Source organism: Amycolatopsis sp. A133 (assembly GCF_031082405.1).
Taxonomy (GTDB): domain Bacteria; phylum Actinomycetota; class Actinomycetes; order Mycobacteriales; family Pseudonocardiaceae; genus Amycolatopsis.
Genome location: NZ_JAVHJU010000061.1, coordinates 57,672 through 114,562 on the forward strand (window position 1 = coordinate 57,672; position 56,891 = coordinate 114,562).

At 72.1% G+C, this 56,891-nt stretch carries 51 protein-coding genes (2 of these 51 cut by a window edge); 13 read left to right on the forward strand and 38 right to left on the reverse strand.

Features of this window, described 5'->3' with window-relative positions; translation table 11 throughout:
* Window positions 1-118 carry the final stretch of a metalloregulator ArsR/SmtB family transcription factor gene (locus Q5425_RS36295; protein ID WP_308676908.1) on the forward strand. The gene continues 206 nt to the left of window position 1, outside the view, so only the last 118 of its 324 coding nucleotides appear in the window; the start codon falls outside the window, past its left edge; the stop codon is at window positions 116-118.
* Complete coding sequence (locus tag Q5425_RS36300; protein WP_308676909.1) at window positions 115-621, forward strand: SRPBCC domain-containing protein; 507 nt, start codon at window positions 115-117, stop codon at window positions 619-621. The genes Q5425_RS36295 and Q5425_RS36300 overlap by 4 nt, the downstream gene beginning before the upstream one ends.
* Window positions 622-676: 55 nt before the next feature.
* Here Q5425_RS36300 and Q5425_RS36305 read toward each other — a convergent pair whose 3' ends face one another.
* The 11 genes from Q5425_RS36305 to Q5425_RS36355 form a co-directional block, all read right to left on the reverse strand.
* Window positions 677-1,645, reverse strand: coding sequence for a BadF/BadG/BcrA/BcrD ATPase family protein (locus Q5425_RS36305; protein ID WP_308676910.1), 969 nt, complete (start codon window positions 1,643-1,645; stop codon window positions 677-679).
* The gene (locus tag Q5425_RS36310; protein ID WP_308676911.1) at window positions 1,642-2,907 is read right to left on the reverse strand and encodes a 6-phospho-beta-glucosidase; all 1,266 of its coding nucleotides are present in this window, start codon (window positions 2,905-2,907) and stop codon (window positions 1,642-1,644) included. The genes Q5425_RS36305 and Q5425_RS36310 overlap by 4 nt, the downstream gene beginning before the upstream one ends.
* Window positions 2,904-3,794, reverse strand: a complete 891-nt coding sequence (locus Q5425_RS36315; protein WP_308676912.1) for a carbohydrate ABC transporter permease — start codon at window positions 3,792-3,794, stop codon at window positions 2,904-2,906. Before Q5425_RS36315 ends, Q5425_RS36310 begins: the two co-directional genes overlap by 4 nt.
* Window positions 3,791-4,816: a sugar ABC transporter permease gene (locus tag Q5425_RS36320; RefSeq protein WP_308676913.1), complete on the reverse strand. Its 1,026-nt coding sequence runs from the start codon at window positions 4,814-4,816 to the stop codon at window positions 3,791-3,793. Before Q5425_RS36320 ends, Q5425_RS36315 begins: the two co-directional genes overlap by 4 nt.
* Window positions 4,813-6,171, reverse strand: coding sequence for an extracellular solute-binding protein (locus tag Q5425_RS36325; RefSeq protein WP_308676914.1), 1,359 nt, complete (start codon window positions 6,169-6,171; stop codon window positions 4,813-4,815). Before Q5425_RS36325 ends, Q5425_RS36320 begins: the two co-directional genes overlap by 4 nt.
* Before the next feature lie 11 nt (window positions 6,172-6,182).
* Entirely contained in the window at window positions 6,183-7,394 is a 1,212-nt protein-coding gene (locus Q5425_RS36330) for an ROK family transcriptional regulator (protein ID WP_308677081.1), read from the reverse strand.
* Window positions 7,395-7,778: 384 nt separating this feature from the next.
* Entirely contained in the window at window positions 7,779-8,795 is a 1,017-nt protein-coding gene (gene nudC, locus Q5425_RS36335) for an NAD(+) diphosphatase (RefSeq protein ID WP_308676915.1), read from the reverse strand.
* Complete coding sequence (locus Q5425_RS36340) at window positions 8,795-10,174, reverse strand: pitrilysin family protein (protein WP_308676916.1); 1,380 nt, start codon at window positions 10,172-10,174, stop codon at window positions 8,795-8,797. The genes nudC and Q5425_RS36340 overlap by 1 nt, the downstream gene beginning before the upstream one ends.
* Window positions 10,171-11,463: a pitrilysin family protein gene (locus Q5425_RS36345; RefSeq protein ID WP_308676917.1), complete on the reverse strand. Its 1,293-nt coding sequence runs from the start codon at window positions 11,461-11,463 to the stop codon at window positions 10,171-10,173. The genes Q5425_RS36340 and Q5425_RS36345 overlap by 4 nt, the downstream gene beginning before the upstream one ends.
* A gap of 9 nt (window positions 11,464-11,472) precedes the next feature.
* Window positions 11,473-13,077 (reverse strand): DUF2207 family protein, encoded by a 1,605-nt coding sequence (locus Q5425_RS36350; RefSeq protein ID WP_396135334.1) that lies wholly within the window; start codon window positions 13,075-13,077, stop codon window positions 11,473-11,475.
* 2 nt (window positions 13,078-13,079) lie between these two features.
* Window positions 13,080-14,795, reverse strand: coding sequence for a DUF2207 family protein (locus Q5425_RS36355; protein WP_308676919.1), 1,716 nt, complete (start codon window positions 14,793-14,795; stop codon window positions 13,080-13,082).
* 326 nt (window positions 14,796-15,121) lie between these two features.
* On the opposite strand from Q5425_RS36355, the gene Q5425_RS36360 reads away from it, so the two are divergent.
* Window positions 15,122-16,243, forward strand: a complete 1,122-nt coding sequence (locus tag Q5425_RS36360; RefSeq protein ID WP_308676920.1) for a neutral zinc metallopeptidase — start codon at window positions 15,122-15,124, stop codon at window positions 16,241-16,243.
* Window positions 16,244-16,249: 6 nt separating this feature from the next.
* Here Q5425_RS36360 and Q5425_RS36365 read toward each other — a convergent pair whose 3' ends face one another.
* Window positions 16,250-17,149 (reverse strand): RDD family protein, encoded by a 900-nt coding sequence (locus tag Q5425_RS36365; protein WP_308676921.1) that lies wholly within the window; start codon window positions 17,147-17,149, stop codon window positions 16,250-16,252.
* Between the two features lie 33 nt (window positions 17,150-17,182).
* On the opposite strand from Q5425_RS36365, the gene Q5425_RS36370 reads away from it, so the two are divergent.
* Window positions 17,183-18,190: a stage II sporulation protein M gene (locus Q5425_RS36370; protein WP_308676922.1), complete on the forward strand. Its 1,008-nt coding sequence runs from the start codon at window positions 17,183-17,185 to the stop codon at window positions 18,188-18,190.
* A 1-nt stretch (window position 18,191) separates the two neighbouring features.
* On the opposite strand, the gene Q5425_RS36375 is transcribed toward Q5425_RS36370, so the two are convergent.
* From Q5425_RS36375 to Q5425_RS36395, 5 genes are read right to left on the reverse strand one after another with little or no spacing between them, the layout of a single operon-like run.
* On the reverse strand, window positions 18,192-19,484 hold the full coding sequence (locus Q5425_RS36375) for a DUF58 domain-containing protein (protein WP_308676923.1): 1,293 nt from the start codon (window positions 19,482-19,484) through the stop codon (window positions 18,192-18,194).
* A gap of 1 nt (window position 19,485) precedes the next feature.
* Complete coding sequence (locus Q5425_RS36380; RefSeq protein ID WP_308676924.1) at window positions 19,486-20,457, reverse strand: MoxR family ATPase; 972 nt, start codon at window positions 20,455-20,457, stop codon at window positions 19,486-19,488.
* Window positions 20,454-21,593: a DUF4350 domain-containing protein gene (locus Q5425_RS36385; protein ID WP_308676925.1), complete on the reverse strand. Its 1,140-nt coding sequence runs from the start codon at window positions 21,591-21,593 to the stop codon at window positions 20,454-20,456. Before Q5425_RS36385 ends, Q5425_RS36380 begins: the two co-directional genes overlap by 4 nt.
* Window positions 21,590-22,231, reverse strand: coding sequence for a DUF4129 domain-containing protein (locus tag Q5425_RS36390; RefSeq protein WP_308676926.1), 642 nt, complete (start codon window positions 22,229-22,231; stop codon window positions 21,590-21,592). Before Q5425_RS36390 ends, Q5425_RS36385 begins: the two co-directional genes overlap by 4 nt.
* The gene (locus Q5425_RS36395) at window positions 22,225-23,418 is read right to left on the reverse strand and encodes a proline-rich domain-containing protein (protein WP_308676927.1); all 1,194 of its coding nucleotides are present in this window, start codon (window positions 23,416-23,418) and stop codon (window positions 22,225-22,227) included. Before Q5425_RS36395 ends, Q5425_RS36390 begins: the two co-directional genes overlap by 7 nt.
* Before the next feature lie 194 nt (window positions 23,419-23,612).
* Between Q5425_RS36395 and Q5425_RS36400 the strand changes: the two genes are divergently transcribed.
* The gene (locus Q5425_RS36400; protein ID WP_396135335.1) at window positions 23,613-24,692 is read left to right on the forward strand and encodes a neutral zinc metallopeptidase; all 1,080 of its coding nucleotides are present in this window, start codon (window positions 23,613-23,615) and stop codon (window positions 24,690-24,692) included.
* Here the strand turns inward: Q5425_RS36400 and Q5425_RS36405 are convergent.
* Together Q5425_RS36405 and Q5425_RS36410 are read right to left on the reverse strand one after the other, a co-directional pair.
* Complete coding sequence (locus tag Q5425_RS36405) at window positions 24,685-25,119, reverse strand: hypothetical protein (RefSeq protein WP_308677083.1); 435 nt, start codon at window positions 25,117-25,119, stop codon at window positions 24,685-24,687. The genes Q5425_RS36400 and Q5425_RS36405 overlap by 8 nt on opposite strands.
* 81 nt (window positions 25,120-25,200) lie before the next feature.
* Entirely contained in the window at window positions 25,201-26,280 is a 1,080-nt protein-coding gene (locus tag Q5425_RS36410) for a potassium channel family protein (protein WP_308676928.1), read from the reverse strand.
* A 91-nt stretch (window positions 26,281-26,371) separates the two neighbouring features.
* Between Q5425_RS36410 and Q5425_RS36415 the strand changes: the two genes are divergently transcribed.
* Entirely contained in the window at window positions 26,372-26,740 is a 369-nt protein-coding gene (locus Q5425_RS36415; protein WP_308676929.1) for a hypothetical protein, read from the forward strand.
* A gap of 125 nt (window positions 26,741-26,865) precedes the next feature.
* On the opposite strand, the gene Q5425_RS36420 is transcribed toward Q5425_RS36415, so the two are convergent.
* Window positions 26,866-30,105 carry an ATP-dependent DNA helicase gene (locus tag Q5425_RS36420; RefSeq protein WP_308676930.1) on the reverse strand — a complete coding sequence of 1,080 codons (3,240 nt, stop codon included), beginning with the start codon at window positions 30,103-30,105 and terminating at the stop codon, window positions 26,866-26,868.
* Between the two features lie 103 nt (window positions 30,106-30,208).
* Window positions 30,209-33,382, reverse strand: a complete 3,174-nt coding sequence (locus Q5425_RS36425; RefSeq protein WP_308677084.1) for an ATP-dependent DNA helicase — start codon at window positions 33,380-33,382, stop codon at window positions 30,209-30,211.
* A 173-nt stretch (window positions 33,383-33,555) separates the two neighbouring features.
* Between Q5425_RS36425 and Q5425_RS36430 the strand changes: the two genes are divergently transcribed.
* Window positions 33,556-33,879 carry an MGMT family protein gene (locus tag Q5425_RS36430; RefSeq protein ID WP_308676931.1) on the forward strand — a complete coding sequence of 108 codons (324 nt, stop codon included), beginning with the start codon at window positions 33,556-33,558 and terminating at the stop codon, window positions 33,877-33,879.
* 28 nt (window positions 33,880-33,907) lie between these two features.
* The gene (locus Q5425_RS36435) at window positions 33,908-34,765 is read left to right on the forward strand and encodes a siderophore-interacting protein (protein WP_308676932.1); all 858 of its coding nucleotides are present in this window, start codon (window positions 33,908-33,910) and stop codon (window positions 34,763-34,765) included.
* A gap of 8 nt (window positions 34,766-34,773) precedes the next feature.
* Here the strand turns inward: Q5425_RS36435 and Q5425_RS36440 are convergent, their stop codons facing one another.
* Entirely contained in the window at window positions 34,774-35,583 is an 810-nt protein-coding gene (locus Q5425_RS36440; protein ID WP_308676933.1) for a uroporphyrinogen-III synthase, read from the reverse strand.
* A complete protein-coding gene (locus Q5425_RS36445) occupies window positions 35,576-36,544 on the reverse strand; it encodes a YafY family protein (RefSeq protein ID WP_308676934.1) in 969 nt (322 codons plus the stop codon). The genes Q5425_RS36440 and Q5425_RS36445 overlap by 8 nt, the downstream gene beginning before the upstream one ends.
* A gap of 63 nt (window positions 36,545-36,607) precedes the next feature.
* Here Q5425_RS36445 and Q5425_RS36450 point away from each other — a divergent pair, with 63 nt between their 5' ends.
* Together Q5425_RS36450 and Q5425_RS36455 are read left to right on the forward strand one after the other, a co-directional pair.
* Window positions 36,608-37,003, forward strand: a complete 396-nt coding sequence (locus tag Q5425_RS36450; RefSeq protein WP_308676935.1) for a DUF3224 domain-containing protein — start codon at window positions 36,608-36,610, stop codon at window positions 37,001-37,003.
* Between the two features lie 9 nt (window positions 37,004-37,012).
* Complete coding sequence (locus Q5425_RS36455; protein WP_308676936.1) at window positions 37,013-38,116, forward strand: DNA glycosylase AlkZ-like family protein; 1,104 nt, start codon at window positions 37,013-37,015, stop codon at window positions 38,114-38,116.
* 170 nt (window positions 38,117-38,286) lie between these two features.
* Here Q5425_RS36455 and Q5425_RS36460 read toward each other — a convergent pair whose 3' ends face one another.
* The 11 genes from Q5425_RS36460 to Q5425_RS36510 form a co-directional block, all read right to left on the reverse strand.
* The gene (locus tag Q5425_RS36460; protein ID WP_308676937.1) at window positions 38,287-38,949 is read right to left on the reverse strand and encodes a DUF4097 family beta strand repeat-containing protein; all 663 of its coding nucleotides are present in this window, start codon (window positions 38,947-38,949) and stop codon (window positions 38,287-38,289) included.
* 95 nt (window positions 38,950-39,044) lie between these two features.
* Entirely contained in the window at window positions 39,045-40,148 is a 1,104-nt protein-coding gene (locus tag Q5425_RS36465) for a uroporphyrinogen-III synthase (RefSeq protein WP_308676938.1), read from the reverse strand.
* Window positions 40,145-40,489 (reverse strand): nitrite reductase small subunit NirD, encoded by a 345-nt coding sequence (nirD, locus tag Q5425_RS36470; protein WP_308676939.1) that lies wholly within the window; start codon window positions 40,487-40,489, stop codon window positions 40,145-40,147. Before nirD ends, Q5425_RS36465 begins: the two co-directional genes overlap by 4 nt.
* A complete protein-coding gene (gene nirB, locus Q5425_RS36475; RefSeq protein WP_308676940.1) occupies window positions 40,486-42,993 on the reverse strand; it encodes a nitrite reductase large subunit NirB in 2,508 nt (835 codons plus the stop codon). Before nirB ends, nirD begins: the two co-directional genes overlap by 4 nt.
* A 1-nt stretch (window position 42,994) precedes the next feature.
* A complete protein-coding gene (locus tag Q5425_RS36480; RefSeq protein WP_308676941.1) occupies window positions 42,995-44,386 on the reverse strand; it encodes a nitrate/nitrite transporter in 1,392 nt (463 codons plus the stop codon).
* Window positions 44,383-45,810 (reverse strand): FAD-dependent oxidoreductase, encoded by a 1,428-nt coding sequence (locus Q5425_RS36485; protein ID WP_308676942.1) that lies wholly within the window; start codon window positions 45,808-45,810, stop codon window positions 44,383-44,385. The genes Q5425_RS36480 and Q5425_RS36485 overlap by 4 nt, the downstream gene beginning before the upstream one ends.
* On the reverse strand, window positions 45,807-47,855 hold the full coding sequence (locus Q5425_RS36490) for a molybdopterin oxidoreductase family protein (protein ID WP_308676943.1): 2,049 nt from the start codon (window positions 47,853-47,855) through the stop codon (window positions 45,807-45,809). Before Q5425_RS36490 ends, Q5425_RS36485 begins: the two co-directional genes overlap by 4 nt.
* 195 nt (window positions 47,856-48,050) lie before the next feature.
* Window positions 48,051-48,848 carry a TIGR02569 family protein gene (locus Q5425_RS36495; RefSeq protein ID WP_308676944.1) on the reverse strand — a complete coding sequence of 266 codons (798 nt, stop codon included), beginning with the start codon at window positions 48,846-48,848 and terminating at the stop codon, window positions 48,051-48,053.
* A gap of 130 nt (window positions 48,849-48,978) precedes the next feature.
* Window positions 48,979-50,154 carry an adenylyltransferase/sulfurtransferase MoeZ gene (gene moeZ / locus Q5425_RS36500; RefSeq protein WP_308676945.1) on the reverse strand — a complete coding sequence of 392 codons (1,176 nt, stop codon included), beginning with the start codon at window positions 50,152-50,154 and terminating at the stop codon, window positions 48,979-48,981.
* Between the two features lie 93 nt (window positions 50,155-50,247).
* The gene (locus Q5425_RS36505) at window positions 50,248-51,444 is read right to left on the reverse strand and encodes a DUF3152 domain-containing protein (protein ID WP_308676946.1); all 1,197 of its coding nucleotides are present in this window, start codon (window positions 51,442-51,444) and stop codon (window positions 50,248-50,250) included.
* 81 nt (window positions 51,445-51,525) lie between these two features.
* Window positions 51,526-52,503 (reverse strand): alpha/beta fold hydrolase, encoded by a 978-nt coding sequence (locus Q5425_RS36510; protein ID WP_308676947.1) that lies wholly within the window; start codon window positions 52,501-52,503, stop codon window positions 51,526-51,528.
* Between the two features lie 113 nt (window positions 52,504-52,616).
* On the opposite strand from Q5425_RS36510, the gene Q5425_RS36515 reads away from it, so the two are divergent.
* Window positions 52,617-53,243: a TetR/AcrR family transcriptional regulator gene (locus Q5425_RS36515; RefSeq protein WP_308676948.1), complete on the forward strand. Its 627-nt coding sequence runs from the start codon at window positions 52,617-52,619 to the stop codon at window positions 53,241-53,243.
* 123 nt (window positions 53,244-53,366) lie between these two features.
* Here Q5425_RS36515 and Q5425_RS36520 read toward each other — a convergent pair whose 3' ends face one another.
* On the reverse strand, window positions 53,367-54,284 hold the full coding sequence (locus Q5425_RS36520) for an alpha/beta hydrolase (RefSeq protein ID WP_308676949.1): 918 nt from the start codon (window positions 54,282-54,284) through the stop codon (window positions 53,367-53,369).
* Window positions 54,281-55,189, reverse strand: coding sequence for a diiron oxygenase (locus Q5425_RS36525; RefSeq protein ID WP_308676950.1), 909 nt, complete (start codon window positions 55,187-55,189; stop codon window positions 54,281-54,283). Before Q5425_RS36525 ends, Q5425_RS36520 begins: the two co-directional genes overlap by 4 nt.
* 55 nt (window positions 55,190-55,244) lie before the next feature.
* Between Q5425_RS36525 and Q5425_RS36530 the strand changes: the two genes are divergently transcribed.
* A complete protein-coding gene (locus tag Q5425_RS36530) occupies window positions 55,245-56,015 on the forward strand; it encodes a TetR/AcrR family transcriptional regulator (protein WP_308676951.1) in 771 nt (256 codons plus the stop codon).
* The gene (locus tag Q5425_RS36535; RefSeq protein WP_308676952.1) at window positions 56,012-56,329 is read left to right on the forward strand and encodes a DUF4873 domain-containing protein; all 318 of its coding nucleotides are present in this window, start codon (window positions 56,012-56,014) and stop codon (window positions 56,327-56,329) included. The genes Q5425_RS36530 and Q5425_RS36535 overlap by 4 nt, the downstream gene beginning before the upstream one ends.
* Window positions 56,330-56,418: 89 nt before the next feature.
* Here the strand turns inward: Q5425_RS36535 and Q5425_RS36540 are convergent, their stop codons facing one another.
* Together Q5425_RS36540 and Q5425_RS36545 are read right to left on the reverse strand one after the other, a co-directional pair.
* The gene (locus tag Q5425_RS36540; RefSeq protein WP_013223016.1) at window positions 56,419-56,649 is read right to left on the reverse strand and encodes a DUF3107 domain-containing protein; all 231 of its coding nucleotides are present in this window, start codon (window positions 56,647-56,649) and stop codon (window positions 56,419-56,421) included.
* 119 nt (window positions 56,650-56,768) lie between these two features.
* On the reverse strand, window positions 56,769-56,891 hold the 3' portion of the coding sequence (locus Q5425_RS36545; protein WP_308676953.1) for a ferritin-like fold-containing protein. The gene runs 531 nt beyond the window's last position; the window shows 123 of its 654 coding nt (coding positions 532-654); its start codon lies beyond the right edge, outside the window; its stop codon occupies window positions 56,769-56,771.

The window sequence follows — 56,891 nt, forward strand, 5'->3', positions numbered from 1 at the left end:
CTTCCTCAACCCCGTCCCGATCCGCCAGATCCACGACCGGTGGATCGACAAGTACACCGAGCGCCAGGTCACCGCGCTGCTCGACCTCAAGACCGAACTGGAAGGCGAAGAACCATGACGAACACCGTGCAGGTCCACCGCGTCTACATCAAGGCCACGCCGGAGCGCATCTGGGAGGCCATCACCAAGCCCGAGTGGACGCAGAAGTACGGCTACACCGGCCTCGCCGACTACGACCTCGCGGTCGGCGGCAAGCACCGCACCCGCCCGACGCAGGAGTTCATCGACGCCGGGATCACCGGCGACCTCGTCGAGGGCGAAGTGCTGAAAGTCGACCCGCCGCGCCGGCTCGTCATCACCTGGAAGCTGCTGATGGGTCCCGAAGCCATGGCGGCCGAGCCGTACACGACGCTCACCTACGACATCGAGGAAACGAAAACCGCGGGCACCAGACTCACGATCACCCACGACGTCACCGGCGCGCCGCTGACCGCCGAGATGGTCGGCGGGGTGCACGAGGACGTCAACGCGGGGCCGGGCGAGAACGCCGGTGGCGGCTGGGCCTGGGTGCTCTCGGACCTCAAGTCCCTGCTGGAGACCGGCGAAGTCCTGGTGCCGTAAGGGGGTCTGGCGGGGCCCGTCCCGCGCCGCTTCGGGACAGGCCCCGCCAGAGTCTTCAGACGCGCTGGGTCGCCGCCTTGAGCGCCGCCTTCGCGGCCTCCGGCGCACCCAGCGTGTCGAGCCCGGACAACGCCGCGCCCACCACGGGGTTCACGTCGACGACGCGGACCACCGCGCGCGGCGCCACCTTCAGGCACCGCTTCTCGATCTCCGCGATCACCGGGGCGCCGACGCCCGTCAGCACGCCGCCGCCGAGAACGATCTCCGGGGCGTCTTCGGTCAGGTCCAGCTCGCGCAGGATCACCGCCGCGAACACGCTGACTTCCTCGACGAACCGGGTGACGACGTCCGACGCGACCTCGTCGCCCGCGGCCGCCACCTCGAACAGCAGCGGGCACAGCCCGTGGATCGACGCCGGGTCGATCTCTTCGAAGTGCAGGCCTTGCACCACGTCGAGCAGCGTCGGCTTGCCGAAGTAGGCCGCGACCGCGGGCATCAGGGACGTCCGCGGGCCGCGCCCGTCCTCGGCCCGCACGGCCCACCACAGCGCCTCTTCGCCGAGCCGGTAGCCGCCGCCCCAGTCGCCGGAGATCTTGCCCAGCGCCGGAAAGCGGTGCACGCGGCCGTCCGGGCCGACGCCGGCGCCGTTGATCCCGGCGCCGCACACCACGGCCACGCCCACCCCCGCACTGCCCGCCCGGAGCAGCGCGAGGGTGTCGTTGCCGACGGTCAGGGTGTCGCTCCAGCCGCGCGCGGACAGCGCCGTGTGCAGCGCCTCCTCCTCACGCGGGAAGTCCAGCCCGGCCAGGTACGCCGAGGTGTGCACCGCGGACGGCTTCTCCCCGAACGCCGGATAGGCCTGCAGCACGAGTTCTTCGAGCGCCGCAACACATCCCGCGACGCCGATGTTCTGCGGCGAGGCGCCGGGGCCGCGGGACTTCCCCAGCACCACGCCGTCTTCCGAGATCACCAGGACCTCGGTCTTGCTGTTGCCGCCGTCGACAGCGATGATGGCAGGCTTCATCCGCGCGCCCAGGGCAGGTACTCGCGGTTGATCTGGACCAGCGAATCGGCGAGCGTGTCGGCCTTCGTGTACTGGCCGACCAGCGGGTGGGCCAGCAGGGCGTCGGCCACGCGGTCGCGGCCGCCCTTGACCGCCGCTTCCAGCGCCAGGAACTCGTACGCCGTGGTCGCCGAGATCAGGCCCGAGTACTGAGGCTCCACCGGCGGCTGCGGGATCGCCGCGGCGCCGGAAGAGTCCACACTGGACCGTGCCTCGATGACAGCGTCGTCCGGGAGGAACGGGAAGGTCCCGTCGTTGCGGACGTTCACCACGTGCTCTTCGGCCGGCCCGCCCGCGGTCAGGGCGTGCACCAGCTGCACCGCGGCCTCGGAGTAGTACGCCCCGCCGCGCTTCTCGAGGGACTCCGGCTTGGTCACCTGCTCCGGGTCGAGGTAGATCTTCAGCAGCTCCTCCTCGACGTCGGACACGACGTCCGCGCGCGGCCGTTCGGTGCGCTGCTTGGTGACCTGCTCGTCGTGCGCGTAGAAGTACTTCAGGTAGTACGACGGCACGACGTTCATCCGCCGCAGCCACTTTTCCGGCACGCTCACCTCGTCGGCCAGGTAGCCCAGGTGCTCCTCGAGCAGTTCGGGCAGCCGGTCGACACCGTCGACGAGCGCGCCGCGCTCCCAGCTCAGGTGGTTCAGTCCGGTGTGGACGAGCTTGACGTCGTCCGCGCCGACGCCGAGCAGCTTCCCGAACTGCCGCTGCAGGTTGATGGCGACGTTGCACAGCCCGACCGCGCGGTGCCCCTCGTTGAGCAGCGCCCGCGTCACGATGCCGACCGGGTTGGTGAAGTTGACGATCCACGTGTCGTCGCCGGCGACCTTGCGGACGCGCTCGGCGATGTCGAGCACCACCGGCACCGTGCGCAGCGCCTTCGCCAGCCCGCCCGCGCCGGTCGTCTCCTGCCCGACGCAGCCGCAGGCGTGCGGGAACGTCTCGTCGGACCGCCGCGCCCGCTGCCCGCCGACCCGCAGCTGGATCAGCACCGCGGAAGCGCCGTCGACGCCCTCCTCCAGCGACTGCGTCGTCCGGACCTGCGCCGGGTGGCCGGCGTGCTCCAGCAGCCGGCGGCTGAACCCGCCGACAGCCTCGACGCGGTAGGCGTCCGGGTCGACCAGCACGATCTCGTCGACATCCAAAGTGGACCGTCGGCCGGCGATCCCGTCGATCAGCTCCGGCGTGTAGGTGGACCCGCCACCGACGACTGCCAGCTTCATCCCTTGACTCCCGTGAATGTGATGCCCTTGACGAACGACTTCTGCGCGAAGATGAACAGCACGATCACCGGCGCCATGATCAGCGCGGTCGCCGCCATCGTCAGGTTCCACTCGACGTGGTGCATGCCGCGGAACGACGCGATCGCCAGCGACAGCGGCCAGTGGTCCCGGTTCTCGCCGGTGTAGAGCAGCGGCCCGAAGTAGTCGTTCCAGGTGAACAGGAAGCAGAACATCGCGGTGGCCGCGATGCCCGGCTTGGCCATCGGGATGAGCACCCGGTACATGGCCTGGAACTCGTTGCAGCCGTCGATCTTCGCCGCTTCCAGGTAGTCCTTCGGAATGGTGAGGAAGAACTGCCGGAGCAGGAAGATCGAGAAGGCGTCGAAGAAGAAGTACGGCACGACCAGCGGCACCAGCGTGCCGGTGAGGCCCATCCGCACCCAGAGGTCGTACAGCGGCACAACGGTGACCTGCGGCGGCAGCAGCATCGCCGCCACGGTCAGCATGAAGAACAGGTTCTGCCCGCGCCACCGCAGTTTCGCCAGCGCGTACGCCGCCGGGATCGCCGAAAGCAGCGCGCCCGCGGTCGCCAATCCCGAATACAGCAGGCTGTTGCCGAAGTATTCGAGCAGCGGCGCCTTCTGGAACACCTTGACGAAGTTTTCGAAGTGCCACTCGGACGGCCACAGGCTCGCCGTCATCGCCTGGTCGTTCGCCATCACCGCGGTGAGGAACACGAACAGCAGCGGCAGCATGAAGACGACGCCGAGCGCGATGCCGATCGCGTGGGTGGCGATGAAGGACAGCCGCCTGTCCCAGGAGCGCTTGAACCGCACCTTCGGCGGCACACCCGCTTCCCGTTGCGGCGCTTCGGCCAACGCGGTCATGCCCCCTCCTCCTGGTGCTGGGACTTCCGGAGCTGCCGGACGAGGATCCAGGTGAACGCCGACGAGACGATGAACAGCAGCACGGCCATCGCCGCCGCGTACCCCATGTTGAAGTAGCGGAAGCCCTGGACGTACAGCCAGATCGGGTAGGTCAACGTCGAGTTCTGCGGCGCGCCGATGAGTTTCGAGTTGCCGGCGACGTCGGCCGTGCCCGCACTTGCCGAGGCCGCCACGATCGCCTGGGTGAAGAACTGCAACGCGTAGATGATCGAGTTGACCACGCCGAACAGCAGCACCGGCGAGATCGACGGCAGCGTCACGTGCCAGAACCGGCGGACCGGGCCGGCGCCGTCGAGCTCGGCGGCCTCGTACTGCTCGGTCGGGACGTCCAGCAGCGCGGCCAGGATGATGATCATCAGCTCGCCGGAGCCCCACAGCGCGAGCAGCGTCAACGCGGGCTTCGACATCGCCGGGCTGTTGAACCAGAGCCCGCCGTCGACGCCGACGAGCCGCAGGAACCGGTTGACCGGGCCGAACTCCGGGTTGAACACGAAGACGAACGCCAGCGTGGCCGCCGCGGGCGGGGCAAGTGTCGGCAGGTAGCACAGGGTCCGGACCAGCCCGACACCCGACTTCAGCCGCGAAATCACCGAGGCGATCCCGAGGGAGAACACCACGCGGCAGACCGTCAGGACGACCACCAGCCACAGCGTGTTGTACGCGGCCGTGCCGACCAGCGGCTCGGTGGTGAACATCCGGATGTAGTTGTCGAACCCGATGAACTGCGGCGGGTTGATCAGGTCGTAGCGGGTGAAGGAGTAGTAGACCGTGGCGATCAGCGGGTAGCCGAAGAAGATCAGGAACCCCAGGAACGCCGGGGCCATGAAGAACAGGACGGTCCGGCGGCGCTTGGCCCGGCGGGCCCCCGCCCGCGCCTTCGCAGGCGCGGACGGGGAAGCTTTCTCGGCGAGCGTGCGGGTCGAGGGACTCGTTACCGCCGAGACCCCATCGGACAGAGTCATCCGCCCGCGCCCTTCTGCTTGAGCTCGTCGTCGATCTGCGCGTCGACCTTCTTCAGGCCTTCGGTCAGGTCGGGCACCGAACCGGCCTGCCACTTCTCGGCGAAGTCGTTGACCGCCTTGAGGTGCGCGTCGCCGATCGGGGTGGTCTGGTTGGCCACCAGCTTGCCGCTGTCGTAGATGTCGAGGAACGTCTTGAACTGCGGCTGCAGGTCCAGCTTCGGCGAGGTCAGCGCGGCCTTGGTGCTGGGCACGTTCTTGAGGCCGTTGGCCATGTCCACCAGGGTGTCGGTGTCCAGGGTGACCTGCTTGATGAGCTCCCACGCGGCGCCGGGGTTCTTGGCGCCCTTCGGGATCGCGATGATCGTGCCGGTGGTGAAGCCGCCGCCGTAGTGGTCGGCCATGGTGTCGAGCACCGGCGCGGGCGCGGTGGCGTAGTTGACGTCCGGCGCCTGGTCCTTGAGGAACGCGGTGCGGAACTCGCCGTCGTACATCATCGCCAGCTTGCCCTTGTGGAAGCCGTTGTCGGCGGAGTACTCGTCGCCGAGGCCGGCCTTGAACTGCTCGACCTTGTCGTGGCCGCCGTAGAAGTCGATGAGCTGCTTCTGGAACTCGAACATCGCCTTCCAGCCGGGGTTGGTGGCGAGGTCCGACTTGCCGTCCGGGCCGAGGAACGGCGCGCCGAAGTTCGGCGCCCAGTACTGGGCCTGGTTGGCGTAGAACGGCATCGACGGCAGGAAGCCGGCGACCTTGATCGACCCGTCCGGGTTGAACTCGGTGAGCTTCTTGGTGGCTTCGAACAGTTCCGACGTCGTCTTCGGCGGCGAGGCGACACCCTTCGCCGCGAACATGTCCTTGTTGTAGTAGAGCCCGTAGACGTCGGCGAGCATCGGCATCGCGCACCGCTTGCCCTGGTACTCGGTGTAGTTGCGGACCGCTTCGGGGATCTGGTTCAGGTCGATCTTGTCGCGGTCGATGTAGGGCTTGAGGTCTTGGAAGCTGCCGGTGGAGCACCAGGCGCCCAGGTTGTCGGTGTAGAAGGAGATCGCGACGTCGGGCGGGTTGCCGCCGCGGATCGACTGGGTGAGCTTGTCGTCGTCCTGGTTGCCCTCGTGCTTGATCTCGATGTTCGGGAACTTCGCCTTGAGCTTGTTGAGGCCCGCCGTCACCACGCCGTACTCGCGGTCGGTGAACTTGGAGTACACCGTGATGGTCAGCTTGTCGTCCTTGCCGGGTGCGGCCGCCACGTCACCCCCGCTCGGGGCGGCGGCGCCGGAGCAGGCGCTGGTCAGCAGGACGGACGCAGCAGCCGCGACGGCCAGCAGTGCGCCGCGGCGGGTCCGGGTGGTAGGGGGCATGGCCCTCCTCCTCATCGGTTGGGGCTACTCGGTCGGGGACGGGTGCTTCCGCCCTCGGGCCTGCGCGACCCGAGGAGCGTGGGGGTGACGACGCCGAAGACGTCCTCACGGGTGGTGGCGAGCGCGGACTGCAGCGCGCCCGCGCGGACGGCGTTGCCCTGCACGGAAGCGCAGCCGACGGGCGTGCGCGGCAGGACGAGTTCGTGCAGCTTTTCCTGCACCAGCGCGGCGAACTCCTCGCCGCCGGCGCGGCTGGTGTCACCGCAGAGGAGCACGAGCTGCGGATCGGCGACCGCGACGAGGTTGGCGATCCCGCCGGCGACGCGCTTCGCGAGGTCGTGCCGGAAGGAGTGGTGCGGTCCGGTTTTCGCCACGGCGTCCCAGGCGGTCCCGGCTTCGATGCCGTGGGCCGCGGCGAGGCGGCAGATGGCGGGCGAGTCGACGAGGTTGCCGAACCGGGCACCGGCCTCGGGCCAGACGTCGCCGGTGTCTTTCGTGGCGGCGTCGGGCACGCGCATCCAGTCGATTTCGCCGCCCCCGCCGGTGGCACCGCGCAGCAGCCGCCGTCCGATGACAACCGCACCGCCGACACCTTCGGACAGCCACACCATGGCGAAGTCGTCGACGTCCTGGGCCTTCCCGGCGGTCATCTCCTCGACGGCGACCAGGTTGACGTCGTTCTCGATCAGGACGTCGACACCGAGTTCGTCGCTGAGCTTCTGCGGGACGTCGAAGCCGAGCCAGCCGGGGATGTGCGGGGCGGAGGAGAGCAGGCCGGTCCGCGGATCGAACGCCCCCTGCGCGCCGATCACAACGTGGGCCAGGTCTTCCCGGTTGATCCCGGCTTCTCCGGCGACTCGGCTCAGCGCTTCCCCGAAGGTCCCGACGACGTCGGCACCGGCGTGCACGGGCAGCGGCGTCCGGTATTCGGCGAGCACGACCCCGGCGACATCGGCGACGACGAAGTCGGCCACGTGCGGCGTGAGATCGACGGCGGCGACGAAGGCGAGGCTGCCGTTGGCCGCCCAGAGCTGGGCGCGCGGCCCGCGGCCACCACCCCGGACGCCGGCCTTGACGACGAGGTCGTCCTGTTCGAGCCGGGTCAGCAGCTGCGCGGTGGCGGGCTTGGAGAGCCCGATGGCGAGTTCGAGTTCGGCCCGCGTGAGCGGCCCCTCCCGCAGGAGGACCTCGATGGCGGCGCGATCGTTGATCTCGCGCAGCATCCGCGGGCTACCGGCTCGCACTCGTTCCTCCGGACTTAATTAGGATACTTTACAGACGGTTTCCGGCGACTGTAGTGAGCCGGGGCACAGCCGTCAACGGTCTCTTGAAACGGCCAGGTAACGCTTGGCCGGGGCGGTGGGCCAGGTGGCGGGTGTACCGGTGAACGAGTTGCGCCGGACCGCCCGGACCCGGCCAACGGTTCCCGCTAACCTCAAGCGCCCCAATGTGGCGTTCGGTGCGTCAGACGCACCCAATGTGGCGTTCGGTGCGTTGGACGCAACCAACGCCACATTGGGGCGCTTGGGGCGGTGCACGGGACGCAACGGAAACGGCCCCGGCGGAGAGCCGGGGCCGTTCTCGGGGTCACGCTGGGCGGCGGGCGGTTACTCCTCCGCGTCGGCCCAGGCCTTGAGCATCACGCGGGCGATCGACGAATTGCCCGGCAGGATGATCTCCGCCGCACCGTCCGCGATGGGCGTCGGCCGGGCGCCGTCGGGAGACGCGCTGTTCTCGAACGCCGCGCGCACCTCGTCCCGCGATACCCACAGCGCCTCTTCGATCTCCCCGTCCGCCGGTACCAGCGGCAGCGACCGGTCGGCCCGGGCCGTGAAGCCCAGCATGATCGAACGCGGGAACGGCCACGGCTGGCTGCCCAGGTACCGCACGTCCGAGACCGAAGCCCCGACCTCTTCGCGGATCTCCCGGACCACGCAAGCCTCCAGCGACTCCCCCGCCTCGACGAACCCGGCCAGCACCGAGTAGCGCCCGGCCGGCCAGATCGGCTGGCGCGCCAGCAGGACGTGGGAACCGTTCACGCCCTCCAACGAGTGGACCAGGCAGATCACCGCCGGGTCCGTGCGGGGGTACTCCTCGCGGCCGTCGTTTGTGCACTTGCTCGCCCAGCCGAACTGGGACAACTCCGTCGGGTGGCCGCAGCGCGTGCAGAACTTGGCTTGCCGGCGCCAGTTGCGCAACGCCTGCGCCGTCGTGAACAAGCCCGCCGACGTGTCGTCCAGCAGGTCGCCGTAGCCGCGCAGCTCGACCCAGACCTCGCCGCCGGCGCTCGGGACCTCCTCGACGAAGCCCCAGCTGCCCGCCATCTTCACCGTGCCGGCGTCGCCGGACGGGCCGCCCGGGAGCGACCAGTAGTCGACGTCCTGCCACTCGCCCAGGAACACCGCGTCCGCGGGCGGCGAAGCGCCGAAGTCGACCGCCTTGCGGAAGGCCAGCACGGACGAACCCTCGACGACCGGGGTGCGCCCGTTGTCGTCCAGCAGGACGACCCGGGCGTCCGCCCAGCGCGACAACAGGCGCGCGGGGTCGGTGCGCAAGCCTTCCTGGCGGTCCACTGTGGACCGGGACAGAGTGGGCGGATCCCCCAGCGCGAACGGGACGGACATCAGGCGGGCTCGCCCACGACGACGTCGCCGAGCGCCAGCAGCTTGCGTTCCAGGACACCCGCGTCGCCGACCACCACGCCCGTGAACCGCTGGGGGGCGAAGTACTTCAGCGCCGCTTCGGCCACCTCGTCGGCCGTCACCGCCGCCACCCGCGCCGGGTGCTCGTTCAGCCACTCCAGGCCGAGGCCGGTCGACGCCAGCGCCAGCACCTGCCCGGCCAGCCCGGACTGGGACGACGTCGAGGTCAGCAGCGAGCCGATCGCGTACTGCCGCACCGACTCCAGCTCGTCGCCCTCGGGCGGGACCTGGCCGAGGCGGCCCAGCTCGTAACGGGTCTCCAGCAGCGCCGGCGCCGTCGCGTCGGTCGCGGTGTCCGCGTCGACGTTGACCACCGCGGTGCCGTCGGTGAACTCGAAACCGGAGTGCGCGGAGTAGGTGTACCCCTTGTTCTCGCGGATGTTCTCCACCAGCCGCGACGAGAAGTACCCGCCGTAGGCCAGGTTCGCCAGCTGCAGCGCCGCGTAACCCGGGTCGGTGCGCGGCACGGTCTGCGCCGAAAGCCGGATCTGCGACTGCACCGCCCCGGCGCGCGGCACGAGCCGCACGCTCGGCCCGGTCAGGTCGGGCAGCGGCGGCAGCCGGACGGCGGAACGGTCGGACGCCCAGCCGCCGAGCACCTTCTCGAGCTCCCCGAGCACGCCGGCCGGGTCGAGGTCGCCGACCAGCACCATGACCGAACCCCGCGGCAGCACCGACGCCTGGTGCAGCGCCCGGACCTGCTCGGGCGTCACGACCGCGACGTCTTCGGCGCGCGGGACCTCGCGCGTGGCCGGGTGGTCGCCGTAGCGGTGCTTCTGCAGGGCCTCCCGCGCGATCGTGCGCGGCTGGGTCCGGGAGACGGCGATCCGCTCGACCAGCCGCTCCTTCTCGCGGGCGATTTCCTCGTCGGCGTAGGTCGCCCCGGTGAGGACGTCACCGAGCACGTCGAGGAACGTCGGCAGCTTGTCGGCCAGCGCGGACCCGGTGAGCACCAGGCGTTCCGGGTCGACGCCGGCGCCGATGTCGCCGCCGATCAGCGCCAGCTCGGCGTCGATCTCGATGCGGTTGCGGCGGGCGGTGCCGGTCAGGATCGTCTCGGCGAGCACCTCGGCGATCGCCGGGTGCAGCGCGTCGTCACCCGCGAACGGGATCCACAGGCGCGCCTCGACCAGCGGCACGGTCGCCTTGCGGACGGCCACCACGCGCAGGCCGTTCGACAGCGAAGTGTCCACGTGGGACAGGTCGGCGGCGGCCCGCTGGTCGCCGAGCGGCGGCAGCGGCCGCGGACCCCGCGCGGTGCGGCCGATCTCCTCGGCGCTGCGGTGCGTTGCTGAAGTCACTGCTCGTTGTTCCCTTCCGAAGCGGGCTTGACCACCAGCACGGCGCGCGCGTCCGGGCGCAGCGCCTTCGCCGCCGCCGACACGGCTTCCGCGGTGACGGCGGACATCCGGTCCGCGAGCCGGTACACCAGCGACGCGTCGCCGTAGAGCAGTTCGAACGAGCCGAGGGCCAGCGTCCGGGACACCAGCCGGTCGTGCTCGGAGTGCAGGCTCGCCGCCCAGCGGGCGGTGACCTTGCGCAGCTCCTCCTCGCTCGGCGGGGTCTCGGCGAGCTTCTCCAGCTCGTCGTCGAGGGCGGCGAGCACGCGCTCGCGGGGCACCTCGTGCGGGTGGATCAAGGTGATGGTGAACGTGTCGGGGTCGCGGGCCTCGAACGGGCCGAACAGCCCGGCCCCGGCCCCGATGTCGACGACCAGCGGCTCGCGGTGCACCAGCCGCTGCTGCAGGCGGGAGCCGTCGCCGTCGGTGAGCACGCCGGCCAGCACGAGGTAGGCCAGGTAGCTGTCGACGTCGTTGATCGGGTCCGGCATCCGGTAGCCGATGCCGAGCGCGGGCAGCGGGGCGTGCGCGTCCTCGATCTCGCCGTGCAGCTCGGTGGTCGGCAGCGGCTCGGCGAAGGACGGCCGCTGCGGCGCCGGCCGGTGCGGGACGTCGCCGAAGTGGTCCTCGATCAGCTTCTTGGCGTTGCCCACCTCGAAGTCGCCGGCCACCGTGAGCACGGCGTTGGCCGGCGAGTAGTAGGTGTCGAAGAACGCCGCGCAGTCGTCGACCGTGGCGCTTTCGAGGTCCTCGAAGCCGCCGTAGCCGTTGTGCGCGTTGGGGAACGTCGAGTACAGCACCGGCGGCAGGGTGATCCACGGGAACCCGCCGTAGGGCCGGTTCAGCACGTTGAGCCGGATCTCCTCCTTGACGACGTCGATCTGGTTCGCCAGGTTCTCCGCGGTCAGCTTGGGCGCGCGCATCCGGTCGGCTTCGAGGAACAGCGCACGCTCGAGCGCGGCGCTCGGGAGCACCTCGAAGTAGTCCGTGTAGTCGGGGTGGGTGGACCCGTTGAAGGTCCCGCCGCTGGACTGCACGTGCCGGAAGTGGGCGAGTTTTTCCAGGCTCTCGGAGCCTTGGAACATCAGGTGCTCGAAGAGGTGCGCAAAACCGGTGCGCCCCTCCGGCTCGGAGCGGAAACCCACGTCGTAGTGCACGCTGACGCCGACCACCGGCGCGGTCGCGTCGGGGGCGAGAACCACGCGCAGACCGTTGTCGAGGGTGTATCGGACGAGCTCGGGATCGGCCATGGCCCCACCCTACGACGGCTCGGCGCTCGCATGCCTTCCGGCTGGCTGGTGAGAACCGCTGTTCCGGACGGCGTCGTCGAGGAGGTGGCCGCGGCGCGCGGCGGCGAACGTCCCCGACAACGCCGTCGCGAAGGATCCGGCCTGGTCAGGGGTGATGTCGCCGGCGTGCCAGTAGACCGGCGGCGGGTGCTTGAGGCCGTCGAACGCGGCCACCCACGGGGCCAGTTCGCCCAGAGCGAGCGCGTACGGCAGGCCGCGGGAGAAGACCAGCTCGCGCTGCGGCTTGTCCAGGTCTTCGGCCTTCACCGACGCGAGCGTCTCGCCGAAGCCGCGCAGGCGCCGCGCCACGTCGGCGCCCGCCCGCCGCCGCGCGGGCAGGGCGGCCGAAGCGGCGACGGCGGCGGCCCCGGCCAGCACGACCATGACGCCGGACTGGGCGTAGCCGACGGTCAGGGCCAGCAGCACGGTGAGGAACACGCCGTAGCAGCCGATCCGGACCCCGGCGCGGCCGAGCCGCCGGGGCCGCGGGGCGAGCCAGCCGCGGCGGACGACGTCGGCGTACAGCTCGGCCGGGGCGACGGTGACGTGCCGCCGCCGCAGTTCGGCGAGGGTCACCGGCTCGTCCGGGACGACGGCCGCGTAGACCGCGCGCTCGAACGCGGTGAGGTGCTCGTCGGGCGGGTTGCGGCGGGTCAGCCGCCAGCCGCCGTCCTCGGCGCTCACCCAGAGGTAGTTGCGGACGGCGAGGTCCAGCACGGTCGCGGCCAGGTCGGCGGCCCCGGGCCGGCCGTGGAGCAGGAGGCCGGCGTGCCCGGGCAGCACCCCCTCGGGCGACGCGAACCCACCCGGAGCTTTCACGTGAAAGCTCCCACCGGGGAGCGGAGCTTTCACGTGAAAGCTCCGCCGGCGGGCAGCCCCGACGAGGGCGGTCGTGAGCACCAGCAGGGCGCCGAAGGCCGCCCAGGCCCAGCCGACCGGGGCGGTGAGCACAAACGCGCCGGCGATGGTCTTCGCCGGGACCAGGACCGCGTTGGCGGGAACGGTGCCCGCGGGCAGCTCGACGGTCGCCGTCATCCGCTGGCCCGCGGCGAGGTTCTGCTGGGTGAACCGGGTCAGCCCGGCGTGGTCGATCTGCGCCGCACCGCACGGGAAATCGGAATCCGGCGGCCCCGCGAGGCAGTCGACGGCCGTCGGGATCTTCGGCGCGGCGAAGGAGGCACGGACGAACTTCAGCTCGGTGCTCCAGCCGCCGGCCAGTTCCCAGGTGACGCGGTCGCCGTCGACCGCACCGTCCACTGTGTACCGGATGATCGACGTGCCGGAAGTGAGGTGGACGGTGAACGCGCCGGCGTCCACGCTCGCCGTCCCGCTGCCTTCGAGCACGACGTCGCGGACGCCGTAGACGCGGTCGCGGTGGTGCGGCGCCGGGACCCGCAGGGCGACCCGGCGGTCCATCGTGCCGCCCTCGGGGACCGAAATCGCTTCGGCGACCGACAACGAGCCGTCGCGCTGGACCTTGAGCTGGATCTCGGCGCTCTGCGGCAGAGCCGGCAGGGGCGGCTCGTCCGCGGGGGCCGCGGTCAGGAAGAGCGCCAAGAGCGCTCCCGCGAGCACGGTCAGCGGGCCGCGGCGGCGGTGAGCACGCCGTCGAGCGCGGTCAGGAACGACGGGAAGTGCGCGCCGAACCGGCGCAGGTCGGACTCGGCCTCCATGCCGCCGTACCAGTACAGCCCGGCCGAGCCGTCGGCCGACGGGTTGAGCGCGGCGAAGGTGCCGAGCCAGCGTTCGGCGTCGCCCAGCACCACCGCGTACGGCAGCGAGCGGGAGAACACCAGCTCGCGGTCGGCGGGCGGGATGTCCTCAGCCCTTGCGGTGTGCAGGTAGTCGAGCAGGCCGCGGACCTGCCCCACCAGGGCCCGGCCGCGGGCGGTGCGGGACGGCAGCAGCGCGGCCACCGCGACGACGGCGAGCCCGGCGAGCGCGACGGCGACGCCGAGCAGCGCGTACCCGGCGGTGAAGGTCAGCACCGCGGTGGCGACGAGACCGAGGGTGAAGACGCCGGCGCCGAGCCAGGTCAGCCGGCCGCGCGCGGTGTCCGGGCGGCGGGAGAACCAGCGCTTGGTGACGACGTCGGCGTACATCGCGTCGCTGATCCGGCGCAGGTCGAGCCCGCCGCGGGCGCGCAGCTGCGACACCAGCACGGAGTCGGTGCCCGGCGGCAGCAGGGTTTCGCAGACGGCGCGTTCGAAGTCGTGCAGGTGCTCGTCCGGCGGGTTGCGGCGGGCGATCTGCCAGTCGGGCCCCGGCACTTCCGCCAGCCACAGGTAGTTGCGGACGGCGAGGTCGACGACGGTGGCGCTGATGTCGACGACGTCGACGGACTCGTCGACGACGGTGCCGACCTGGCCGGGCAGCACGCCGTCCGGGCTGGCGAAGAAGACACGGCCGCCGTCGCGCAGGAGGACCTCGACCGGGCCGGTGGCGGCGCGCAGCGCACCGGCGTCCTGCTTGCGGCGCCGCCACACGAAGAGCGCGGCCGCGACGAGGAAGGCGAGCAGGACGGCGAAGGCGATCCCGGTCAGCGGCGTCAGCGCGAAGGCGTTGGCGAGCAGGCCGATGTCGGCGAACTCGGCGTTCGCCGGGGTGGTGCCCGCGGGCAGGCCGACGAGGAGGTCGACGCGGTCGCCGGGCCGCACGTCGTTCTGTTCCAAGCGCACCACACCGGTGTGGTCGAGTTCGGCGAGGGTGCAGCGCCGGCTCGAGCCGACGGGACCGGCGAAACAGTCCACAGGGGACAATTGGGGGGTCGGCGCGAGGAAGGAGGCGGTGAGCTTGGCCAGCGGGGTGTCGAAGCCGCTCGCGACCTGCCAGCGGGCTTGCTGGCGGCCGTTCTGGTCGGCGATGGCGCCGTCGACGGTGAACGTGACGCTGCCGGTGCCACCGCCGAAGGTGAGGACGAGCTGGTCGCCGGTCAGCCGGCTCGTCGCGGCGCCTTCGGTCTTGACGTCCCGGACGGCGAAGACGCGGTCCTGGTCGTCGCTCGCGGGAACTTTGAGCGGGACGCGGGAAACGAGCTGCTGCCCGCCGGGAACGGTGACGTGCTCGGTGACGGAGAGCGTGCCGTCGCGCAGGACCTTGAGGGCGACGTCGGCGGTGGCCCCTTCGGGCGGCCGGACGTCCTGCCCGGTGAGCAGCTGGGGTTTCTTGGCCTGATCGGCGGGCAGGCCGGGCAGCACGGGCCCGGCCGACGGCCCCTGCGCGGCGGCGGGCCCGGCGGTCACCAGCACGGCCGCAACGGCGATCGCGGCGGCGGCCCCCCATTTCGTCAACACAGCACCACACCCTAGAGCACCCGATCTATGCTGACGCCCGGAACGGCGCGATCACCGCAGGTACGCCGCTTCCGACGGGGAAATCGCACGGGGGGTTCCACTCGATGACGCACGGCCCGCAGGGTCCTGGCCCGCACGACCCGCGACGGCCGGTGCCGCCGCCGGGGATGAGGCCGCTGCCGCCGCCCGGGGTGCGGCCGTTGCCGCAGGGCCGGCCGCAGTTTCCCGGTCAGCAGCCGCCGCGTCCTCCGCAGTTCTCACCAGGCCCGCCGGCCCGTCCAGCTGGTTTCGGTGGCCCTCCGCCCACCGGCCCCTTCCGCCACCCCTTGCCGCCGCCCGCTCAAGCTCCCCTGCCGCCGCCGGTTGCCGCCGCCCCTCCCGTCTTCGCCCCGCACTACGCCGGGCCGCCCTCCTTCGGTCCGCGCTTCGCGCCCGGCTACTCCCCCTACGTCGCCAAGAAGTCGAACACGGGGGTGATCGTCGCCGTCGCGATCTTCGCGATCGTCACCGTCGCGGGTGGGCTCGTCGCCGCCGTTGCGCTGTCCGGGAACCACAAGCGGCACGTCGCCGACGCCGGCTACTCCAGCACCTACCCGACCACGACCGAAGAGACCACCACCGAAGCGACCACCGCGACCACGTCGTCGACCGAGGAAACGACGACCGCCCGCACCACCGGACGCCGGACACCGACCTCGCAGCCCCCGGCCGGCCCGCGTTCGGTCGCCGCGACCGGGAACAACCCGCTTTTCGGCAGCCCGGACTACGGCCTGCAGAACGTTCCCTGCTCGCTGAGCCGCTGGGCGACCGACCAGAACAGCGCCACGCGCTTCTTCCAGTCCGGCATCGGCTGCCTCGACGCGATGTGGTCGCGCATGCTCGGCGCGGTCGACCTGCCGTTCCGGACGCCGAACCTGTCCGTCCCGCGGTCGCTTTCGGAATCGTCGACCCCGTGCGGCAGCGGCGGCACCACCACCGGTGTCACGCCCTTCTACTGCCCGGCGAACAACACGATCTACATGCCGATGGACCGGATCGAGGTCAACGTGTGGGGCAACCACCCCGGCCCGTACCTGTCGATATTGGCCCACGAGTACGGCCACCACGTGCAGAACCTGTCCGGCATCACCGAGGCGTTCGGCAACCAGCGCTACGACGCGGGCGCCGACTCGGCGGCGGGCCTGGAGCTGTCGCGGCGGATGGAACTCGAGGCGCAGTGCTTCTCGGGGATGTTCCTCGGCTCGGCGTCGGTCTCCGGCGGCTCGGTCGACAAGAACATCTACAACGAGGCCTGGAACGCCCAGGACCGCGGCGACGACTACGCCCGCAACGGCAAGCGCGACCACGGCAGCGCCAAGCACAACATCGCCTGGTGGCAGCACGGCGCGACCAAGAACCGCAACCAGCAGTGCAACACGTGGCTCTCGGCCTCGGGCGACGTCTCGTAGGTCCGGTCAGCTCGGCGGCGTGAACGGGTTCTCCACGGGAGTCCCGGACGGCGGCGTCGGCAGGTCCTGCTGCGGACCGGACGGCGTCCAAGGCGACGGCTGCGGTGGGCCCGGGAAAGCCGCCGGACGCTGGGCCGCGTACGCCTGGAACGCGCGGGCGTGGTCGCGGTTGCGCCGCTCCGCCAGCACCGCCGCCAGGAACGCCCACGGCGGCACCCCGGGCGGCACCGGCGTGCCCAGTGCGTTCCCGACCTGCTGCGCGAGGCTCCAGCCCAGCGCCTGCGCCGCCTCCGGCCGCAGCTCCTGGAACCGGGCGAGGAACTGGCGGCTCGCCAGCGCGAGGCCGTCCGGGAGGCGGGTCAGGTCGAGCTGCGCCGCCCAGCCCTCGAGGCCCGGGGGCATCGCGACCGCCGCGTGGCCGGCGCTCTCCGGGACGCGCTCGCGGACCACCAGCGTCCCGGCCAGGAAGTCGCCGACGCGGCGGCCGTTCGACGAGCACAGCGACACGATCACCGCGACCGCGCCGAACAGCCCGAGCGCCCAGAAGTCCACGACGAACCCGGCGAGCCCGCGCACCAGCGCGTGCCGGAACCGGATCGGGCCGCCGTCGACGCGGACCACCCGCAGCCCCAGCGCCATCTTGCCCAGCGAGCGGCCGCGCGAGAGCGTCTCGAACAGCACCGGGTAGCCGACCATGACCAGCACCACGAACACGAGCAGCAGCGCCAGGAAGAGCGACTCGTCCTCGCCCGGCACCGTGTACGCGAGCACCATGGTCGCGCCCAGCAGCAGCGCGAACTGCAGGAGGACGTCCAGCGCCATCGCCAGCGCGCGGCTGGCGAGCTTGGCCACGCGCAGGTCCAGGACGACCGCTTCGCCGGTGACCAGCTCCGATTCCTCGTGCACGAGGCCCAGCGTAACGACGGATAGGGTGGCCGGGTGGATGTGGACGTCTTCGTCGCGGCGCACGCGGCCGAGTGGAACCGGCTCGGCGAGCTGACCCGGCGCGGCGGCAAGCTGACCGGGCCCGAAGCCGACGAGCTGGTGACGCTCTACCAGCGGACCGCGACGCACCTGTCGATCGTCCGGTCGGTCGCGCCGGACCCGGCCCTGATCGGCCGGCTGTCCGGGCTGGTCGCCCGGGGCCGCTCGGCGGTTTCCGGAGCGCACAACCCGGCCTGGCGCGAGGTCGCGTTGTTCTTCACGCGCCGGTTCCCGGCCGCGGTCTACCTGTCGCGGCGCTGGTGGATCCCGGCGGCGCTGGTGTCGATCGCGGTGATGGCGGTGATCGCCGTCTGGGTCGCGCGCGACCCGCTCGTGCGCGCGACGATCGCGACGCCGGACGAGCTGACCGCGCTGACCAAACCGGGCGGCGAGGCCGAAAGCTACTACTCGACCGGCCCGGCGGCGTCCTTCGCGGCCCGCGTGTGGACGAACAACGCCTGGGTGGCGGCGACCTGCCTGTTCCTCGGCATCGCACTGGGCCTGCCGGTGATCGGCGCGCTCTGGATGAACTCGCTCAACGCGGGGCTGATCATCGGCGCGATGAGCGCGGCCGGCCGCGGCGACGTGATGATCGGCCTCCTGCTGCCCCACGGCCTCCTGGAGCTGACGGCGGTGTTCGTCGCGGCGGGCACGGGCTTGAAACTGGGCTGGACGGTGATCGACCCGGGCCGCCGCTCCCGCACGGCGGCCCTCGCCGAGCAGGGCCGGTCGGTGGTGGTGATGGCGCTCGGGCTGACGTGCGTGCTGTTCGTGTCCGGCGTCATCGAGGCGTTCGTGACCCCGTCGGGCTGGCCGACGTGGCTGCGCGTGGGCATCGGCGCGGTGGCCGAAGTGGCGTTCCTGGTTTACGTGTTCACGCTGGGCCGGCGCGCGGCGAAGGACGGCGAGGTCGGGGACCTCGAAGCCCGTGACGCCGGGGACGCGCTGCCCGAGTCGGCGTGAATCACAGCCGTCCCGCGGCTTTCAACGCCAGGTACCGGTCCGCCAAGGCCGGCGGCAGTTCCTCCGGTACCGCGTCCACCACGCTCACCCCGTGCCGCGCCAGCCGCTCCGTCACGCGCAGGCGCTCGGCCGTCGTCCGGGACGCCGCCGCCGCGTCGTAGACCGATTCCGCGTCGCCGCGGGCCGACAGCATCTCGGCCACCCTCGGGTCCGCCACCGACGCCACCACCAGCTCGTGCCGGCCGGTCAGCGAACCCAGCACCGGGAACAGCCCCTCCTCCAGCGGCGCCGCGTCCAGTCCGGTCAGCAGCACCACCAGCGCCCGGCGGCGGGTTCGCCGGAGCACTTCCGCGATCATGCCCCGCGCGTCCGTCTCGACCAGCGACGGCTCCAGCGGCGCCATCGCGTTCACCAGCGACGTCAGCAGCGACGCTCCCGACGAACCCTGCACCGCCGCCCGCAGGCGCCGGTCGTAGGCCAGCAGGTCGACGCGGTCACCGGCGCGGGAGGCCAGTGCCGCCAGCAGCAGTGCCGCGTCCATCGCCGCGTCGAGGCGGGGTGCGTCGCCGACCCGGCCCGCCGAGACGCGGCCGGTGTCGAGCACCAGGACCACGTGGCGGTCGCGCTCGGGGCGCCAGGTCCGGACCATCACGTCCGCCGCCCGGGCGGTCGCCCGCCAGTCGATGGATCGCACGTCGTCGCCGATGACGTACTCGCGCAGCGAGTCGAATTCCGTGCCCTGGCCGCGGATCAGCACCGCGCTGCGGCCGTCCAGCTGCTGCAGCCGCGCCAGCCGCGAAGGCAGGTGCTTGCGGCTGTGGAACGGCGGCAGCACGCGCACCGTCCACGGCACCGCGTGCGATCCCTGCCGCGCGGCCAGCCCCAGCGGCCCCACCGACCGGACCGTCACCCGCGCCGCCGTCCGGTCACCCCGGCGCGTCGGCCGCAACGCCGTCACCAGCGCCCGCCGCTCCCCCGGCGGGACGCGCACCGGATGCCGGTCGGACGCGCCCGCGCTCGGCGGCCACGCGTCGCGCAGCTGCCCGCGCACGGTCCGCCGCCCGGGGTTGGCCACCACGAGCGTCACCTCGCACGGCTCGCCGAGCCGCACCGACGTGTCGCCCGAGCGCCGGAACGTCAGCGACCGCACGCTGCCCGCCAGCACGAGGTCGGCCACGACCAGCACCAGCAGCACCACGCCGACCGCCAGGATCCCGGCGCCCGACGGCAGGAGCAGCCCGACCACGAGCGCGCCGAACAGCGCCAGCAGCCCGAGCCTTCCGGTGACGGCCATGTCAGCGAGGCACGGGCACGGACGCGAGCACGCGGTCCAGCACGCCGTCCGCGGTGACGCCCTCGAGCTCGGCCTCCGGCCGCACGTCCAGGCGGTGCCGCAGCGCGGGCCGGGCGAGCGCCTTGACGTCGTCGGGGGTCGCGTAGTCGCGCCCGGCGAGCCAGGCCCAGGCGCGGGTCACCGCGAGCAACGCCGTGGCACCACGGGGAGAAACGCCGATCCGCACCGACGGCAGCTGCCGCGTCGCCCGGCACAGGTCGACGACGTAGCCGATCACCTCGGGCCCGATCGTCACGCGGGCCACGGCTTCGCGCGCCGCGGCGAGTTCCGGGGCACCGGCGACCGCGCGCAGGCCCGCCGCCGCGAGGTTGCGCGGATCGAAGCCCTGTGCGTGCCGCCACAGGATGCCGATCTCGTCCTCGCGCGACGGCGCCGGCATGGTCAGCTTCAGCAGGAACCGGTCCAGCTGCGCCTCCGGCAGCGGGTAGGTGCCCTCGTACTCCACCGGGTTCTGGGTGGCGACCACGATGAACGGGTCCGGCAGCGGCCGCGACTTGCCGTCGATCGAGACCTGCCGCTCCTCCATCGCCTCCAGCAGCGACGACTGCGTCTTCGGCGGCGTCCGGTTGATCTCGTCGGCGAGCAGCAGGTTCGTGAACACCGGCCCCTCGCGGAAGGAGAATTCGCCGCTGTGCGCGTCGTAGACGATCGAGCCGGTGACGTCGCCGGGCATCAGGTCCGGCGTGAACTGCACGCGCGTGGTCTCCAGGTCCAGCGCCGCGGCCAGCGCCCGCACCAGCAGCGTCTTCGCCACCCCCGGAACGCCTTCGAGCAGCACGTGCCCCCGGCAGAGCAGCGCCAGGATCAGCCCGGTGACCGCGGCGTCGTTGCCGACGACGGCCTTGCCGACCTCGGCGCGCAGCGCGATCAGCGCGTCGCGGGCCCCGGTCGCGTTTTCGGTACCGCTGGTCAAGTTCGCCCTGCCTCTCGTTCCACCCTGTCCAGTTCGCCGGCCAGCCGGACCAGCGCGGGGTCGTCCGGCACCGGCGGGCCGTGGAGGACCGCGCCGACGTCGTTCGCCGCACGGCCGGTGCGCTCGCTCACCGCGGCCACCAGTGCCGCCGGGTCGGCGTCGCGCGGCAGGCCCAGCGCGGTCCGCAGCCGGCCGCGCGCCGCTTCCCGCAGCGTCTCACCCGCGTGCCCGGCGGCCTTCGCCCGGCGGTACAGCCGGGCGCGGCCCTCGGCCGTTTCGGCCGCGCGGACGACGATCGGCAGCGGCTCGGTGACCACCGGGCCGAGCCGCCGGGCCCGCCACAACGCCAGCAGGGCCACGGCGACGAACGCCTGCGCGGCCCCGTAGTACCAGCCGTCCGGGATCAGGTCGAAGATCGACTTGCGGGAGTCGTCCAGCGCCGGGTCCGTCGCCGACGGCAGGTACCAGACGAGCTTCGGGTGCGCGCCGAGCAGACGCAGCGCCAACGCCGCGTTGCCCTGTTCGGCGAGCCGCGCGTTGGTCAACGGCGCCGGCGAGCCGAGCAGCGTCGTCGTGCCGCCCGCGTCGGCGAGCTGCAGCAGCGTGCCGCCGCCGTCCTCGCCGGGGTAGCACGAGCGCGCGCCGGGCGAGGCGTAGCCGATCCCGCCCAGCGTGACCTCACCCGCCGCGACCGCCGCGGCGACCGTGCACTGCGGGCCCAAGGTCTCGACGTCGCTCCGGCCGGCCTGGTGCACCAGCGGCAGCGAATCGCGCAGCGTCGGCTCCCCCGGCGTCACCAGGACGACGTCGGCGGCCCGCTCCCGCAGCGTGTCGAACCGCTTCGCCGGGACCAGATCGGGCTGGGTGACGAGCAGCGTCGCGTCTTCGCCGGCCTCGTCGTCCGCTTCGGCGATCGTGTGCGCCGTCCGGACGTCCACGCCCTGGCCTTCCAGCAGTTTCGCGAGGGCGTGCGCACCACCGGGTTCGTACGAGCCGGGTTCGAGCGCGCCGTGCGTCTGCTCGCCGCGGCCGAGCAGGAGCAGGGCCCCGGCGACGAAGATCAGGGCGAGGAGGGCGAGCGGGATGCGTGCGCTGCGCCAGATCCGGCCCAGGCCGGGCGAAACCGCGGTGCTCACGGGCCCGCCATGGCGACCGGCCGCTCACGACGGCAGCGTTCGTCCAGCTCGGTCAGCGTGCGGTAGGCCGCTTCGGTGCCTTCGCGGCCGCCGTAGTGGACGTCGTCGAAGAGCCGCGCACCCTGCCGCAGCTGATCCGCGACGTTCGGCAGCAGCTGCCCGACTTCGGCGGCGGCCTCGTCCGCCGTCCGGCCGGAGCGCGGGTCGAGCAGCGCGCGTTCCTCCAGGGCCCGCACGACGGCGCGGAAGCGGTCGCGGACGGCGTCGTCGAACCGGCTCGCGGCGGCGGCTTCCGCGGCCGACCGGCGGTACTCGTCGGCGCTCTTGCGCTTCTCCCCGAAGACCGTCCGGTCCACGCGGGAAGTGCGGGTGATCTTGCCCGTGCGCAGCAGGATCACCACGACGAGCACGATCAGCAGCGCGACGACCAGCAGCACCCCGAAGATGCCGCCGGGCACGTCCGACGACAGGCTGTTCAGCAGCTCCTCGAGCCGCTCTCCCAGCCACTGCCCGATCTGCTGCAGGATGTTCGGCCGCGCGTCCCGGTACTTCGGGTCGGCCAGCTCCTCGGCGGCCGCGCGGCGGGCGGCGTCCCGGTCGATGTCGACCGGGACGTCCGTCAGCCGGAAGGTCACCATGCCTGCGGCGGCTGCACCCCGGCCGCGCGGGCCAGCTCGATGTCCATGCCTTCGCGGCGCATCCGCTGGTCGAGGTAGACGATCACGGTGACCAGCGCGACGAACGGGATCGCGATCGTGCCGGCGATGATCTGGCCGGCCGACTGCAGCAGCAGCTCGCCGGTGCCCGGCACGGTCACCTTGCCCGGGTTGAACATCTGGCCGAACACGCCGGTGCCGATGGTGAACGGCAGCTGGATGATGTTCTGGAAGAACGACTGGATGACCCACGCCAGCAGCAGCACGCCGAGCACCCGCCAGAAGCCGCCGCCGACCAGCTTCACCGACCGCGAGAACGCCTGCCGGAACGTCCCGCGCTCGAGCACGAGCGCCGGGGCGGCCAGCGCCCAGAACGCCCAGGCGAGCACGCCCGGGATGATGCACAGCAGGATGCCGATGGTGCTCAGGAGCGCGTAGCCGAACGCCACGCCGAGCAGCGGCAGCAGCCGCGGCTGCACCTCGCGCCACGCGATGCCGAAGGTGACCTCCCGGCCCAGCGCGGCGCGGCCCATCACCGCGGCCATCAGGCCGGTGGTGACGGTCAGCAGGAACGTCGAGACCAGCGTCGAGGAGATCAGCACCAGGATCAGATCGCCGAACGTGCCGAAGACGACGTTGCGGAGCTCCTCTTCGGTCGCCGCGGGGCCGAGCTCGACCGTCGTGGCGAAGCCCTCCAGGTCCGCGAGGGCGTACTTCTGCATGACGAACGTGAGCGCGGCGCTGATCACCGCCACCACCGCGCCGATGCCGAGCACCAGCAGCGCGTGCCGGCGGATCGCGGTGATCGCGCCGTCGAGGATGTCGCCGACGTTGAGCGGCCGCAGCGCGATCACGCCGGGCTTGCCGAGCCCGTGCGGGTTCCAGCGCGGCGGCTGGTACTGCGGCTGCTGCGCGGTGAACGGCGGCGGCTGGTGCGGCGCCTGCCGGCCGGGCGGCGCCGCCGGCGGGCCGGGTGCCTCCCAGCCGGGCGGCGGAGTGGCCTGCGTGTCCGGCGCCTGCCAGCCTCGCGGCGGCGTCGCCTGTGACGCAGCGTGATCTTCGGGCGGCTTCGGCTCACCCGATCCGGGGGCGGGAGCCTGGGGCACGCCCTGGCTCGGTGTCGGCGTGTCGGCGCCATCGCCGCCGGGCGCGCCACCGGTGTTTGTCATCGAAGCCCCTCGCCTGCAGTGCCTGCTTGCCGACACTCTCTCAGAGCCGGTTGCACCCGGCCAGACCTGGGGTGACGTCGGTGCGCCGTGACACCACGCGCACGGACGGGTGCGAGACGGCCCGTTCCCCCGATATGCTGAATGGCGGGATCGGGTACCCCCGGTCCGTACCGAGACCCTTCGGGACTGCCTAGATGACGCAACCGCCCCCCGGCCAGGTACCGCCCCGCGGAACCGTCCAGCCGCCGCCGGTGCCGGATGCGCAACCGGATCTTCCGTGGCTGGGCCGCCCGCACACCGTGTCCGCACCGAAGCGCCGTTCGCCGGCGGCGGTGATCGGCGTCTGCCTCGGTGCAGTGGCCGTGCTGGTGCTCGGGCTGGTCGCGATCGTGGCCCTCAACCGCGACGAGACCCCGCTGGCGAACCCGAACCTCCGTGACGTCCCGTCGTCCCAGGACGTCACGTCGCAGCTGCCGCCCGGCGGCGCCGGTGCCCCGGCTTCCGCGCCGGCGAGCCCGTCGGCCGAGCCGCCGACGCCCAGCGCGACCGGCCCGCAGAAGATCCTCAAGCTGGCCGATCACCCGATCCTGCAGGACCCCAACGCCGGCCTGCAGAACCGCGTCTGCACGCTGCCGCCCTGGCAGAGCACGCAGGCGGGCGCGGAAGCGTTCTTCACCGCCGCCAGCAAGTGCCTCGACGCGGCGTGGGGCCCGTTCCTCGACGCCTACCACCTGCCGTTCACGCCGCCGTCGCTGCACTTCCCGACCGGCGCGAGCTTCGAGACCGAGTGCGGCACCATCCAGGTCGGCATCGCGACCGCCGCGTACTACTGCGAAAACAACCTGTACGTCCCGTTCCGCGGCCTGCAGACCGACCAGTACGGCAACAACCCCGGCGTCTACCTGGCCCTGTTCGCCCACGAGTACGGCCACCACGTGCAGGAGGTCGCCGGGCTGATGGACGCGGCCTGGCAGAAGATCTACGAAGCGGGCCAGAACAGCCCGGCGGGGCTCGAGATGTCGCGGCGCAAGGAACTGCAGGCCCAGTGCTTCTCGGGCATGTTCCTCGGCGCGCACGTCGACCAGGGCGGCACGATCACCCGCGACATGTACAACAAGGCCTGGAACGACCAGGAGACCCGCGGCGACAACACCTCCCGCAGCCACGACCACGGCACCAACGCGCACTACGCGTCCTGGTGGCGGGCGGGCGCGACGAGCAACCGGATCGCCGACTGCAACACCTTCGCGGCGCCGTCGTCCGAGGTCAGCTAGCCGTTTTGGGTCCGGCTGTCTTGCTGCGCAGCGGGATGCTCAGCCAGAGGTAGACGAACATCCCGCCGGAGAAGCACGCGAACACCAGCAGCGCGAGCCCCAGCGGGCGCCGGGCGTCCGACGCGCCCATCGACGTGTCCGCGGCGTGGACGGTGACCGCGCCCTGGTCCGGCAGCACGTCCGGCACGGCGACCTCGATGCGCTCGCCCTGGCCGTGCCCGCAGCCGTCGAGCGTGCCGTCGTGGGCCTTCCCGGCGACGGTGAACCGCACGGTTTCCTTCGCGTCCGGCCGGTCGCACGGCGCCGGCTTGGTCACCTCCGCCTGCACCGGGGCACCGAGGACGTCGTTGCCGATGCCCAGCAGCCCCGGCCCGGCCAGCCAGGCGAGCAGCACGACGAGCACACCCGCCGCGGCGGGGATCGCCACCGTGGGCCACTTGAGTGCGAGGGATCGCGGGGGCACCCGGCCATGGTTCCAGATCCCGCGGGCAAAACCCAGGTGCCCTGGTTACCGCTCGATCTTCTCCGTCTGCGTGACCTTCTTGACGTACAGCAGCTTGTCGCCCGGTTCGATGGCGTCCGCCTGCGGGGCGTCGATGCGGTAGAGGACGCCGTCGCGGACCAGGCCGAGGACGAGGTCGGCCAGGTGCCGCGGCGACCCGCCCTCCTCCGACGGCTCGACCGGCCGCTCGGCGATCGCCAAGCCGGACTCGGGCGTCAGCAGGTCCTCCATGATGTCCACGACCAGCGGCGTCGACGTCGCCATGCCGAGCAGCCGCCCGGCCGTCTCGCTGGAGACGACGACCTGGTTGGCGCCCGACTGCTTGAGGAGGTGGACGTTCTCCGCCTCCCGCACCGACGCGACGATGTGCGCCTTGGGCGCCAGCTCGCGGGCGGTGAGCGTGACGAGCACCGCCGTGTCGTCGCGGTTCGGGGCGACCACGACCGCGCGCGCGTGCTGCACCGCGGCCACGCGCAGGACGTCCGCCCGGGTGGCCGAGCCGTGCACGGCGACGAGGCCGAGCGCGCTCGCCGCGTCGAGGGCCTGCTGATCGGTGTCGACGACGACGATCTGGCCCGGTTCGGCGTTCTCGTCACCGAGCAGCGCGTTGACGGCGGACCGGCCCTTGGTGCCGAACCCGACGACGACCGTGTGGTCGCGCACCTTCGTCCTCCACTTCTGGATCTTGAACGCCTGGCGGGAACGCTCGGTGAGCACCTCGAGGGTGGTCCCGACCAGGACGATGAGGAAGAGCACGCGCAGCGGGGTGATCACCAGGACGTTCACCAGCCGGGCGGACGACGTCGCCGGCGCGATGTCGCCGTAGCCGGTCGTCGACAGCGAGACGGTGGCGTAGTACAGGCTGTCCAGCAGGGACAGACCGTCGCCGTTCGCGTCGCGGTAGCCGTCGCGGTCGAGGTAGACGATGACCACCGTGGCCAGCAACGCGAGCAGCGCGCCGATGATCCGCTTGACGATCGAGCGGAGCGGGCTGACCGTCAGCTCCGGCATCCGCAGGATGCCGACGAGCTCGTGATCGGGCCGATCGGTGAGACTGCCCAGCGGCAACCGCTTCAGGGCCTTCATGCACCTGCTCCCGGTGGCAGGTGTCGAGCGTCACTCACGCCCGGAGGATAGCCGAACCGGACACCCGCCCGCCGCGTGGAACGATGAGTTCATGGCAACCTCGCAACGGCCCGCCCACGTCCTGGCCGGTGTGCTGGGCACGATGGGTGTCCTGCACTTCGCCGTCCCCAAGCCGTTCGACGGGCTGATCCCCGCTTCGCTGCCCGGTTCGCGCCGGGCGTGGACGTACGGCTCGGGCGTCGCGGAGCTGGCGGTCGCGGCCGCGGTGGCGGCACCCCGCACCCGCCGTCTCGGCGGCCTGGCGGCGGCCCTGCTGTTCCTGGGCGTCTTCCCGGGAAACGTCAAGATGGCCATCGACGCCCGCACGGCCCCGGCCCCCCGCCGCGCGATCGCCTGGGCCCGCCTCCCGCTCCAGTGGCCGTTGATCGCCTGGGCCCTGAAGGTCCGCAACAACGCGTAACCCGCGTGATCAGAGGGGCATCACACGTGTCTGAGCGGGCATCACCCGTGTCTGAAGGGGCATCACGGCCGATGCCCGCCTGATCACACGTGATGCCCCTCCAATCACGTGAGATGCCCCGCGAATCACGCCTCGGGGAGGTCGCGGAGGAGGCTGCGGAGGCCTTCGGGGTCCAGCAGGTCCGCCGGGCGGACCGTGCGGTTCGCGCGGACGTAGTGGAACGCCGCGCGGACCTGCTCCACCGGGACGCTCTTCAACGCCGCCCACGCCATCCGGTAGGCCGCGAGCTGGACCGACAGGGCCGGCAAACGGGATTCCGGTGGGACCGCGCCGGTCTTCCAGTCGACCACCGTCCAGCCGCCGTCGGGGTCGGCGAAGACCGCGTCCATGCGGCCGCGCAGGGTGATGCCTTCGACGTCGGCCGAGAACGTCACCTCCACCGCCACCGGCACCCGGGACGCCCACTCGCTCTTCTCGAACTCCGTCTGCAGTTCCTCGAAGTCCGCGTCGGGGGCCTCGCCGAAGTCGGCCGCGCCCGGGAGGTCGTCGATCTCGATGAGCTGGTCGCCCGCGAACCGGCGTTCCAGCCAGCCGTGGAATTCGGTGCCGCGGCGGGCGAAGCTGTTGGGTTCCACCGGGAGCGGCCGGCGCAGGTCGCGGGCCAGCCGCGCGGCGTCGTCGGCCAGTGTCACCAGCTGGCTCACCGAAAGCCGCGACGGCAGCGGGACCCGCTTGACCTGGTCGTCCTTGCGCGCCCACTCCTCCAGCAGGACGTCGGTGTCGGTCAGCCAGCCGTCCGGATCGTCCTCTTCGGAGGCTTCGGCCTCCGGCGGCGAAGCGAGCGCCTCGGACACCAGCTCCACGCCGGTCTGCACGCCGGTGCGGCGGTCGGCCAGGGGATCGAGCGGCCAGCGCGCCGCCCGCGAGTCCGACAGCAGCGGGTTCTCGTCGTCCTCGGTGGGTTCCGGCGCCCACTCGGCGAGCTCGCCGACGCCGGTCTCGCGCAGGACACCGGCGATCTCGGTGAGGAACTCCGACGGTCCCTTGGCCCGGCTGCTGCTTTCGTTCCACCAGTGCCCCGAGACGAGCAGCGCGTGCTCGGACCGCGTCAGCGCGACGTAGCAGAGCCGCCGTTCCTCCGCCTGCTCCCGCTCGACGAACCCGGCTTCGTGCAACTCCAGTCCTTCTTGGACTTCCTTGCGGTCGTAACCCTCGGCGATCCGCAGCTCGGGCAGGTCCTGGGCGTCGCCCCGCAGCTTCGCCGGCAGCGACGTCGCCGTCCGCAGCCACGACGACGACCGCCGCCGTCCGGGGAACACCTCGCGCACCAGGTGCGGCACGGCGACGACTTCCCACTCGAGGCCCTTCGCCGAGTGCACGGTCAGCACCTGCACCCGGTCCGGCACGACCTCGACCTCGCCGGGGGTGAGCCCGTCCTCGGCGTGCGCGGCGGTGTTCAGGTAGTCCACAAAGGACAGCAGGGTCGCCGTCGGCGCGGTCTCGGCGTAGTCGGTGACGACTTCCGCGAACGCGTCCAGGTGCGCGCGTCCCGCGGAACCCGGGCGCGCCAAGGATTCCACGTCCAGGAGCATCGTGCGTTCGACGTCGGCGACCAGCTCCGGCAGCGACTGGTCGAGCCGCCGCCGCAACGCGGCCAGCTCCCAGCCGATCCGCCGGATGCGTTTGTAGCCTTCTTCGGAATACCGCGCCGGGTCACCCGGCTCGTCGATGGCGTCGATCAGCCCGGCCTGCTCGACGCGCTCGACGACCAGCTCCGGCGTGTCCGGCTTCTCCGGGCTGGAGAGCTCGCCGGCCCGGCGCCACAGCGCGGCGACGTCGGCGGCCGCGAGCCGCCAGCGGGCCCCGGTCAGCAGCCGGGCCGCCGCGCTGCCGGACAGCGGGTCCGCGAGCACCTTCAACGTCGAAACGAGGTCCGCGACCTCGGGCTCGTCCAGCAGCCCGCCCAGCCCGACGACCTCGACCGGCAGCCCGCGCGCCCGCAGTTCGGCGGCGATCGGCGCCATGTCGGCGCGGCGCCGCACGAGCACCGCGGCGGTCGGCGGCTTGCCGGTCTCTTCCTGGTGGGCGTACCAGCGCCGGGCGAGGGCGTCGGCGACCCACCCGCGTTCGGCGCGGACGTCGGGGAGCAGCGCGCACGCGACGTCCGCGGGCCCCGCGCCTTCCCGCGCGCGCAGCCGTTCGACGCCGAGTCCGCTGGCCCGCAGCGGTTCGGCGATCGCGTTGGCGAGGTCCAGGATTTCCGGTGGGTTGCGGAAACTGGTCAGCAGCCCGAATTCGTGCGCGGGGGCGAGGCGTTCGCCGTCGAAGCGCGGGAAGTCCGTGGTGAACCGGGGCAGGTTGGCGGCGCTGGCGCCGCGCCAGCCGTAGATCGCCTGCGCCGGGTCGCCGACCGCGGTGACCGGCATGGGCGGGTTCTCGACGCCGCCGAACAGCGCCCGCAGCAGCACGCGCTGGGCGTGTCCGGTGTCCTGGTATTCGTCCAGCAGCACGGCGCCGTAGCGTTCCCGCTCGCCGCGCACGACCGACGGGTACCCACCGGCCAGCTGGGCGGCCAGCGACATCTGGTCGGCGAAGTCCAGGGCGCCTTCGTTGCGCTTGCGCCGGTGGTAGTCCTCGACCAGGGGCAGCAGCGCGAGCCGGAAGTGCTGCGCCGCCATGATTTCGGTCAGTTTCTGCGGCAGCGCCGCCCGTTGCCCCTTGGCGCGCGGGGCGCTTTCGATGACGCGGCACAGCCACGTCGTGTACTCGGCGAGCTGCTCGGTGGAGACGAGGTGCTCGCCCAGCTCCCCGGCCAGGGTGAGCAGGTCGGCGGTGACGGTCGGCGGGACGCGGTCGGTGTCGAGTTCGTTGTCCCAAGTGGACACGACGCGGTGCGCGATCTGCCACGACGAGGTTTCCGACAGCAGCCGGACGCCGGGCTGGACCGGCAGCCGCAGGCCGTGTTCGGACAGCAGGCGCCCGGCGTAGGCGTGGTAGGTGAGGACTGTGGGTTCGCCGGCGACCACCGTGGACCGCAGGCCGCCGGTGGGGTCGAGCCGGTCGAGCAGCCCGGACCCGGCGAGGCGGCGAAGCCGCGCGCGAACGCGTTCGCCGAGCTGGCGCGCGGCTTTGCGGGTGAAGGTGAGCCCGAGGACGCGGTCGGGGCTGACGATGCCGTTGGCGACGAGCCAGACCACGCGCGCGGCCATGGTTTCGGTCTTGCCGGCCCCGGCCCCGGCGACGACGAGGGAGGGTTCGACGGGCGCGGCGATGACGGTGGCCTGTTCGGGGGTGGGCCGGTGCAGCCCCAGCGCGTCAGCGAGCTCTCCGGGCCCCACGGGATTGGCAACGAGGAGCGGGCTCACGCGCACCCCTCCCCGCCGGAGCTTTCACGTGAAAGCTCGGCTTTGCGCGACAAACCCGCACTTTCACGTGAAAGTGCGGGTCCGGGCACGGCGGTCGGATCGGTCACGGGCCTGGTACCTGACGGCCTTCGGGGCGCAGGGGGCAGCAGCCCCGCGCCGGACAGCGGTCGCAGTCGACGTTTTCCTGTGCCTGGTAATCCGGCCCGGCCGCCGACGCGGCCGCCTTCTGCACCAGCTCCAGCCACTGCTTGCCGCCCACCTCGTCGAGCGGCGGCTGGGACCGCTCCGTCGACCCCGTCTTGTTGTTGGCCTTCGCGACGTAGACCAGCCGCGCGCCGCCGGCCTCCGTCCGGCCCTCGATCGCCCCCAGCAGCACCGCCAGCTGGTACGCCGCCAGCTGCGGGTGCGCCTCGGCCTCCGCGCCGGACACCGGGACCTTCCCCGTCTTGATGTCGACGATCACCGGCCGCCCCTCGGAGTCCAGCTCGACGCGGTCGACGCGCCCACGCAGCAGCACCCGGACCTCGTCCTCGCCACCCGACGGCAGCTCGACCTCGATGTCCTGCTCGACCCCGGCTTCCTTGAGCTCCTTGCGGCTCTGCTCCAGCCACGTCGTGAAGTTGCGCAGCATCTGCTCGACCCGGCGGCGTTCACGCCGCGAGAACCACGGCGCCCCCGCGTCGACGCGGACCCAAGCCTCGTCCAGCGCCGCCTGCAGCTCCGCGTCGGTGCTGCCCGACGCGACCGCCTGGGCGAGCCCGTGCACCAGCGTTCCCGTCACCGCCGCCAGCTGGGCCGGGTCGCTGCCGCCGTGGCGCTCGATCATCCAGCGCAGCGGGCACTTGGTCAGGATTTCCACTGTGGACGGTGAGATCCGGATGAGGTCGCCCGGCGGGTGGACCGGCTCGTCGGTGGACGCCGGCAGCAAGCCGTACCACGTGGAGGGGTGCGCGCCGGGCACGCGAGCCTCGGCCAGCCGCGCCAGCTGCTTGGCCGCGCGGCGGCGGCGCTCCGGGTCGGCCTTGTCGTCGCAGACGACCTCGCGCAGCTCGCCCACCAGCTCGGCGAGCACCAGCGACCGGCCCGGCGGCTTCATCCGCGAGTCGAGCCCGCCGTCGTCGGCGCCGTTCTCCTCGAGGTCGTCGAGGAAGCGGGACGGCTGTTCGTCCTCGCCCGAAACCGCCGTGACCAATAGCGTTTGCTTCGCCCGGCTCATCGCGAGGTAAAACAGGCGCCGCTCCTCGGCGAGGATCGGCGCGGTCTGGGAGACGGCGTCGTCGTCGACGCCGGCCATCAGGTCCTTCAGCCGCTCCACGCCCAGCACGGACCCCCGCAGCCGCAGGTCCGGCCACGCGCCCTCCTGGACGCCGGCGACGGCGACGACCGTCCACTCGCGACCGGCGGCGGCGTGCGCGGTGAGCAGCGAGACGCCGTCGGACGGGACGGCCGCCGGCGCCAGGGTGTCGCCCGCGATCCGTTGCGCGCCGAGGTAATCCGCGAAGGAAGCGACACTCGCGCGGGGCAGCCGGTCGACGTACCGGCCCGCGGCGTCGAACAGCGCGACGACGGCGTCGAGGTCGCGGTCGGCCTGCGCACCCAGCGACCCGCCGCGCTCGACCTGCCGCAGCAGCTTGTCCTGGAGCCCGCTTTCGCGCCACAGCTGCCACAGCACCTGCTCGACGCCCTCACCGCGCGCCACGGCCTGGTGCGTGACGCGCAGCAGCCCGCCGACGCGCCGCACCGGTTCGGCCTCGGCGTCGGCCAGCCCGGCCAGGATGTCCCCACCGCGCAACGCCTCCACGAGCAGCTCGTCGCTCGGCCGCTGCCCGCCGCCGGCCAGTTCGAGCCGGCGCAGACCGCGGCGCAGCCGCCGCAGCGCCAGCGGGTCCGCGCCGCCGAGGGCGGACGACAGCAGCATTTCCGCGAGGTCGACGTCGAGGAGTTCGGGCGCCGGGGCGAGCTTCAGCACGGCCAGCAGCGGCCGCACCGCCGGCTGGCGGGCCAGCGGCAGCTCCTCGGTCGCCGACCCGATCGGCACGCCCGCGGCCCGCAACGCGCGTTGCAGCACCAGGAAAGTCCGCGCCGGCGACCGCACGAGCACCGCGATCTCCGACCACGGCACGCCGTCGACGAGGTGGGCGCGGCGGAGCTGGTCGGCGATCCAGCTCGCTTCGGCGGCCGGCGTCGGCATCACGCGGACGCGCACGTTCCCGCCGGAAGCGCCCGCGGGCGGGACGATCTTGCGGTGCGCCGACGCGCCCGGGAGCGTCGCGCCGATCTTCGCGACCGCCAGGCGCACGGCCGGGGCCAGCCGGTGGGCCGTGGTGAGCGTGACGGTCCGGCTGCCGTCCGGGTCGGCGTCGGCGAACAGGCGCGCGTCGGCGCCGCGGAAGGAGAACACGTTCTGGTCGGGGTCGCCCGCCACGACGAACTCGGCCGCGGTGTGCCCGATCACCCGGACCAGGCTGGTCTGCAACGGGTCGAGGTGGTGGGCGTCGTCGACGAACAGGTGCCGCACCCGGTTGCGTTCGCGCATCCGCAGCTCGTCGTCGTCCTCCAGGGCCAGCAGCGCGGAGGTGACGAGCTCGGCGGCGTCCAGTGCGGGTGCGCTCGCCACGCCCAGCGCGTTGCCGCCCGCTCCCTGCAGCTGCGTGACCTCTTCGTACTGCGCCCAGAACTGCCCGGCGGCGATCCACTCCTCGCGCCCGCGCCGGCGGCCCAGCTCGGCCAGGTCCCCGGGGCCGAGCCCGCGTTCTGCCGCGCGCATCAGCAGGTCGCGCAGCTCTTCGGCGAACCCGGGGACGATCAGGGCCGGCCGCAGCTGCTCGGGCCAGTATTCGGCCCCCTCGTCGAGGTCGCCGGCCAGCAGCTCGCGGACGACGACGTCCTGCTCGGCGCCGGCGAGCAGGCGCGGCGGCGGCAGTTCTTCGGCCATCGCCTCCAGCCGCAGCAGGGAGTACGCGTAGGAGTGCACGGTCCGCACGAGCGGCTCGCGGACGGTCCGGGGCAGCGGGCGGCCCTGGTCGGGATCGGCGGTGAGCCGCCGCGTGATGTCGGCGCGCAGCGCGTCGGCGGACCTGCGGGACGTGGTGAGCACGAGCACGCTCTCCGGGTCCGCGCCCTCGGCGATGCGGCGGGTGGCGGCCGAGGCCAGCAGCGCCGTCTTGCCGGTGCCGGGACCGCCGAGCACGCGGAGGAACCCGCCGGGTGCGGAGAGCACGCGCCGGGCACCTTCGTCCCAGGTGAACGTGGGTGCGTCGGTGATCGGCGTGCGCACCAGCCGCGCGTCCGCCTGCGCCGTTCGCCTCCCGTTCACCCCGCGATGGAATCACGCCGGGTCCCCCGGGTGTCGCACCGGCACGGCTTAGCGGGGGTCCGTTCGGCGAAGGCGCCGGGTGGTGCGGTGGACGGCCGCGGAAACTGTCGTACCCGTGCGGCAGAGTTGTAGGTATGGACGACGTTCTGCACGAGCGCGTGCGGGAAATCATCGAGTCGGTGCCGTCCGGCACGGTCGCGACGTACGGCGACATCGCGACTCTCGCGGGGGCGCCCTCGCCGCGGATGGTCGGCGCCATCCTGGCCGAGGACGGGCACGACCTGCCGTGGCACCGGATCCTGCGCGCGAACGGGACGCCGGCGCCGCACCTGGTCCACGACCAGCTGGAGCGGCTGCGCGCGGAGGGTGTGCTGGCCGACGGTCAGCGCGTCGACCTGCGGAAGTACCGCTGGAAACCGGACGGGGAGGAGGATCCGGGCCCGGAAGGGCTGTTCTGATCCTGCACTCTTAGGTTAGCCTCGCCTAATGACGACAACCGAGGTGGCGCGGCCGGCCCTGACCTATCACCGGGCGCACGTGACCGCCGTCCGGCCGGTGACGCCGCACCTGGTGCGGGTGACGTTCGCCGCGGAAAGCTTCCGCGAGGTGCCGGCCGGGGCGCCCGACCAGTACGTCAAGGTGTTCTTCCCGCTGCCGGGCCAGGCGGCGCCGGTGCTGCCGGAGGCCGGCTCCGACGTGCTGTCCTGGTACCGGACGTACCTGGCGATGCCGGATGGGGTCCGCCCGCCGATGCGCACGTACACGGTCCGGGCCCACCGGGCCGAGGCGGCGGAGATCGACGTCGAGTTCGTGCTGCACGGCGATTCGGGGCCGGCCTCGGCGTGGGCGTCGCGGGTGGAACCGGGCGACCGGGTGACGTTCACCGGGCCGTACGGGCTGTACGCGTTGCCTGAGGACTGTGACTGGCAGCTGCTGGTGGGCGACGAGACGGCGCTGCCCGCGATCGGTGCCATCATCGAGCAGCTCCCGCCGGGCGCGCGGGCTTCGGTGTACGTCGAGCTGGCAGACCGCGCGGACCGGCAGGCGTTCGAGACCCGCGGAGCGGTCGAAGTGCACTGGCTGGTGCGGGGCGAGCGCCCGCTGGGAGAGGCCCTGCTCGAAGCGGTGCGGACGGCGGCCTTCCCGGGCGGGACGCCGTACGCGTGGGTGTCCGGCGAGGCGGGCGTGGTCAAGCAGGTGCGGCGGCACCTCGTGCGGGAGCGCCGGGTCGACAAGGCGCGGATCTGCTTCACGGGCTACTGGCGGCTCGGGGTGAGCGAAGAAGCCGCTGGGCGGGAAGCGGTGCGCGCCGCGGAGGCGGGCGAAGTCCCGGCCGAGGACTGACGTCGGCGCTATTCCTTGCCGAGCTTCGTGACCAGCAGCTTCACCAGCGCGCCCAGCCGCTGGCGGTCGGGCTGCACCGTCTCGACGCCCGCCGCCTCCAGCGGCGCCGCCGTCACCGGGCCGACGCACGCCACCACCACGCGGTCGCGCATGGCCGCCAGGAGCTCGTCGTAACGGCCGTACGACCCGGCCAAGGTCAGGAAGTTCGCCGCCGCGGGGGCACTCGTGAACGCCAGTGCGTCCAGTTCGCCCGCCAGCACCGCGTCGATCAGGTCGTGCACCGGGGTGACGTCCGGCGGCGAATGCCAGCGGTACGGCTGGAGCTCGACCAGGGACGCCCCGGCGTGCACCAGCTGGTCCGTGTGCTCCGGCAGCGGCGTCCCGTGCAGCTGGACGGCCACCCGCTCGCCGTCGACCCCGGCCGCCGCCACCGCGGCGAACAGCTCGGCGTTCGACTCGGACTCGGCCGAAAAGGACTCCCGCAGCCCGGCTCCGCGGACCGCGCCGACGGCTTTCGGGCCGCGGGCGTGGATCCGGGACTCCCCCAGCGCCGCCACGAGCCGGTCGCGCAGGCCCCAGCCCTCGGCCGCGTCGAGCCAGCCGCGGAAGCCCGCGCCCGTCGTGACCACGGTGAACCCGACCGGGGCCGCGAGCAGGGTTTCGGTGCCCGCGCGCAGCTCCGGGTCGCTGTCCAGCGGCACGATGGTGATCGTCGGCGCGTGCCGGACCTCGGCGCCGTGGCGTTCGAGGGCCCCGATGAATTCGCCGGCTCGCCGTTCGGCCGTCACCCCGATGGCGATCCCGCTCAGCTCACCCATAGAACGCGCCCATCTCCTCGATCGCTGCGGCCAGTTCCGCCCGCAGGTCCGCCGGTTCGAGGACCTCCAGGTGCGGCCCGAAGCGCAGCAGCTCGCCGATGGCCGGTTCGCCCGGCTCCACCGGCAGCTCCACGGTGAGCCAGCCGTCCGCGTCGGGCTCGTTCGGGCACTCGCGCAACGCGCGGGCGCCGACAGAACCTGCGTAGAACGGTACGAGAGCCCGGGCCCGCGGCGAAAGGCGCACCACCGCCACGCGCGGGAACATCCGGCGTTCGAACTGCTCGGACCACTCCTGCCAGTACCGCGCGAGGTCGAACCCGGCCGGCCGCTCGAACACCTCGCCGAGGTCGGTCAGCTCCAGCACCCGCGAGATCCGGTAGGTCCGGTCGGTGCCGTCGCAGCGGCCCGCGAGGTACCAGTTGCCCGCCTTGAGGATCAGGCCCAGCGGCTCCAGGTCCCGTTCGACGACCCGCTGCCCCCACCGCTCGTAGCGGATGCGGATCCGGTGCGACGACCACACGGCGTCGGCGATCGCGGACAGCGTCGGCAGGCTCTCGATGCCCCGGTGCCAGCCGGGAACGTCCAGGTAGAACCGCTCGGCGACGCGGCCGGCCCGGTCGCGCAGCTCGGACGGCAGCGCGGCGTACAGCTTCAGCTGGGCGGCCGCGAGGACCGTGCCGAGGCCCAGCTCGGCCGCGGCGACGGGCAGCCCGGCCAGCGACAGCGACTGGGCCTCTTCCTCGGTCATCCCGGTGAGCCGGGTGCGGTAGCCGTCGACCAGCCGGTAGCCGCCGGTGCGGCCGCGGTCGGCGTACACCGGGACGCCGGACGCCGACAGCGCGTCGATGTCCCGGTAGACCGTCCGCACCGAGACCTCGAGCTCTTCGGCGAGCTCCTCGGCCGTCATCCGGCCGCGGTTCTGCAGCAGCAGGAGGACGGACAGGAGGCGGCTCGCGCGCATGGTTTTCAGTTTGGCAGAAATACCTGACACAAGCTGACAGGTATGCCCGGCAGGGTGGTCCCCATGAACGCATTCACCATGAAGAACTGGGACGAGAAGATCGTCAGCGGCACCGAGAGCGGCCCGCGGGTGGCGTACGCCCACGCCACGATGGCGTACGACGGGGTCGTCGAGGGTGAGTCGATCTGCGACCTTCTGCTGTACTACGCGGGCGAAGGCTACGAAAGCGGCCAGACGACGTCGCCGAGCTTCGAGCGCTTCGAAGGCAAGGTAGAGGGTCGCGAAGGGACGTTCATCGTGCGCCACGAGTTCACGTTCGACGCCAAGGGCATCGCCTCGACGTTCACCGTCGTCCCCGGCTCGGGCACCGGCGAGCTGGCCGGGCTCACCGGCAGCGGCACCGTCGGCGGCGCGATGGGCGAGGAGAAGATGGGCTACACCTTCGAGTACACGTTCTAGGAGCCGCACGTGGACCGCCGTCAGGTACTCGCCTACCGCATCGCCGAGCACGGCCTGCACCGCTCGGCGCGGGACGTCGCCGGCCTCGCCGTCGTCCGGGCCGGACTGCAGGACAGCATGCGCGACACCGCGCTGCTCGCCCTCGCCGCCCGGCTCGACGGCCCGGTGTCCCTCGAGGACGACGAGCGGCTCGTTCTCGCGTGGACGCTGCGGGGTGCGCCGCACTACCACCTGCGCTCGGATTTGCCCGAGGTGCTCCGGGCACTGGTGCCGCTCGACGACGCGGACGCGCTGGCCCGGATGCTGTGGCAGCGCAAGGAACTGGCGGCGACCGGGCTGGCCGCGTCCGAAGTGGTGTTCACCGCGGCGGACGCCTTGCGCAAGGTCGTGACGGCGCCGATGCCGAAGGGCGCTGTGTCGACGGCGGTCACCAAGCGCCTGCCTCCGGCGTTCGCGCGCTGGTGCCGGGGCTGCAACGCGACGCACATCCACGAGCAGCTGATGCGCATCGCGGCTCCGCTCGGCGGCCTCCGCTTGGTGGCGGGGGCATCCCCGGCGACGCTGGCCCCGCTCGAAGGCCGCGGCCGGATGCGGAAGACCCCGGACCCGGCCGCGGCGACGACGGTGCTCGAGCGGTACCTGCGGCTCAACGGCCCGGCGTCCCCGGGCGAGGCGGCGGAGTTCGCGGGCACGGCCCGCGCGGTGGTCGACCGGACGTGGCCGCCGGACCTGGCCGAGGTCCGGGTCGAAGGGAAGACCCGGTACTTGCCCGCGGACCGGCTCGAGGCGCTTTCGAACCCGCCGGAGCCGGACGTGGTGCGGCTGCTGCCACCGCTGGACCCGTTCATCCAGGCACGCGACAAGGCGTTGCTGGTCCCGGACCCCGCGCGGCGCAAGGAAGTCTGGAAGATGCTGGGCAACCCGGGAGTGCTCCTCGCCGACGGCGACATCGCCGGGACGTGGCGCACGAAGGGCAGCGGGACGAAGCTGACGATCACGCTGACGGCGTTCGACCCGTTGCGCCCGGCGGTCCGCGAGGAAGCCGAAGCCGAGGCGGCCCGGGTGGCGGCGGCGCGGGGTTTCGAGAAGCACGCGGTCACCTGGGTGGGCTGACCCCACCCACGGCCCGCGGGGGCGCCCCCCGTTATCCACACTACCGGCAGGCACCGACAGTTCCGCTCGCCCCGAGCGCCCCAATGTGGCGTTCGGTGCGTCCAACGCACCCAATGTGGCGTTCGGTGCGTCCAACGCAACCAACGCCACATTGGGGCGCTTGGCGGACCTCACAGGCTGTGGGCGTCGATGTCGCCGTAGGCCGTGGTTGCCTGGATGGTCAACCCAGCCGTGCCCTCGTTCTTGAGGGCGTTGCGGATCCGGCCGTACGTCGTCCCCGCGTCGAGGGCCGCCGAGACCCCGGTCGCCGCGCCGACCGTGATGTCGCCCGCCTGGGTGCTCAGGACCAGGTTGCCGCTCGCCGCCTCGGCGATCCGGATGTCGCCCTTGCCCGTCGTGATCTCCGCGGGACCCGTCAGCTTGCCGACCGACACGTCACCCGCGTGGGCCGTGACGCGCAGGCTCGCGGCCTCGTCGAAGACCACCTCACCGTGTGCGCCGGAAACGGTGACGTCGCCGAGGCGGCCGACGCCCCGCAGCTCCACGCTGGCGGCCTTGGCCTCGACCGAAGAACCGGCGGGCAGCGAAACGGTCACGTCGACCGCCCCGGACGGGCCGAAGTACTGGTTCTTGGCCTCGAGCGAGATCCGCAGGACGCCGTCGTCGAAGGACACGCGGGCCTCCCCCGCCGCCTTCACGTCGCGGCTCTTCGCCGGGTCGGCGGGCAGGACCTGGACCGCCGTGTCCTCGCGAAGGGCCGCGACGAACCGGACGCGGCCGGCGGGGATGTCGAGGATGGTGGCGATCGGGGCGGGGGTGGTGAAGTTCTGCATCGGATTCTCCTTGGTGGCTCGGTGTGTGAACCCACCATCGCCGGGCCCGCTGACACCGGGAGGCCACCGCGCTGACACGGCCGCTGACACGCCGGTCAGACGTCGACGGCCAGCCGGTACCCCCGCTTCACCACCGTCTGGACGACCTTGCCGCCGCCCAGCGACGTCCGCAGCCGCCCGATGGCCGTCTCCACCGCGTGCTCCTCGCCGCCGCCGGGCAACGCCGAGATCAGCTCCCGCCGCGACACCACCCGCCCCGGCGACGCCGCCAAGGCTCGCAGCAGCGCCATCGGTGCCGGGGCCACTTCGCGCCACTCGCCGTCCACGATGGCCGCCTGGCCGCGCAGCTCGATCGAATGCCCGCCCGCCCGCAGGCGCGGGGAGCGCGCCACCAGGGTCTCCGCCACCGTCCGGGCCAGTGCGCCGATCCGCGCGCGGTGGGGCTGGACCGTCGGCACCCCCAAAGCAGCCAACGGTCCAGCCGTGATGGGTCCCACGCACGCCGCCACCACCGGGCCGGACAGCGCCGTGACGAGCCCCGGCAGCCGGCCCGTGCGCCGGGCCAGTGCGATGAGCGACGCCGCCGCCGGCGCGCTGGTGAACGGCAGCGCGTGGATCGAGCCGTCCAGGACGCCGTCCAGGAGCCGGTCCACCGGGCCCGGGTCGACCGGGCCGACCCAGCGGTACACCGGGATCTCGATCACCTCCGCCCCGGCCGCGCGCAGGGTGTCGACGAAGTACGGCAACGGCTCCCCGTGCAGCTGGATGGCGATCCGGAGCCCGTCGACCCCCGAGGACAGCAGGTGCTGCAACAGCTCCGCGTTGCTTTCCGACGCCGGCGAATACGACTCCGAAAGCCCGGCCGCCCGCAGCGCGCCGGTCACCTTCGGCCCGCGGGCCAGCAGCGACGCCGTCGAGAGCCGCGCGAGCAGGGAATCCCCCAGCCCCCAGCCCTCGGCCGCCTCCAGCCAGCCCCGGAAGCCGATGCCGGTGGTCGCGACGACCGCGTCCACCGGCGCTTCGAGCAGCCGCAACGTCGCCGCGTGCAGCTCGGTGTCGTCCGTCAGCGGCACGATCCGGATCGCCGGGCCGTAGCGGACGCTCGCCCCCTTGCGCACCAGCAGCGCGCCGAGCTCGTCAGCCCGGCGCGCCGCGGTGATGCCGATCACAAAACCGGCCAGTGGGAGCACATCGCTCACGGGCTCTCCACTTCGACGACGCCTTCCCGCACGCGCACCTCGTACACCGGCACCGAAACGTCCGGAGCATCCAGGCACTGGCCGGTCTCGAGGGCGAAGCGTTCCTTGTAGACCGGCGAAGCGACCACCGGTACACCGTCCGCGTCGCCGACGATGCCGCGCGAGAGCACCGCGGCGCCGCTGCACGGGTCCCAATTGGACAGTGCGTAGAGCCGGTCGCCGGGCAACCGGAAGATCGCCACCTGCACGCCGCCGTCGAGCAGCGCCGCCACCCCGGCGTGCTCGGGCACCGCGGCGGCGGAGCAGACCGCCGTCCAGGTTCGCTGAATCGAAGCAGTCATCGACGCACCTCCGGCACTCCGAGCATCACGGGCACTTTCTGCTCCCGCTCCTCGCGGAACGAGATGGCCGGGTCCGGCGCGCCCGGCGCGTTGACGAACGAGGTGAAGCGGGCCAGCTTCTCCGGGTCCTCCAGGACGCCCTTCCACTCGTCGGCGTAGTTGTCGACGTGCTTGGCCATCGCCGCGTCGAGGTCTTCGCAGATGCCGAGCGAGTCGTCGACGATCACCGCGCGCAGGTGGTCGAGGCCGCCGTCCAGCTCCTCGATCCACGGCGCGGTCCGCTGCAGCCGGTCGGCGGTGCGCACGTAGAACATCAGGAACCGGTCGATGGTCCGGATCAGCGTCTCGGTGTCCACATCGGACACCAGCAGGTCGGCGTGCCGCGGGGTCGTGCCGCCGTTGCCGCCGACGTAGAGGTTCCAGCCGTTCTCCGTGGCGATGATGCCGAAATCCTTGCTCCGCGCCTCGGCGCACTCCCGGGCACAGCCCGAAACCGCCGACTTGAGCTTGTGCGGCGACCGCAGGCCGCGGTAGCGCAGCTCCAGCTCGATCGCGAGCCCGACGCTGTCCTGCACGCCGTAGCGGCACCACGTCGAGCCGACGCACGACTTGACCGTGCGCAGCGCCTTGCCGTAGGCGTGCCCGGACTCGAACCCGGCGTCGACGAGCCGCCGCCAGATCAGCGGCAGCTGGTCCACCGTCGCGCCGAAGAGGTCGATCCGCTGGCCGCCGGTGATCTTGGTGTACAGCCCGAAGTCGCGCGCCACCTCGCCGATCACGATCAGCTTGTCCGGGGTGATCTCGCCGCCGGGGATCCGCGGCACCACCGAATACGTGCCGTTGCGCTGCAGGTTGGCCAGGTACCGGTCGTTGGTGTCCTGCAGGGTCATCTGCTCGCCGCCGAGCACGTGCCCGTTGCCGAGGGTGGCCAGGATGGACGCCACCGCCGGCTTGCAGATCGCGCAGCCGCTGCCCGAGCCGTAGCGGCCGATCAGCTCGCTGAACGTCGTGATCTGCGTGGCCTGGACGATCTCGAACAGCTCCGCGCGCGACTGCGGGAAGTGCTCGCAGACGGCCTTCGACTGCTCGACGCCGGCCGCGCTGAGCAGCCTGCCCAGCAGCGGGACGCACGAGCCGCAAGCGGTGCCCGCCCGGGTGCACGCCTTGAGCTTGCCGACGGTGTCGCACCCGTCCTCGTGGATGGCCTGGGTGATCGCGCCCTTGGACACCGCGTTGCACGAGCAGATCTGCGCCGCGTCCGGCAGCGCGTCGACGCCGACCGCGGCACCGCCGCCCGCCGGGGCGAGGATCGCGCCCGGCTCGGCCGGCAGCGGACGGCCGACCAGCGCGCGCAGCGTGTTGTACTCGGTCGCGTCGCCGACGAGCACGCCGCCGAGCAGCGTTTTGCCGTCGTCGGTGACCACGAGCTTCTTGTACGTCCCGGCGACCGCGTCGTTGACGGCGACTTCCAGAGCGCCCTCGGTCGTCGCGTGGGCGTCGCCGAAGGAAGCGACATCGACGCCCATCAGCTTCAGCTTCGTGGACGTGTCCGGCTCCGGGAACGTCCCCGAACCGCCGGTGAGCTGCGCGGCGACGATCTCCGCCATCGCGTAGCCGGGCGCCACGATGCCGTACACCTTGCCCTCGACCGCGGCGCATTCGCCGATCGCGTAGATCAACGGGTCGCTGGTGCGGCAGGAGGCGTCGGTGAGGACACCGCCGCGCGGGCCCAGCTCCAGGCCCGACTGCCGGGCGAGGTCGTCGCGCGGCCGGATACCGGCCGAGAACACGACCAGGTCGACGTCGAGCTCGGTGCCGTTTGCCAGCTTGGCCAGCAGCCGTGAGCCGTCGGCCTCGATGGCGTTGGTGGACGTTCCCGTGTGGACGGTGACGTCGAGGTTCGTGATCATCCGGCGGAGCATCGACCCGCCGCCCTCGTCGACCTGCAGCGGCATCAGCCGCGGCGCCATCTCGACGACGTGCGGGGAAAGGCCCATGTCCCGCAACGCCTTCGCGGCCTCCAGCCCGAGCAGGCCACCGCCGATGACAACGGCCGAGCGCCGGCCGCGGCCCGGCTTGTCGACGGCGGCCGCGCGGATCGCGTCGAGGTCCTCGATGGTCCGGTAGACGAAGCAGCCGTCCAGGTCGTGCCCGGGCACCGGCGGCACGAACGGCCGCGAGCCGGTGGCCAGGACCAGGGCGTCGTAGGAGACGACGTCGCCGGAGGCCGTGGTGACCGTACGAGCGTCCCGATCCACCGAAACCGCCAGCTCACCGAGCCGGAGATCAACGGAGGAATCGCCCGCGTAGTCCGAGCCGGGCAGGGCCAGCGAAGCCGGGTCCCAGGTGTCCACATAGGACGTAAGGGCCACCCGGTCGTACGCCGGGCGCGGCTCCTCGGACAGGACGACGACGTGCCAATTGCCGGAGGGGTCTTCCGCACGCACCGCCTCCACGAGCCGGTGGGCGACCATGCCGTGTCCGGCGACGACCAAGGTGGGCATGTCAGACCTCCGCTCCCGCGAGCGCCAGACCGCGCTCACTCGTGGGCTGTTCGGCGGGCTTCCGCAGGTAGACCGCCCAGGTGAGGGCGAAGCAGAGCCCGTAGAAGACCAGGAATCCGATGAAGGCGGGCACCCCGCTGTGCGCGTCGGCGAACGACTGCCGGAACGCGAGGTTGATGAACAGGCCGCCCTCGGCACCGATGGCGCCGGCCAGGCCGATCAGCGCGCCGGACAGCCGCCGCGCCTTGAGCAGCTCGGCCGTCTCCTCGGCACCGTTCGCGATGGCGACCTTCGCCTTGGCGCGGAAGATGGCCGGGATCATCTTGTACGTCGAGCCGTTGCCGATGCCGGTGAGCACGAACAGCACGATGAAGGCGATCGTGAACAGCGTCAGTGACTTCGACGTCGAGGCGAGGATCAGCACGACCGTCGCCAGCGCCATCCCGGTGAAGGTGGCGAAGGTGACCTTGCCGCCGCCGATGCGGTCGGCCAGCCAGCCGCCGGTCGGCCGGGAGAACGAACCGAGCAGCGGGCCGAGGAACGTCACCGCGGCCGCCTGCAGCGGGGTGCGGCCGAACTGGTTCTGCAGCACCAGGCCGAAGGCGAAGCTGTAGCCGATGAACGAGCCGAACGTGCCGACGTAGAGGAAGGACATCACCCAGGTGTGCGGGTCCTTGACGACCTCGCGCATCGCCTTGGTGTCGCCCTTCATCGTGGCGAGGTTGTCCATGAAGAGGTACGCGCAGACCGCGGCGACCACGATCAGCGGCAGGTAGATGAAGAGCACCAGCCGCGGCATCGTCGCGCCCGCTGTGCCGATCACCAGCAGCCCGACCAGCTGGATCGCCGCGACGCCGAGGTTGCCGCCGCCGGCGTTGAGGCCCAGCGCCCAGCCCTTGTGCTTCTCGGGGTAGAAGGCGTTGATGTTCGTCATCGACGACGCGAAGTTGCCGCCGCCGACGCCGCCGAGCGCCGCGACCAGCAGGAACGTGCCGAGCGACGTGCCGGGGTGCAGGACGAGGGCGGCCAGGGTGGTCGGGATCAGCAGCAGCACGGCCGACACGACCGTCCAGTTGCGGCCGCCGAACTTCGCCACGGCGAAGGTGTAGGGCAGCCGCATCAGGCCGCCGATCAGCGTCGGCGTGGAGACCAGGAGGAACTTGTCGGCGGCGGAGAAGCCGTAGTCCTTGCCCATGAACAGGACGATGACCGACCACAGGGTCCAGATCGAAAAGCCGATGTGCTCGGCGAAGACCGAGAACCACAGGTTGCGGCGGGCGATCTTCTTGCCCTCGGCCTCCCAGAACTGCTCGTTCTCGGGTTCCCAGTGCTCGATCCAGTGCTTTCCTTGGTGCGCCACGGCGTTCTCCTCAGTGCGGGTCGAGTCGGTCATTGCGCCGCGAGCCAGTTGGCGATGCCGCCGACGGTGTCGGAACACCCGCCGCAGCCCGTCGTCGCTCGCGTGGCCCGCGCCAGTGCGGGAGTGTCGGTGGCCCCGGCCTTCCAGGCTTCGATCAGCCGGCCCTTGGTGACGTTGTTGCAGCGGCAGATCACCGCCGCGGCCGGGAGGTCGGCCGGGCTGGCCGCCGGGGTGGAGCCGGTGGGCAGCGCGCGGCCCAGCAGGACGGCGAGCCGGTCTTCCGGCAGCAGCGTCCCGCGGTCGTGGAACTGCGTGATCGTGGCGGCCGCGTCGGGCAGGCCGAGCAGGATGGCCCCGGTGACGCGGTTGTCGCGGACGACGAGCTTGCCGTACCGGCCGCCCGTCGGGTCGTTGAACGTCAGCACCTCGACGTCGGCGTCACCGGCCTGGAGCTGGGTCTCCCCCAACGCGGCGAGGTCGATGCCGCGGGCCTTGAGCCGCGTGACGGCCGTGGTGCCGCGGTAGCGGGCGGCCGCGTTGGTGCCGGTCAGGACGTCGGCCAGCACCGATGCCTGCTCCCACGCGGGCTGGATCAGCCCGGCGGGGGCGCCGGGGTGGCGGGCGCAGTCGCCGAGGGCGTGGATGCGGCCGTCGCTGGTGCGCAGGGTGTCGTCGACGAGGATGCCCATGTCGACGTCCAAGCCGGCTTCCGCGGCGAGGCTCGTCTCGGCGCGGACACCGGCGGCGACGACCACCAGGTCGGCCGGGACGAGGGTGCCGTCGTCGAGCTTGAGCCCGTCGCCGGGCAGGTAGCGGGCGGCGGTGGCGCCGAACTTGAACGTCACGCCCATTTCGGTGAGCTGCCGGGCCAGCACGTGGCCGGCGGCAGGGTCGAGCTGGCGTTCCATGACGTGGCCCAGCGGGTGCACGACGGTCACCTGGTTGCCGCGCCCGGCCAGCCCGCGGGCGGCTTCGAGGCCGAGCAGGCCGCCGCCGAGCACCGCGACCGGCGCGCCGAAGCGGGCGGCGTCGAGGATCTTGGCGCAGTCGTCGAGGCTGCGGAAGGCGACCACCCCCGGCCCGGCTTCGAGGCCTTCGACCGGCGGGATCCACGGGTTCGCGCCGGTGGCGAGCACGAGCGCGTCGTAGTCGACGGAGGACCCGTCGGCCAGTTCGACGCACCGCTTCTCGCGGTCGATGCGGGCGACGTCGACGCCGAGCCGCAGGTCGATGTTGTGGCGCGTGGCCCACTCGTCGTCGTGCAGGCGGACGCTTTCCGCGCTCATCCCGCCCGCGACGACCGCGGACAGCAGCACCCGGTTGTAGGCCGCGTGCTGTTCGGCGCCGAGGACGGTCAGCCGGACCCGCTCGGCGATCGGGTCGCGGCGGCGGATTTCGTCGGCGAGCCGGGCGCCGGCCATGCCGTAGCCGACGACGACAACTTCACGAGGGCTCACGCGGCACCATCCACAGTAGACAACGACACGGCACACACCTTGAACTCGGGCATCCGGGAGACCGGGTCGAGCGCCGGGTTGGTGAACAGGTTGGCGCGCTGCTCACCGGGGAAGTGGAACGGCAGGAAGACCAAATCCGGTTTGAGGCTCTGGGCGAACCGCACCTTTGCCACGGTTTCGCCGCGGCGCGAGCGGACCACCGCGCGGTCGCCTTCCTCGAGCCCGGCACGCTTGGCGGTGTCCGGGTGGACCTCGACGAACACCTCCGGGACGACGTCGTTGAGCTCACCGATCAGCCGCGTCTGCGCGCCCGACTGGTAGTGCTGCAGGACGCGGCCGGTGGTGGCCTGCAACGGGAATTCGTCGTCGGGCAGTTCGGCCGGGCCGGTGTGCTCGACCGGCACGAACCGCGCGCGGCCGTCCGGGTGGGCGAAGGCGTCGAGGAACATCCGCGGCGTTCCGGGGTGGTCGTTTTCGGGGACCGGCCAGTGCAGGGCCTCGCCCGCGCGCAGCCGGTCGTAGCTGACGCCGGAGTAGTCGGCGATCCCGCCCTTCGACGCGATCCGCAGCTCTTCGAACACCGTCTCGGCGTCGGTCGGGAACCGGTTTTCCGGCTGCCCCAGCCGATTCGCCAGTCCGTGGAGGACGTCGAGGTCGGATCGGACACCCGGCGGCGGCGTCAACGCTTTGCGGCGCAGCAGGATCCGGCCTTCGAGGTTGGTGAGCGTGCCGTCCTCTTCGGCCCACTGGGTGACCGGCAGGACGACGTCGGCGAGCGCCGCGGTCTCCGACAGCACGAAGTCGGCGACGACCAGGAAGTCCAGTTCGGACAGCCGATCTTGGACTCGCTGCGAGCGCGGCGCCGACACGACCACGTTGCTGCCGAACACCATCAGCGCCTTCGGGCCGTTCTCCTGGCCGAGCGCTTCGAGCAGTTCGGTCGCCGAGCGGCCGGGGCCGGGCAGGCTGTCCGCGTCGACGCCCCACACGCCGGCGACGTGCTCGCGGGCAGCCGGGTCGTCGAGCTTGCGGTAGCCGGGCAGCTGGTCGGCTTTCTGACCGTGCTCGCGCCCGCCCTGGCCGTTGCCCTGGCCGGTGAGGCAGCCGTAACCGGAGCCCGTGCGGCCCGGCAGGCCGAGGCTCAGCGCGAGGTTGATCCAGGCACCGACGTTCGCGGTGCCGGTGGCGTGCTGTTCGGTGCCGCGGGCGGTGAGGATGTAAGCGTTGCGCGCGGCGGCGAGCTTTTCCGCGGCGAGGCGCATGTCGGCGGCCGAGACGCCGGTGACGCGCTCAGCGCGCTCCGGCCACCAGCTCGCGGCGATCCGCCACATCTCCGCGAACCCGCTCGTCCGATCATCCACATAGGACTGATTGAGATGACCGCCTTCGACGACGGCGTGCAGGATGCCCAGCGCCAGCGCGAGATCGGTACCCGGCGCGGGAGCGAGGTGCAGGCTGGCCAGCTCGGCGGTCGGGGTGCGCCGCGGGTCGACGACGATGAGGTCGGTGCCGCGCAGGTGCTGGGTGAACGGCGGCATGGTCTCGGCCGGGTTCGCACCGGCGAGCAGCACGACGTCGGCGTTCTTCAGATCCGTGACGGGGAACGGCATCCCGCGATCGGCCCCGAAGGCCTTGATCCCCGCGGCGGCGGCCGAGGACATGCAGAACCGGCCGTTGTAGTCGATCTGCGAGGTGCCGAGCGCAACACGGGCGAACTTGCCGAGCAGGTAGGCCTTTTCGTTGGTCAGCCCGCCGCCGCCGAAGATCGCGACGCTGTCCGGACCGTGGCTTTTCTGCGTCTCCCGCAGCTTCCGGGCGACGTGGTCGAGGGCGAAGTCCCAGCTGACCGGCTCGAGCGCGCCGTTGACGCGCAGCATCGGGGTGGTCAGCCGCTTCGGGCTCGTGAGGAGGGAGCCGGAGGTCCAGCCCTTCTGGCACAGGCCACCGGCGTTGACCGGGAAGTCCCGCGGCGTCACGCGGGCGCCGTCGAGGCTCATCCCGCACTGCAGCGCGCAGTACGGGCAGTGGGTGTCGACCTGCGGCATCGGGCACCTCCTCGGCGTTTCGGGCTTGCCCTGACGCTAAGGAGGCCTTGTTAACCGGATTCGACCGAATGTTTCAGGCAGTTGACATTACGGCGGGGTATCCGCCGCCCGCCCGGTGAGATCCGCGTCCACGGACCGGGACTCCGGAGGTCAGCGGCGCTTTGCCCGAAGTGACGCCCGGTCTTGCGACCTCGGTCACAAGACTCCGGACACTTCGCGGGCCGCCGCCCGCAGGCCGTCCAGCGAGGCCTGCGTCGACCTCGGGTTCAGTGCGTTGGCCGCCAACCGGAACAACACCGCGCGCAGGAGCAGCTGTGGCCACTCCGGCAGGTGCACCCAGCGTTCGAGCAGGTCCCGGCCCGCGCCGCCCCAGGCGAGCGCGTCGACCGCGACGATCGCCGCGCCGTACTCGCCCGGGCGGTAGTACGGCACGAAGTCGACGACACCCGGTACGTCGTCGCCGTCGAACAGCAGGCCCGCCAGCAATTCGCCGTGGGCCACCTGGTGCGGGAGGTTGATCGGGCGGCGGGCGCCGGCGAGGACCTCGAACCAGCGGCCGCCCTTCGTCTCTTCCAGGGCGACCTCGAGCTCTTCCCAAGCGATGCGGTCGGCGACCGCGTCGATGTCGGTGCGCGCGTCGAGGAACTCCGGCCGTGGCAGGCCGACCGTGGCCCGGTGCAGTTTCACCGCCGCCAGGACCGACGCGTCACCGCGGTGCTCCGGTGTGCCGGGGACGAACCGCGACGCCGTCCAGCCGCCGACGATCCAGCGGCCGTCGGTCGACCGGACCGGCTTCGCGACCCGCAGCCCCGGCTCGCGGACGTAGTCGAGCGCGTGGGCGGTCCACAGCGACCTGACCTTGTCGGTGACCGGCTTCAGCACGAGGTCGCCGCAGCGCCACACGGTCGAATCCGGCAGGCGTTCGCTGCCGTCGGCGGGACCGCCGAAGGCCGCGCAGACGTGCGCCGGAGGACGTTCGGGGGTTGACCGCACGGTCGTGACGTTACCCGGCCGGGTGTGGCCCGATCGAGCAGACATGCTGGTCACACAGGGTTTCCCAACTCCGGCGAAACGCCGTGAAGGCCGCCTCCGAACCGGAGGCGGCCTTCACGGACGACCACTGTCAGTAGGTCGGCAGGCTCGGGTCGATCTGCTTCGCCCAGGCGAGCACGCCGCCGCCGAGGTGCGTCGCGTCCTTGAAGCCGGCCGCGTGCAGAGCGGCGAGGGCCTCGGCGGACCGCGCCCCCGACTTGCAGTGCAGGACGATCGGCTTGTCCTGCGGCAGCTCGGCCAGCGCCTCGCCCGAAAGGATGCGGTCCTTCGGGATCAGCGTCGCGCCCTTGATGTTGACGATCTCGTACTCGTGCGGCTCGCGGACGTCGATCAGCGCGAAGTTCTCGCCGCTGTCGAACTTGGCCTTGAGCTCGGCGGGCGTGATCGTGCTGCCCGACGCCGCCTGCGCGGCCTCGTCGGACACCACGCCGCAGAACGCCTCGTAGTCGATCAGCTCGGTGATCTTCGGCGTGTCCGGGTCCTTGCGGATCTTGACCTCGCGGTACTTCATGTCCAGCGCGTCGTAGCTGATCAGACGACCGAGCAGCGGCTCGCCGATGCCGGTGATGAGCTTGATCGCCTCGGTCACCATGATCGAGCCGATGGACGCGCACAGCACGCCCAGCACGCCACCCTCGGCGCAGGACGGGACCATGCCCGGGGGCGGCGGCTCCGGGTAGAGGTCGCGGTAGTTGAGGCCCTTGCCGTTCGGCGCGTCCTCCCAGAACACGCTGACCTGGCCCTCGAACCGGAAGATCGAGCCCCAGACGTACGGCTTGCCCAGCAGCACCGCGGCGTCGTTGACCAGGTAGCGCGTCGCGAAGTTGTCGGTGCCGTCGACGATCAGGTCGTACTGCTCGAAGATCTCCAGCGCGTTCGACGAGTCCAGCCGGTCGGTGTGCAGGTGCACCTTGACCAGCGGGTTGATGTCGGCGATCGACTCCTGCGCGGACGCGGCCTTGAGCTTGCCGACGTCGGACTGGCCGTGGATGACCTGGCGCTGCAGGTTCGACTCGTCCACGACGTCGAAGTCGACGATGCCGAGCGTGCCGACCCCGGCCGCGGCCAGGTACAGCAGCGCGGGGCTGCCGAGGCCGCCGGCCCCGATCACCAGGACCTTCGCGTTCTTCAGCCGCTTCTGCCCGTTCACCCCGACGTCGGGGATGATCAGGTGACGGCTGTACCGGGCCACCTCTTCCTTGGTGAGCTCGGCAGCCGGCTCGACGAGCGGCGGCAGTGCTGACATGGGTCCTCCATCTCGCGCGCGGATCGCGTCCATCCCACTATGGACAACGCGCGCAGGCAACCAAGCCTTCCCCGGTCCAGATGCTGGGACGCGCTAGGGGGTGGGGTTGGGCCAGGAGTTGGTCTTGCAGATGCGGCCGTCCTTGGCCACCTTGCCCTTGTCGCCGCCGGGGATGTCGTTGAGCATCGCGACGTAGTCGTCGTTGACGCCGAAGGACTGCTGCATCATCACCGGCGCCGGCTGGTCGGTGCCGGGGCAGCCGACGTGCTGGTTGCCCAGTGCGTGCCCGACCTCGTGGTTGATGGCGTACTGCCGGTACCCGGTCATGTCGGCGCCGTACGCCTTGGCGCCGCGCACCCAGCGGGCCAGGTTGATCAGCACGCGGCCGAGGCTCTTGCGGTAGCAGGAGGCCTCGAACTTGATCTGGAACCCGCAGGCGTCCGGCCGGTGGGTGGTCTCCGGTGTCGTGAGGCTCACCTTGAAGGACGGGTTCGGGAAGTTGCCGTCCACACGCTGGAACGCGATCTTGCCGTCCCAGGTCCACCCCTGCGCCGGGTTCGACAGCGTGCCCTGGACGGCCGTGGCGAAGGCGTCGTCGCCGGCGTAGCTCGCCGGGTCGATCCCGTCCTCGACCTCGACGGTGTACGTGTACAGCTTTCCCGTGCCGACCTTCGGGCCGGTGCCCGGGACGACGTGCCACTTGCCCGCGCCGGCCTGGGTGAACGGAATGCCTTCCGGCAGGTCCGCGGTCGGGACCTTGAGGTCGACCGGGGTGGCCGGGTTCTCCGGGATGGCCTGCTCGCCGTTGCCGTCGATGGCGCCGCTGCCGGGGGTGTCGCCGCCCGCCGACTCGGCGCCGGGCGCGGACGTGCCCTGCTCGGCGATCGGCTGGGCGGGGCTGTTGGCGGTGTTGACCACGACGAGCACGGTCAGCACGACCAGGATCGGCAGGGCGTAGACGCGCCAGCCGTAGGTCTTTGTGAGCTTCGCGATGCCCGACTGCGGCGCCGCTTCGGCCGGCTTCTCGGCCGGGGCTTCGACGTGGGGTTTCCAGGAGGCGCTCAGCGGCTCGGCACTGGTCCGCCGTCCGCCGGGGCGGTAGCGGTCCTCGTCGACGCGCAGGGCGGGCGCCTTCGACGGGCGGTACTGCCCGGTGCGCGGCGGGTCGCCGGGCTCCGAAGACCCCACAGACCCCACAGACGCCGAAGAAGCCGCGGACGCCCGGCGGGCCGACGCGCGGTGGGGCGGCCGCCGATCTTCGCCTCGCGCGTCCTGCTTCACCCGGTCCACCGCACCAGGGTGCCACAGCGCCGGGGCACCGCTCTCGCCGACTGGCGGATCATCGAGTGAACTCATGATCACCCGATCGGCCTACCAGGAGCCCGTTTCCACGTGCTCCCACATCCCCAGAACGGCCTTCGCTACAACGATCGGACGTTCCATCTGCGCCACGTGGCCGGTGCGCGGGAGCACCAGCAACCGGGCCCGCGGGATCGCCCGCGCGGTCCGCACCGCGCGCTTGACCGAGATGACGCGGTCCTCCCGGCCCCACACGACCAGCGTCGGTGCTTTGACGAGCGGTGCGACCGACCACAGCGACGCCTTTCCCCGCGTCGACCACGCCCGGAAGATCGCGAAGGTGCTGCGGGCCATCGCGGGCGCCGCCCAGGCGAACCCGGCGCGGGCACCGTGTTCCTCGGTCAGCTCCTCGAGCCGGCTCTCGGGGAACCGCGACGGATCGGCGAAGCACAGTTTGATGACCTGCGCGGCGCGTTCCCTCGGGCCGAGCGCGGCCAGCTGGGCCCGCACGCGCGCGCCGACCAGCGGCAGGTACGCGAGCGCCATCCGCGGGTCCGACAGCCGTCGCGGGTCGAGGCGCAGGTCGGGCACCGCCGGCGAGATCAGCGTCAGCGTCTTGACCAGTTCCGGCCGCTGGGCCGCGACGAGCAGCGCGATCGCCCCGCCCATCGAGTTGCCGAACAGGTGCACCGGCCCGCCAACGGTCTCGATGTGCCGGACCACGACGTCGGCGTGGGCCTGGAGGGAGAAGTCGAACCCCTCCTCGGGCTCGGAGCAGCCGAACCCGGGCAGGTCGGGTGCGGTGCCGCCGGCGACCGGCGCGAGCAGCGCGGCCAGGTCGGTCCAGTTCGTCGACGAGCCGCCGAGGCCGTGGACGTACACCGCGGGCACGGCGTCCGGGCCCGGCGTGCGGCGGATGTGGAGCCGGGCGGTGCCGGCCTCTTCGAAGGCCGCCGGCCACGGCGGCGGAAGCGGGTCGAGCGACGGCAAGGTCCGGCTCGAGAACGGCACGTGGGTCAGCGGCGGCCGCGTCGGCGCGGGGGTGTTCACGGATCCAGAATGCCCGACCCTTGGCGCGGCACACGTACCGGCGAGTAATCTTCAGGGCGACTTCACGCGGTGGCGACCCCGCCCGTCGAAGAAGCGAAGACGGGAGGACGAGCATGACGGAGATGACGCGGCTGCAGCAACGCGGGGTGCGGCTGCCCCGGACCGAGCGCCGGGCCCAGCTCCTCGCCGCGGCGCAGCGGGTCTTCGCCGAGAACGGCTACCACGCCGCCGCGATGGACGAGATCGCCGAGGTCGCGGGCGTCTCGAAGCCGGTGCTGTACCAGCACTTCCCCGGCAAGCTCGATCTGTACATCGCGCTGCTGGAGAGCCACGTCGACGAGCTGGTCAAGCGCGTGCAGAACGCTCTGGACTCGACGACGGAGAACAAGCAGCGCGTGCCGGCGACGGTGGGCGCGTTCTTCGACTTCGTCAGCGAGGACGCGGGCGCGTTCCGGATGGTGTTCGAGTCGGACCTGCGCGGCGAGCCGGCGGTCCAGGAAGCGGTCGACCGGGCGACGTCGGCGAGCGTGGACGCGATCACGGAGACGATCACGGCGGACGCGGGTCTCGACGAGGACAAGGCGCGCCTGCTGGCGGTCGGCCTGGTGGGGATGAGCCAGGTCAGCGCCCGGTTCTGGCTGCAGCACCACCAGTCGATGAGCCGCGAGGAAGCGGTGGCGCTGACGGCCAACCTGGCCTGGCGCGGAATCGGCGGCGGCTTCCCCCTCAAGGACGGCTGACCCCCAGCCGCACTTTCACGTGAAAGTGCGGCCCCCTGGTGGGCACTTTCACGTGAAAGTGCGGCTTTTGGCCGGTCGCCAACAACGGAGCTTTCACGTGAAAGCTCCGTTGTTGGCTGGGTGTCAGCGGGTGGCTGCTCGGACTAGAGCGGAGATGCGGCGGGCGACCTCGAAGGGGCGTTCCTGCGGGAGCATGTGCCCGGCACCGGGGAACCGGACGAACTCCGCGTGCGGCAGCTCGTCCGCGATCACCTTCGCGTGCGCCAGCGGGCACAGCCGGTCCTTCTCCCCCGCCAGCACCACCGACGGCACGTCGCACAGCGCACCGAGCCCGCCGACGCCGCGGTGGGCCGCGATCGCGTCCAGGAACATCCCCGCGCTCGCCGGGTGCGCGCACAGCAGCTGCTCGACGACGCTGTCCACCTGCTCGCGCCCCGGGCGGACCCCGAAGACCAGCCGCCGGGCGCCGGAGCGGACCACGCCCGGCCGCAGCCGCAGCGTGTCCGACCGCAGCCGGGCCAGCAGCCGCGCCACCCGCGGCTCGAAGCGCGTCACGCCCCGGCCGACCAGCCCCGGGAACCCGAGCGTCAGCTGGTCCATGTCCCCCGACGACGTCGCGACGAACGCCGCACCCGCCAGCCGCGAGGCCACCAGCGACGGGTGCCGTTCCGCGAGCACCATGAGCGTCATACCGCCCATCGAATGCCCGGCGAGCACCAGCGGCCCGTCCGGGACGCGGTCGGCGATCAGCTCGGCCAGGTCGTCGGCGAGGCGGGCGATCGTGGCGCCGCCGGGCCGGGCGGGTGCCGAGCCGCCGTGGCCGCGCAGGTCGTAGCGCAGCACGCGCAGGCCGGGATCGAGGTGCGGCAGCACGAAGTCCCACGTCCGGTGGTCCTGCGTCCAGCCGTGGACGAGCACCAGCGTCACAGCCGAGCCATCGGAGGCCGCGGGCCCCGACTGCGAAACGTGCAGCGCGGCGCCGTCGCTCGCGACGAACCGGTGCCCGGCCGACGGCTCCCGCAGCCGCGACGCGGTCGTCATCGGCCCGCCGGGAGCAGGAACGACTTGCGCCAGAAGTACTTCCCGGGCAGCCCGACCAGGCCGGACTCCTCGAGGAACGGCATGATCTTCTCCCCGGCCCACGCGATCGTCCCCTGCCAGTGCGGATTGTTCAGCGCCGCCTCAACACCGTCGCGCGGCCGGATCCCGACCGCCTTGTAGACGTGCGGGTTGATGAACGCCCGCGTCACGAAGTACGAGATGACCGCGATGATGAACTGCTGGTAGCCGATTTCCGCCTTCGACAGCTTCGCCATGCCGCGCGTGACCTCTTCGCGGGCGAAGGTGACGTGCCGGGCCTCTTCCAGGACGTGGATCCGGTTGACCATCCGGACCAGCGGCTGGACGCCTTCGTCGTTCATCTGCTCGCGCTGCAGCCGGTCGAGGACCTCCTCCGCGACCAGGATCGCGCCGTAACGCGCCGGGCCGTAGGAGATCGACGGCATCAGCTTCGCCAGCTTCCGCAGCCACGGCACCGGACCGTAGGCGGGGCAGCCGATCCGCGACGCCATCCGCGCGAACATCGTCGAGTGCCGGCATTCGTCGGCGATCTCGGTGAGCGCGAACTGCGCGTGCGCGGACGTCGGGTCCTGTTCGTAGACCTCCTTGAGCAGCATCTGCATCAGGAGGATCTCGAACCACAGGCCGGTAGTCGCGACGCTCGCGACCTCGTGCTTGCCCAGCTCGATGCGCTGCTCCGGGGTCAGCTTTTCCCAGAGTTCGGTGCCGTACAGCGAAGAGCGCTCGTCGAGGATGAACCGCTTGCCCTCGACCAGCGGCGCGGCCCAGTCGATGTCGACGTCGGGGTCGTAGAACTTGTTCGCCGACGACTTCAGCAGGCGGTTCGCGGTCTTTTCGCGCTCCGGATCGTGCAGCGTCCGCGTCATCGCCGACACCCCTTCCACGACATGTAACTTGAGGTAACAGTTACCTGTGCGTAGCATGACTCTCGTGATCGAACGTGTCAAGCGCTCCGGCAAGCAGCCCAGCAGGTCCTCCCGCGGCGAGGAGGCCACCGGCGACGCCCGGCGCGACCGCTGGCGCAAACACCGGATCGCCCGGCGCAAGGAGTTCGTCGAGGCCGCGCTGCGGGCGCTCGACACGCACGGCCCGGACCTCGGCATGGAGGACGTCGCCGCGGAAGCCGGCGTCACGAAGCCGGTGCTGTACCGGCACTTCGACGACAAGGCCGACCTGTACGTGGCGCTCGGCCAGCGCGGCACGGAAATCCTCTTCGAGCGGCTGATCCCCGCCATCAACGCCGAACTCGCGCCGGTGCCGCGGATCCGGATGGCGCTCGACGCCTTCTTCACCGTGATCGAGGAGCACCCGAACCTCTACCGGCTGCTGGCGCACGGGCGGCCGGAGAAGCCGGTGTCGTCGGACGTCGTGGCCGAGGACAAGGAGCTGATCGCGACGGCGCTGACCGCGCTGCTCGGCGACTACATGCGGATGTTCAACATGGACTCCGGCGCGGCCGAGCCGTGGGCGCACGGCATCGTCGGCATGGTCCAGAACACCGGCGAGTGGTGGCTGGACCGCCGGTCGATGAGCCGCGACGCGGTCGTGGAGTACCTGACCCAGATCATCTGGGCGGCCATCGACGGGCTGACCCGCCAGAACGGCGTGGTCATCGACCCGAACCTGCCCCTGGAAGCCAACAAGGTGGTCCAGCTGGGCCGCGCTTCGGAGTCGTTGGAGGAAACATCATGAGCGAGCACGAAGAAGACGGCTACAGCGGTGAGGCCACCCTGGTGATCGACGGGGTGACCGTGGCGGTGACAGTCGACCTGCGCGGCTACTTCCAGCCGATCGACGGCTACTACCGCTGGTACGGCCGGGTGGCGGTGCACGAGGAGCTGGCCCGCCTGGCGGGCGGCAAGAAGAAGCCGGTGTCGATCCGGGCGGGCGAGCACACGGCGACGGGCGAGCTGTCGGACCCCGACCCGTGGGGCCGCTACCGGATCATGGGCACGAGCACCCCGCCGTTCCACGTCCCGACGACGCTGGAAGAGCTGAACGCCTGACCGCGGCGAGGGTCCACGGCAAGCACGCGTGAAGGCCGCCTCGAGACGTCGAGGCGGCCTTCACGAGTTTTCTGCTGTGGGCGAAGCCGTCAGTCGCCGACGCCGAAGCCGACCTTGCGGACGTCGGACGGGGCGATCTCGACGTACGCGATGCGGTCGGAGGGGACGATGTACTTGCGCCCCTTCTCGTCGTTGATGCGGAAGAGCCCGTCACCGGCCGTCAGGGCCTCGGCGACCAGCTTCTCCACCTCTTCGGGAGACTGGCCACTGGACACCACCAGCTCGCGCGGCGTGTCCTTGATGCCGATCTTGACCTCCACGTGGGACCTCCGCTGGAAATTCGTAAGGGATGTGCCGGCCAAGGCTAACCGAACCGGCTCGTTCCGGTGGCGCATGTCCGCGCCCGACCGCGTCGTCACTTCCGGGTACTCCATCGGGTTCAGCCCAGGCCGAGCGCCTGCATGCGCTTGGTGTGCCCCTGTTGCAACCGCCGGAACAGCGCCGCAATTCCGGAGAGGTCGCCCGAGCCGCTGATGATGAGCTCGGCCAGGCCGTCGCGTTC

What these genes read in the sequence shown, in the direction of transcription:
- Q5425_RS36460 (WP_308676937.1), bottom strand. Translation starts at nt 38,949, where the DNA reads ATGCAGAACTTCACCACCCCCGCCCCGATCGCCACCATCCTCGACATC.
- nirB (WP_308676940.1), bottom strand. Translation starts at nt 42,993, where the DNA reads ATGCCCACCTTGGTCGTCGCCGGACACGGCATGGTCGCCCACCGGCTC.
- Q5425_RS36450 (WP_308676935.1), top strand. Translation starts at nt 36,608, where the DNA reads ATGAACGCATTCACCATGAAGAACTGGGACGAGAAGATCGTCAGCGGC.
- Q5425_RS36325 (WP_308676914.1), bottom strand. Translation starts at nt 6,171, where the DNA reads ATGCCCCCTACCACCCGGACCCGCCGCGGCGCACTGCTGGCCGTCGCG.
- Q5425_RS36440 (WP_308676933.1), bottom strand. Translation starts at nt 35,583, where the DNA reads ATGGGTGAGCTGAGCGGGATCGCCATCGGGGTGACGGCCGAACGGCGA.
- Q5425_RS36480 (WP_308676941.1), bottom strand. Translation starts at nt 44,386, where the DNA reads ATGACCGACTCGACCCGCACTGAGGAGAACGCCGTGGCGCACCAAGGA.
- Q5425_RS36330 (WP_308677081.1), bottom strand. Translation starts at nt 7,394, where the DNA reads ATGCTGCGCGAGATCAACGATCGCGCCGCCATCGAGGTCCTCCTGCGG.
- Q5425_RS36310 (WP_308676911.1), bottom strand. Translation starts at nt 2,907, where the DNA reads ATGAAGCTGGCAGTCGTCGGTGGCGGGTCCACCTACACGCCGGAGCTG.
- Q5425_RS36300 (WP_308676909.1), top strand. Translation starts at nt 115, where the DNA reads ATGACGAACACCGTGCAGGTCCACCGCGTCTACATCAAGGCCACGCCG.
- Q5425_RS36390 (WP_308676926.1), bottom strand. Translation starts at nt 22,231, where the DNA reads ATGGTGACCTTCCGGCTGACGGACGTCCCGGTCGACATCGACCGGGAC.
- Q5425_RS36445 (WP_308676934.1), bottom strand. Translation starts at nt 36,544, where the DNA reads ATGCGCGCGAGCCGCCTCCTGTCCGTCCTCCTGCTGCTGCAGAACCGC.
- Q5425_RS36305 (WP_308676910.1), bottom strand. Translation starts at nt 1,645, where the DNA reads ATGAAGCCTGCCATCATCGCTGTCGACGGCGGCAACAGCAAGACCGAG.
- Q5425_RS36410 (WP_308676928.1), bottom strand. Translation starts at nt 26,280, where the DNA reads ATGAAGGCCCTGAAGCGGTTGCCGCTGGGCAGTCTCACCGATCGGCCC.
- Q5425_RS36520 (WP_308676949.1), bottom strand. Translation starts at nt 54,284, where the DNA reads ATGACGACCGCGTCGCGGCTGCGGGAGCCGTCGGCCGGGCACCGGTTC.
- Q5425_RS36490 (WP_308676943.1), bottom strand. Translation starts at nt 47,855, where the DNA reads ATGCCGCAGGTCGACACCCACTGCCCGTACTGCGCGCTGCAGTGCGGG.
- nirD (WP_308676939.1), bottom strand. Translation starts at nt 40,489, where the DNA reads ATGACTGCTTCGATTCAGCGAACCTGGACGGCGGTCTGCTCCGCCGCC.
- Q5425_RS36375 (WP_308676923.1), bottom strand. Translation starts at nt 19,484, where the DNA reads ATGGCCGTCACCGGAAGGCTCGGGCTGCTGGCGCTGTTCGGCGCGCTC.
- Q5425_RS36400 (WP_396135335.1), top strand. Translation starts at nt 23,613, where the DNA reads ATGACGCAACCGCCCCCCGGCCAGGTACCGCCCCGCGGAACCGTCCAG.
- Q5425_RS36515 (WP_308676948.1), top strand. Translation starts at nt 52,617, where the DNA reads ATGACGGAGATGACGCGGCTGCAGCAACGCGGGGTGCGGCTGCCCCGG.
- Q5425_RS36345 (WP_308676917.1), bottom strand. Translation starts at nt 11,463, where the DNA reads ATGGCCGATCCCGAGCTCGTCCGATACACCCTCGACAACGGTCTGCGC.
- Q5425_RS36315 (WP_308676912.1), bottom strand. Translation starts at nt 3,794, where the DNA reads ATGACCGCGTTGGCCGAAGCGCCGCAACGGGAAGCGGGTGTGCCGCCG.
- Q5425_RS36430 (WP_308676931.1), top strand. Translation starts at nt 33,556, where the DNA reads ATGGACGACGTTCTGCACGAGCGCGTGCGGGAAATCATCGAGTCGGTG.
- moeZ (WP_308676945.1), bottom strand. Translation starts at nt 50,154, where the DNA reads ATGTCAGCACTGCCGCCGCTCGTCGAGCCGGCTGCCGAGCTCACCAAG.
- Q5425_RS36435 (WP_308676932.1), top strand. Translation starts at nt 33,908, where the DNA reads ATGACGACAACCGAGGTGGCGCGGCCGGCCCTGACCTATCACCGGGCG.
- Q5425_RS36320 (WP_308676913.1), bottom strand. Translation starts at nt 4,816, where the DNA reads ATGACTCTGTCCGATGGGGTCTCGGCGGTAACGAGTCCCTCGACCCGC.
- Q5425_RS36525 (WP_308676950.1), bottom strand. Translation starts at nt 55,189, where the DNA reads ATGACGCGGACGCTGCACGATCCGGAGCGCGAAAAGACCGCGAACCGC.
- Q5425_RS36395 (WP_308676927.1), bottom strand. Translation starts at nt 23,418, where the DNA reads ATGACAAACACCGGTGGCGCGCCCGGCGGCGATGGCGCCGACACGCCG.
- Q5425_RS36415 (WP_308676929.1), top strand. Translation starts at nt 26,372, where the DNA reads ATGGCAACCTCGCAACGGCCCGCCCACGTCCTGGCCGGTGTGCTGGGC.
- Q5425_RS36535 (WP_308676952.1), top strand. Translation starts at nt 56,012, where the DNA reads ATGAGCGAGCACGAAGAAGACGGCTACAGCGGTGAGGCCACCCTGGTG.
- nudC (WP_308676915.1), bottom strand. Translation starts at nt 8,795, where the DNA reads ATGTCCGTCCCGTTCGCGCTGGGGGATCCGCCCACTCTGTCCCGGTCC.
- Q5425_RS36530 (WP_308676951.1), top strand. Translation starts at nt 55,245, where the DNA reads ATGACTCTCGTGATCGAACGTGTCAAGCGCTCCGGCAAGCAGCCCAGC.